The sequence below is a fragment of the Pinirhizobacter soli genome (assembly GCF_015905305.1).
In the GTDB taxonomy this organism is placed as follows: Bacteria; Pseudomonadota; Gammaproteobacteria; order Xanthomonadales; family Rhodanobacteraceae; genus Pinirhizobacter; species Pinirhizobacter soli.
In genome coordinates this window covers 287,284-344,740 of sequence record NZ_JADZLQ010000001.1, presented here as the reverse complement: position 1 = coordinate 344,740, position 57,457 = coordinate 287,284, and the positions used below count along the sequence as shown (strand labels likewise).

Sequence of the window (57,457 nt, the reverse complement as noted above, 5' to 3'; positions counted from 1 at the left end):
CTATCGATCGTGATGGCCTGTTGTCCGTTCTTGAGCGCCTGTACCGAGGGCGTTCTTGTGCCAAAAGGGCCCGTCGGGGCGCAAGAAAAGCAACTCCTGTTGGAGGCGCTGATTCCGATGCTGATGGTGATTACGCCCATCCTCTTCCTAACGCTCTGGTTCGCCTGGTGGTTCCGCTCATCCAACGCCCGGGCGACTTATCGACCCAGGTGGGAGTATTCCGGGGCTATCGAATTTTCCATCTGGATGATCCCGTTGCTTGTCATCCTATTCCTTGGAAGCTTGGCGTGGATCGGTGCGCACCAGTTAGATCCCTACCAGCCGCTGGCGTCGAAGCGAAAGCCGCTTGTCGTCCAGGTAGTGGCGATGGACTGGCGGTGGTTGTTCATCTATCCAGAGCAGGGCGTTGCCAGCGTCAATGAGCTGGCGATACCCGTGGATACCCCCGTCTCCTTCAGGCTGACCTCGGCGACCGTGATGAACTCGTTCTTCATCCCTTCATTGGGCGGCCAGATATACGCCATGCCGGGCATGCAGACGCAATTGCAATTGCAGGCGAGCGAGCCGGGCAACTACCGGGGGTTGTCGGCCCAGTACAGCGGCGCTGGGTTCTCCGACATGCATTTCCAGGTCCTGGCGACCGACGAGGCAGGATTCCAAGCGTGGGTTGAGCGGGCCAGGTCGGCGGCTACGCCACTGGATGCGACGGTCTATGACCGTTTGGCGGCTAAGCATGAATCCAGCGGGGTCGCTTACTACGCACCGGCTTCAGGCGCCTTGTTCGATCACGCCATCGACCACGCCACGAAGCGGCCGGAATCCACGTCAGGCGTCTCCGCAAGCAACCCAGGCACCACGCTTTCATCTGCTGGATCGGAGCACTGATATGTTCGGAAAGCTTACGCTAAGCGCGATTCCATTCGACCAGCCCATCATCATGGGCACGTGCATCGTGCTCATCCTTGGCATCCTGGCGATCCTTGCGCTGATCACCTACAAGAAGAAATGGGGATGGCTGTGGACCGAGTGGATCACGACAGTCGACCACAAGCGCATAGGCATCATGTACACGCTACTGGCCCTGGTGATGCTGCTTCGCGGCTTCAGCGACGCCATCATGATGCGATCACAGCAGGTGCTGGCGAGCAGCAACGGGCACGGCTTCCTGCCACCGGAACACTACGACCAGATCTTCTCCGCGCACGGCACGATCATGATCTTCTTCATGGCGATGCCGTTCGTGGTGGGGTTGATGAACTTCGTGGTGCCCTTGCAGATCGGCGCACGCGACGTCGCCTTCCCGGTACTGAACTCCGTCAGCTTCTGGCTGACCGCCGCCGGCGCGCTATTGATCAATCTGTCCCTTGGCATCGGTGAATTCTCCCGTACGGGCTGGCTGGCCTATCCGCCGCTCTCGGAGCTTCCTTTCAGTCCGGGGGTAGGGGTCGACTACTACCTGTGGTCACTGCAGATTTCGGGTGTGGGTACTCTGCTTTCGGGCGTGAACCTGCTGACGACCCTATTGAAGCTGCGCGCCCCGGGCATGCGCCTGTCGATGATGCCCGTCTTCAGCTGGACGGCGCTGGCATCCAACATGTTGATCGTTGCGGCGTTCCCGATCCTGACGGCGACGTTTGCCATGCTTCTGCTGGACCGCTACCTGGGAACGCACTTTTTCACCAATGATGGCGGTGGAAATCCCATGATGTACATCAACCTCATATGGACGTGGGGTCATCCAGAGGTCTACATCCTGATTCTTCCACCATTTGGCGTGTTCTCGGAGGTCATTTCCACGTTCTCCCGCAAGCCGCTGTTCGGTTATCGGTCCATGGTGGTGGCCACCATGGTAATTACCCTCCTGGCGTTTACCACCTGGCTGCACCACTTCTTCACGATGGGATCGGGTGCGGACGTCAATGGGTTCTTCGGTATCACCACCATGGTGATTGCCATACCCACGGGCGTGAAGATCTTCAATTGGCTGTTCACCATGTATGGCGGCCGCGTGCGTTTTACCTCACCCGTGCTGTGGACCATTGGCTTCATGGTGACGTTCACCATAGGCGGCATGACTGGTGTACTGATGGCGGTGCCGCCGGCCGACTTCGTGCTGCACAACAGCCTGTTCCTGGTGGCACACTTCCACAACGTGATCATCGGTGGCGTAGTCTTCGGGTGCCTTGCCGGCCTGACGTACTGGTTTCCGAAGGCTTTCGGCTTTCGTCTCCACGAGGGCCTTGGCAAAGCGGCGTTCTGGTGCTGGTTCGTGGGTTTCTACCTGGCCTTCATGCCGCTCTACATCCTTGGCTTCATGGGTATGACCCGCCGCATGAACCACTACGACGATCCCTCGTGGCTGCCTTATCTGCTGGTGGCCGAAGGCGGGGCTGTCCTGATCTTTGTCGGCATTCTTCTGCAGGCGACCCAGTTGGTGTGGAGCATCAAGAAGCGCCAGACACTGCGCGCAGGTGCGGACCCGTGGGACGGGCGCACGCTGGAATGGTCAACGGCATCGCCACCGCCGCCTTACAACTTTGCAAGGGTTCCGCAAGTGGCGTGCATCGATGCCTATTGGGAAGCGAAGCAGGAGGTCACGACCGCCCCGGAAGAGCCTTTTGAGGCGATAGAGATGCCCAAGAATTCGGGGCTTGGATTCTTCGTTGCTTTCTTCGCCGTCATTGGAGGTTTCGGCATGATCTGGCACATCTGGTGGATGGGGATATTGGCCCTGGTCGCGTTCTTCGCGCTGATCGTGTGGTCGTCCTGGGACGAAAACGACGAATTCGAACTGTCGGCCAGGGAAGTTGCCCTGTTCGAGCGCGCAAACCCTCACGCTGCCTGATCTGTAAAGGACGGACCTATGTCTAGCGATAGTGCTTCATTGGATATGCCGTCGGAGGATCCAGGAGTTCAACTGACCTCCAGGCAGCATGTCACCGGTTTTGGCTTCTATCTCTACCTTCTGAGCGACGGCATTCTGTTTGCCGCATTGTTCGCCGCGTTTGCCGTACTCAGGACGGCAACCGACGGCGGCCCTGACGGCCACATGCTTTTCAGTGCGCGCAATGCCTTTGTCGAGACGGCCTGCCTGCTCACCAGCAGTTTTACCTGCGGTATCGCCATGTTGGCGTGCGACCGGCGCAACAAGTTCGTTGCGCTGATCGGATTTCTCGTGACGGCAGTACTGGGTATCGCGTTTCTTACCCTGGAAATCCACGAATTTTCCGACCTCATGGCGAAGGGTTATGGTCCTGATCGCAGTGCCTTTCTCTCTTCGTTCTTCACGCTGGTAGGCACGCACGGATTGCACGTGACATGCGGCATCCTGTGGCTGGGCGTGCTGCTGGTTCAATTCCTGCTGCGCGGATTTACCCCGGCAATCCTGCGCCGCTTCCTGTGCTTGAGCCTCTTCTGGCATGTCCTGGACGTGGTCTGGATCGGCGTCTTTACGTTCGTCTACCTGGTCGGAGGCTATCTATGACAGCGCAGCAGCGGCACGACCCACGACGCGGGGATGCGAGCACCCCGGGCCTGGAAGGGCGGCAAGCCCATGGCAGCCTCCGTGGCTACATCACCGGCTACGTCTTGGCCGGTGCGCTGACCATTGCCGCGTTCGCCATCGCGCCAAGCACCGGCATGGCGCCATTCAGTGTCGTGGCGGCGCTGGCGGTCCTTGCGATTGCGCAGATGCTGGTTCACTTGATCTTCTTCCTGCATATCAATACCGCGCCCGCCCAGAAGACCAATGTCCTGGCATTCGCGGCAGCGATACTGATCATTGCGATCGTCGTCATCGGGTCCATATGGATCATGGGGCATCTCAACCGGAACATGCTTCCCATGGACCATCTCATGCAGATGCAGCGTTAGCTTTCCGCCAAAGGGCAGATTTTTCAACCCGTCGCAAGGGATTAGACTGGGTGCACGCGACCTGCCATGGATTTGGAAGCCAATCTAGACATGAAAATTCCACGAGTAACGGGAAAGCTTCGCGAGATGACGGCCGCTTACCAGCGCGACCCAACGGTAATCGTGGAGAGGACCTATAGGGCCATTAGTCAAAGCGACGCGGCCTATGCCAATCTCCCGTTGGGTACCAAGAGCGACTTCATGGTGTCGATCCGGTTCTCCGCAGTGCTTTGGTGCAACACCATTTTGACGGGCGAGTACCCCTCCGACGAAGACATGGAGCCCTTTCGAAAGGTGGGGCGAAGGCGTGTCCATCAGGGCGTTCCGCTGGCATCGCTGCTTAGGGCTTACCGACTGGGCTCGAAAGAACTGTGGACTATCTACCTGGAGTTTGGCGCGGAGCACCCGGATGTCCAGAACGAACTTCTTTTCGAGCTTTCGCCTTATCTCCTTGACCACTTCGACGAAATGGCCCGGGCCATAGCCGTGGCCTATATGGAAGAGCAGTACGAGCAGTCACGGTGGAAGGAAGCGCTGCGGTATGAGCTTTGCAATCTGGTCTTTGACGCCTCTTCGGACGTGAGCGAATTCAACCGGGTGTCGGAGACCATCGGTATTGACCCGACGATCGGCCGGGTGGCGCTTGCCTTCAACTCCAACGTGCTGGACACGTTTCCGTCACGCATTGAGAAGGAGCTGGACAGGATGCTGGTGGTCGTGGCGCGCACGGCGAAGGTCAATGCGGCCGATCTTGTCCGCGTGATGTATCGCGGGCGATTGATCGTGTGGATTCCATGCATCCGGGGCGATTCCATCCTCGCCAGCGACCGCAGGATGGGTGAGTTGGCCACCCAGGTGATCGCAAACGTGGCCGAGTTCAAACAGGTCGGCGTGGGAATGATGGGCCAGGGGCCTTCGGGCTGGTCCTGTTCCGTCGACGAAGCGATCAAGGCGATGGATGTGGGCGAGCGTATGGGCGCGGGCGACAACGTCTACAGGTATTCGGACATCGCGTTGAACGAAGGCGCTAGGCGATCGGACAACGTGCTTCGCTACCTGGAATCTTTGATTGAGCGTCTATCGCACGAACCGGATCTGCTAAGAACCCTGGAGTGCTATCTGGAGCAATTCCAGAAGCGCAAGCAAACCGCGCAAGTTCTTGGGATCCACCCCAATACGCTGAACTACCGGCTTGAGCGTATCGAGGAGATCGCAGGGGGAAATCTGGGAGATCCCGCGTGGCTGGCGAAGCTCTACGTGGCCATTGGGCTCCGAAAAGGCAGCTTGTGAGGCCCGCGTTGTTCTTTTTCACAAAAAAGATCAAGAATTTTCCAATTCTTATCAGGAAGACATGGGGGTAGAAGTTAGCTCAGAGCAAGCGTCTGGGCTAACGGGGTAGGTTCTGTGCGAAGCGGGCTGGCTATTTCCCACTCAAGCTGGATGAGGTCGCTGGGTGTCGGAACGGCGCTGGTCTTCGCGTTCTGGAACCTGAGCAGGCTGCGCCTTGACGACACCGAGCAAGGCGGCCGTTTGCCGGAAGACCACAGGCGCGCCGAGCGCAAGCGCATCGCCCGGGAATTGCACGACACGCTGTTGCAGGGCCTGCAGGGTATCTTGCTTGAGTTCGAGGTGCTTTCGTTGAGCCTGCCGGAGGCCGAGCGCGAGCGTGCTGCGAAGATTGAACGAAAGCTTCGTCATATCGTGGTGGATGGGCGCAACGCGATCAATGCGCTGCGTTTGCCCGATGGCGGCGTGAGGGACTGGTTGGGGGTCGTCCTGGAATTGGGTGAGCGTGAAGCCTCCGATTCGAACGCCGACTTCATGCTGAAGGTCAAGGGCGAGCCCTGGAAGCTCCCGGCGAAGATGCGCATCGAGGTGCTGGCCATCGTGCGCGAGGGCCTGCGCAATGCGTTTGATCACTCACAGGCGGATACCATCGGAGTCTTCGTCAGGTATGCAAGACGCGGACTGAAGATCACGATCCACGACAATGGCATCGGTGTCAGCGAACAGCACCTTCAATTGCGCCGAAAAGAAGGCCATTGGGGCATTGACGGCATGCGCGAGCGTGCGGAGAAACTAAGGGGAAGGCTGACCATTGCAAGCCAGCCCTCCAGCGGAACCACCGTCAGCCTGGTCGTACCAAGGTGTCTGATATTGATGAGATCCCACTCTCTATATATGTCTGGAAAAAGGTGGTGGGGTGGCAGGCAGGCCTGACGTGGCCTTATGGGCACGCCTTTGGACATTTGCGTGTTGCAGTGGACAAAATGAATTGTCGCCAGAGGCATATTTACTCTTTCGAGTAACGATATGCGCAGAAGGAATGAGTAGATTGCGCTCATACGCCTTCGGGGACGGTCATGAGTGCGAACAGCCCTGCTACAAGCCATTCATCCTTCGCGAAAGCCTATGCCATCGCATGGGGGCTGGCGTCGGTATTTTATTTCCTGGAGTACGCCTCGCGCTCCGCGCCGGCGGTGATGATGCCGGAACTCTCGCAAGCTTTTGGCGTGAGCGTTTTGGGTGTAAGCGGAATCTTGGGCCTGTACTACTACACCTATTCGACGACCAGCCTGGTGGCAGGTGTTTTACTGGATCGGTGGGGATCGAAGTATGTTGTCCCCATGGGGATGCTGTTGCTCGCTCTTGGCTGCATTCTGTTCGCCATTCCAACGGTCAGTATCGGTAGTGCAGGGCGACTGCTTCAGGGTGCGGGATCCGCCTTCGCCTTTACCGGTGCCGTCTATCTGGCCTCGCATGGTTTCTCTGCCAAGAAGCTGGCGACAGCCATCGGCTTTACGCAGTGCTTCGGCATGCTTGGCGGATCGATGGGACAGATCGCGGTCGGTCCGCTCATTCATGGAGTGGTGACAGTCACGGCATTCTGGATTGGGCTCGGCATCATCGTGCTTCTCGTGGCTGGCGTGCTCTTCGTGATGACGCCAAGGGAACAGGTTGCCGCGAATCCCGCGGCGCACGGAAACATCCTCGCGCCATACAAGATAGTGTTCAGCAATCCCCAGTCTTATCTGTGCGGCCTCGTGTCCGGGCTGCTATTCGCGCCGACGACGATCGGCGATATGGTGTGGGGTGTCCGGTTCTTCCAGGAAGACCGGCTGTTCAGCTATCACGACGCCGTGTTTGCCATATCCATGGTGCCGCTTGGCTGGGTTTTGGGTTGCCCACTATTCGGCTGGCTGGCCGATGCCCTGGGACGGCGCAAGCGCGCACTTATTATCGGCATCTGCCTGATGCTCGCATGCGCGTTACAGTTGACCTTTGCGCCGGGCGCCTTGCCCGCATCGGTAACGTTGCTCGCGTTCGGCGTGGCTTCGGGTGCGGCGATGATTCCTTACACCATCATCAAGGAAGCCAATCCCGACAACGTCAAGGGCAGTGCGACGGGAGCGATCAATTTCATTACTTTCAGCGTCACTGCCCTGGTCGGCCCGGTGTTCGCCAGTAAGCTCGGCAAAACGGTAGGAACCCCGACCATCGATCCGCAGCGTCACTTCTTTGAGTCGACGCTCTTTTGGGTATTGATCCTCGTGGGAGCGCTCTTGGTTTCCCTGTTCCTGAAGGAAACAGGAAGGAACGATGCCAGGGTCCTTCCCGCGCGGACGAGGTAGGGCGCCGACGCATAGGCGCGGCGCCGCGGAACCTCGATCTCGATCGCGGTGCCTTTGCCCGGAGAACTGGTCACCAGGAGTTTTCCACCCAGTTTGGCAGCACGCTCCCGCATGCCTGCCATACCCCAGTGACCTTCACTTTGACATTCATCAATGCGCAGTTCCGACACCCCGATACCGTTGTCGCATATGGACACGATCAGGGCTTGCGCCCCGTAGTCGACGGTTACCCAGACCGCTTCTGCCTGGGCATGCCTGAAGGCATTAAGCACCGCTTCGCGGGAGATCGCCAGGACCTCCTCGCATGCATCATCCAGCAAGGTGCGCGGCCCGCCAGCCAGGCGCAGCGAGAACCTCGTGTCTGATTGTGCGGCCGCTTCATTGCCGGCCACGAGCAATCCGGCAATGAGATCGGCATGGTGGTCGTGTGCCTGGCGAAGCGCACCGATGGTGTCGCGCCCTTCGATCAGCATGCTGCGCATCTTGCCTTCCATCGTCAGCGCGCCCGCTCGCTGCGCATCGGACAGGGTGGGGCCGCGGGTCCACAATTCCAGTTGCAAGAGTATTCCCTGCATGCCCTGCAGGAGAGTGTCGTGAAGATCCCTGGCAATTCGCTCTCGCTCCGCCGAGCGCTCATGAAGGAGCAGGCGGTATCTGCGCGCGATGAAGGACACGCGTAATGCATAAAGGAACCAGGCGCACAGTACGGCCAGGCCGACCAGAAGAGACTTGAACCAAACGGTTTGATAAAACGCGGGCTTCAGGTTGAAAGCGAAGCTGGCCGGCTCAAGGCTGGGAACGCCATCCTCGTTGATAGCCAATACCTGGAAATGATAAGCGCCGGGCTGGAGGCTGGTGTAAAAGGCTTCGCGTCGTCCACCCGCTTCCTGCCAATCATTGTCCACGCCTTGAAGACGATATCGAAAGTGCACGCGTTCAGGCATGGATAGCGCGGGCGCTGTGTAGTCAATGCGCAGATTGGCCGTCAATGGGGGAAGTGTCGGGGTCGAAGATAATGGCCATGGCTTGCCATTGGCGATGAAGCCGCTGATCGTGATCGCCGGCGCCACTTTGTTGTATCGGATATGGGATGGGTCAATCCAGGATAAATTCTGTTTTGTCGCCACCCAGATGCGCCCGTCGGTACTTTGGACCATGGAAGGCCCAGGCCGAATCGGCTTGGGTTGCCCATTGATGCCATCGTCCTGGGTAAATAGCTCATAAGAAGGTTGATACCCAGGATCGTGCAGAAGGGCTTCAACCTGGTTGGCCGCGATTCGGTAGACGCCATCGAGGCTGTTTAACCAGAGATCTCCTGCGCTGGTTTCAACGATTCCGGAGATACCGCGCAACGCATTGCCGCCCTGGGCATGGAAAGCGACAAACTTGTTGTTGGACGCGAGGTAGGCGATGCCGCCGTCTCCCGCTGCCCAGACATGCGCAGCTTGTATGTACAGGCTGATCACATTGCCGATCGCCAGTCCATCGTTAGGGCCATAGCGCGTCACCTGATCGTGATCGATCATCACGATACGATCACTCGGATAGCCGAGCCAGATGCGCCCCCGGTCGTCGGCAATGACACGAATCGCTGGCCCCGGGGGCAAATCCTTTAAGCCACCATTGAGCTGCCAGGTGCCGCCAGAGCGGCGAAAGACGCCCACCTTTGCTGCCGAAAACCAGATATCTCCGTCGGCGTCTTCCGCCAGATTTTGGCAAGCTTGAAGCGCCACTTGGCCGTGATCGTTCCTCAGGGTGCCGGGCGGAGGCGGTATGTGAGTAACCCGGACACCGTCATAGACTTGCAGATCGGCGTATCCGACCATCCAGACTTCGCCCTGGCGATCCACCATGGAGCAGTCGGAGCCCGGGCCCATGCCTTCAATACGCACGGCAGGTGTCTCGTCTTTGAGGTGGAGCGCGTTTTCCCTAAGACTCCCCACCCACAACCCCCCGGCGTGATCCGCCGCGATGGTCAGCTCGGACATTTTTCCCGGAAAGACGACGGGGGTGAACTTGCTCGCGCTGAAACGATCGATGCCTTGTTCGGTCGCCACCCAGATATTGCCTTCGCGGTCCATGAAATAAGACAGTCCAAACTCTCCGCTCAAGCCTTCTTTCTTGCCGAAATGCTCCTCGCCGGCAATGGCCTCTTCATTGTTTTTCCAGCGAACTCGCGTGATGCCTTCGCGGTCCTCCCTGGTAACCCACAGAGCCCCGGAAGGATCACGCAAACTTGCCCAGTACACGTTGTCACTTTCTCTCCACGGGACAGATGGAGGTAGACCCAGCTGATCGTGCCTGGCTTTGGCGAAATCAGTAGCGAGAAGCTGCCCCGTTTTTTCATCAACCACGAAGGCGGACCGCGGTTCAAAGAGATAGAGGCGGCCACTGATTCGACCCAGCCACTGAGGCTCATGCTCAGGGTCACCGTCGCCGGGGCGAGCGACCTTGTCCCAATGCCCATTGCGCTGCCGGGCGACGCCACGGGTGGTGGCAACCCAGAGCGAGCCATCCGTCGTACGCGCAAAGCCGAGCACGCTACCACCCGGAAGGAGTGCGTCAGGTACGCTTAAGATCCTGCCTTGATGCAATACGCTAATGCCGCCGAAGGTATAACCGATCCACAGGTCACCATTAGGCTCGGCAAATAGCTTGGAAACACCGGGCTTCGGCAGCAAATCCGTGGGGCTTCGATCAAAATGCACGCCATCAAATCGAATCAGGCCGTTCGGCGTGCCTAACCAGAGAAACCCGTCGGGCGTTTGGACCATGGCTTGCGCGTTAGCCGGTGCGCCATCCCGGGAGAGATAGGACCGATGCTGGAATTGCGTCAAGCCGAAGCGGTAGGGCGACGGCGTGGCCAAAGGCAGCACCACGTGAGGTGGCTCTACGGCCCACGCGAGCGACGGCACGCCGATCGCTGCCAATAGAGGGCAGGCGAGCAAGACGAGGAGACGTGTCATTGCGCGGCGGATGAAATGCATACCACACAACCCTCGAGACGGTACTCATCGTGTTTTACTCTCACACGGCAATCATGTGCTGTTACCACAACGGAGATAGACCAAGAGTACTAGCAGGGGAGGCAGGGCAAAGCACCAGACGCCCATGGTGGCGTACAGCAAGGCAGCCAGCGCGCAGCCCAACGCGAAGACGAGAACGGCTTGCCCCATGCGGGCGAGGCGCCCGGTGACGGCAGCGCTTTGTTCCCCGCGGATTCCGTGCACCAGGTCGGCCAGGTCCAGCATGATCTGGGTGGTGGTGCCAGTCATCATGGTGGTGGGAGGCGAATTGCTCATATGCACGCGCTGCAGGCCATTCTGTATCGCCATGCCAACCACAAGCAGGAGCCCAGTGGTCATCGTTGCCCAGTCGTCCTCGTGGGAAAAGGCGCCATGCCAGATCGCCAGCGCACCGGCCACACCCAGCATCACTACCTGCACGCCAAGAAACGTCTTCAGCACCGGCCAACCGCGGTCGACCAGGCGATAGTGCAACAGCCTGAAGATAAGCAACGCCGCGCAAAAGGTCGGCAATGCCAATAGCTTGGTGACGACGCCGGCGGTGCCGAACACGATGGCCGCGCCAATGGTGACAAAGTTGCCGGTTACGTGAGCGGTAAATAGCCCGTGCAACGCCATGAAACCAGCGGTGTCCACGTAGCCCGCCGTCAGACCAAGCAGGGCTGGAACGAGAAATGGCAGGGGTTTGGGTGTCTCAGTCACCATTGATATTTAAGCTCCGCCCCGAGGTAATTGGAATTGTGCGCGCCGGCGCGGCGCAAGGCATCACCGATTTCGAAATGCACCATTTCCAGGGCGGCCACGAGGTTGGTGTTGATGGCGTAGTCGCCACGAAGCTGTCCGTAGCTCCCCGTCCGGCGCCCTCCCTGACCCGCTGTCCCGGGGATGGGAATATTCGGTTGCGTATACACGGCATCGGCGGTGGTCTGGCGCCACTGCAAGGCGAGCGCCGCCGTTAGCGTGAGCCGGCTTACTGGCTTGACCGTTACCGACGGCTTTAGATGGATGAAGTTGACGTAGCCGGTATAGCCGGCGAGCGTGAGGTAGTACCCATTGGGGAACAGCGGGTTGAAGGTGCCCACGGTATGGTCCGCGCCATGGCGATCGCCAGATGCCGCGTCCAGCTGCAAGCCAAGGCGCGGTTGCCAGGGCGTCGTGGCAAAGGTATAGCCTGCGCGTGTGCCCAGGGCCCAGGCCCGAATGTCGCTGGCACCGACCGAACCGCGCTGGATCATGGTTTCCAGATCCCAGTCCAGGCCGTGGGCGGCGCCGGCATAGCGGACATCGAATACGTGGCGCGACTCCCTTCCGCCAGCGTCAATGTAGTGCGCGTTATCCCGGGAGTACAACGCGTAGTAGGCGGATAGTTCCTGTGTACCGAACAACAGGTGCTCTGCCCGGACCATGTTGAAGCGCAGATGCCGGTTGGAATAGTCGTCGAAATCCTGCGCGTCCCGATACTGCACCGGCTGGCTGACAAAACCGATGACGCGCCAGGCCCGGGTTTCCCAGTCCGCCCAAATCGCATCGTATGCCTGGCGTACGTTGGGACCGTCGCGCAGGGAAACAAAGCGCTGCAAGTCGAACGCGAACTCCTGGCGACCCGCACGGAATTTGAAAGTGTTGTCGCCCATGGTCCTGTTGTAGGCGACAAAGGCCAGGCGCACGTCGGCCGGATTGCGATCGGCTGGCGTGGTGACCTTCTTGCCATAGTCACGCGCGTCCTCCAGCTGGGTAAACAGCTGCCAATGCTTGTTGAAATGAAGATCGGCATGCACCTGGAGGCGCTGAATGAGATAGCTGTCCGATCGGCTACCGCCCGTGCCGAACCCCACGGCGTCGTTGTATTCCACGCGCTCACGAAGATTCAGCCCGAACGAGAGGTAGCTATCCGGATCGCCCTCAGCGAGCGGAATGTATTTCAGTCCGTCGCCTGGCCGGTTGCGCAAGCGTGGGTCGGCCAGTGCCGACCAATTCTCCTGCCAGCGGCTGAACATGGGGGTGGGACGGGGTGGGACACTGTCCTGCGCGAAAACCGATGTCACGCCGAGCAAGGCAAGCAGCCCATACGCGACACCACCGGAAAGGGTGCCGCGTATCGACGGGAATGCTTTACTGTCCGATGGCCGCATGGATTTCGGCGACATAGCCGCCCGGGAACGAAACGATGGCGATCTGTCGCCCGTCGGCGGTATAGGGTTCCACCAGCACCGTGGCGCCGCTGTCTTTGGCCTTGGTGAGGGTGTCGGCCAGTTGGGGCACTTCGTAGCCGGTCATTTCATGGCCATAAGGCCACGGAAGGTGTCCATCGGTGACCTGGATCGACATCTTGCCGAAGGTCGACTCGATACGAATACGGCGGAACGTTTCGCCGGATCGGCCGATCTCTACCCCTGGCGCACGTGGATTGTCGGAGACAATCTTGCCGTGCGAGAAGGCAAGAAAGCTGCGTACGAACGCGTCCGCCCGGTCAGGCGAGACATAGATGCGATTTTCAGGCACCGTCTGGAACGCCGCATAATTCGGCGGCGTGGTGTGCCAATACAACTGCATGTTCACGCCACCGGGCCACTGGATCACCGCATCGCGGCCGATCGGATCGGGAAAAGCCGAGACGATGACGTCCGCGCCCGCCGCCCGGGCCGCCCGGACCGCCACGTCCATGTCCTTCACCAGATAACCGGTGCGTTCATCGCCGAAGGGACGCGGGATGGGCGTCTTGAAACCGAACAACGATACGGTGCCAACCGGCGTTTGCAGCAGCTGCGTGGTGGTGCTGCTGGGTGTTGGCGTGACCTGGGCAACCCCTTGCTTCGTGCTCTGACCACCGAACGTGGCAACGAAGCTCTGGGCGAAGCGATCCACGTCCGCGGAGGCAACGTAAACATGGGTGGTGTCGTACTGCGAGCCCACGGCCACGACAGGCGTGGCGTCGCGTGCCTGCGAGGATGTCGCGGTCCCGGACAATGCCAGGCCGACACCCCATACGGCGGTCAGCAGGAGGGAGGAAATACGCATGGCTAACTCCGTATCAGGATGGAGTGAAAGGACCCTTGAAGCGGCGGCCTCGCAAGTCATGCCAGGCTACCAGCAGGAAACCGCCGACCAGCCCGAGATGCTCGAAGAATGCATTCTCTACCGGGAAGCGCTGTGCGAGCGGAAGTTCCCAAAAACGGTTGGCCAGGAAGGTCGCTGCCAGGGTGAAGACTGCCAGTGCCACAGCCCCCATCCATCGGTAGACGCCGGCAATGATAAGCACCGAAGCACCCAATTCGATCACGATGGTGAGCACCGTCACCAGTGTCGGCATCGGCAGTCCAAAATGCATCGTTTCGGCGACCGCGCCATGGAAGTCCCAGGCCTTGTCGATCCCGCCTTGCAGATAAGCCGCGCAGAGCAGCAATAGCGCCACTCGTTGCACCAGTAATGGTGGGGTCCAGGTACGCATGGCTACACTGCCCAACAGGCGCAGCCCAAAGCGCCCCAAAAGGATTTCAGGTCGTCGACCGGCAGGCGGCTGGTCCATGAACGGGCGTGATCGTGACCATGTACTCCGCAGGCGTGCTCGCATCCGCAAGCGGGAACAGCTACGCGCTTGGCATGAGCAGCTTCGTCGGCCCAGCCCGCATAGCCTCCGAAACGACGTACCGGAGACCAGTCGGGCATGGCGGCAGGCACCGTGACCTCCTGCAGTCCGCTGAAATGACCAGCGCTGTAGACGATCTTGCCGCCGACCATGGTCAGTTCCGACACGGTATCGGCAATCTCGTGTTCCGCACAGGCGAAGAAATCACGGTCAGGCACGATCAGGTCGGCGAACTGGCCCACCTTGATCTGTCCTTTCTTGCCCACTTCATTGGAGAACCAGGTAACGTTTTCGGTCCACATGCGCAGCGCTGCTTCGCGATCCAGGCAGTTGCGCTGGGGATACAGGCGCAGCCCTCCCACCGTGAGGCCGGTAACCAGCCACGCCAGGGATACCCACGGGTTGTAGGAGGCCACGCGGGTGGCATCGGTGCCAGCTGAAACAGGCACGCCCGAGTCGAGAATCTTCGCTACCGGAGGTGTGGCCTCCGCTGCCATCGATCCATACCGTTCGACGAAATATTCGCCCTGGTAGGCCATGCGGTGCTGCACGGCAACGCCACCGCCGAGCGTGGCGATGCGGTCGATCGAACGATCCGAAATCGTTTCGGCATGGTCGATGAACCAGTGCAGGCCATGCAACGGTATGTCTTTGTTTACTTGCTCGAAGACATCCAGCGCGCGGCTGATCGTTTCGTCGTACGTGGCGTGCATGCGCCAAGGCCAACGATTCTCGGCCAGGATGCGCACGACGCCTTCCAGGTCATCCTCCATGTTGGCCGGCATATCCGGGCGCGGCTGGCGGAAGTCCTCGAAGTCGGCCGCGGAGAACACCAACATCTCTCCGGCGCCGTTGTGGCGGAAATAATCGTCGCCTTGCTTGTACTTGGAATGACGCGTCCAGTTGAGGAAGTCGTCCTTCTCCGCCTGGGGTTTTTGCGTGAACAAGTTATAGGCAAGGCGAATGGTGAGCTGCCCATCGTCGGCCAATTGCTGGATGACTGCATAGTCGTCGGGGTAGTTCTGCGAGCCGCCGCCGGCATCAATGGCACCGGTGACGCCGAGCCGGTTGAGCTCGCGCATGAAATGACGCGTGGAATTGAGCTGATACTCGAAGGGGAGCTTGGGGCCTCGAGCCAGCGTGGCGTAGAGAATGGCCGCATTCGGCTTGGCCAGGAGCAAGCCGGTAGGGTTGCCCTCACCATCGTGCACGATCTGTCCACCCGGTGGCGCCGGCGTGTCACGGGTATAGCCCACGGCGCGCAAGGCGGCCCCATTGAGCAACGCGCGGTCGTACAGGTGCAGCAGGAACACCGGCGTGTCAGGCGCTACCGCGTTGAGCTCGGCGATGGTGGGCAAGCGCTTCTCGGCGAACTGGTGCTCGGTGAAGCCGCCCACCACGCGCACCCATTGCGGTGCGGGCGTAATGGCAACCTGCCGCTTGAGCATGTCCATGGCGTCGGCGAGCGAACGAACGCCGTCCCAGCGCAGCTCCAGGTTGTAGTTCAGGCCACCACGGATGATGTGCAGGTGGTTGTCGATCAGGCCCGGCAGCACGCAGCGGCCACGGAGATCCACCAGGCGCGTATCGGCGGTCGCCAACGACAGGATGACCGCATCATCGCCGATCGCCGTGAATACACCATGGGCGATGGCGACGGCCGTGGCGACAGGCTGGGCGCGGTCAAGCGTGGTGAAGCGGCCGTTGTACAGGATGAGCTCGGGTGACACCTGGCGATCGCTCATGATTTGCCCTCCAGATCGATGCTCGCCTTCGATGGCTGGCTTAGTGCTTGCGGTTCGACCAGGTCGCTGGCCTGGCTGGTCTTCGCACTTTCCTTGAAGAACAATTGTTTGACCAGTGGCGGCCCTTGTTCACCCAGGACAATGCCAAGCAGGCCGATAAGGGCAATCAACGGCGGGGCAGGCGAGCGCACCTTGATGAAGCTATAGATACAGCCCACCAACAGCCCGGCAGCAAAAGAAACCAGATAAGACTTCATGACCGACTCCACGCCTGGGGGCGACAACGTGATGCTGCCGCCCGTACCCGGCATCAACCTTCGTGTGCCCCGAACATGCTCTTGGCATAGGTAACACCCAGCCCATAGGAGCCACCGAACTGCCTGGCGATGCCGGTAGTGCTTTCGTAAGTCTCGGCACGCGCCCAGTCGCGCTGCAATTCGAGCAGGTATTGCAGGGCAGTCATTGGGCGGGCACCCGCTTGCACCATGCGCTCGATCGCGCGGTTATGCGCTTCGGCGGAAACGTCACCGCAGGCGTCGGTGAGCACATAGATCTCAAAACCCTGCTCCAGCGCGGACAGCGCGGGGCCGACGATACATACCGACGTCCACAAGCCGGCCAGGACAAGGCGGCTCTTGCCGATCTCATTGACCTTCTTGATTACCGCGGCATCTTCCCAGGTGTTCATCGAGGTGCGGTCCAGGAGCGCCTGGCCCGGAAACGGGTCGGTGACTTCGCTGAACATCGGGCCGGAAAACGTCTTCGCCGCCACGGTTGTCAGGATGGTCGGGACCTTGAAGCTGGCCGCTGCGCGTGCTGCAAGGGCGGCGTTGTTGCGCAGGGTGATGGCGTCGATCGAATGGGTGGCGAAGGACATCTGCGACTGGAAGTCGATCATGATCAGGACATGATCGCGTGGCGTCAGAAGGGTTTTGCCGGGAGTGGGGGTGGCAGTGATGGGCATGACGCGTCTCCTTGTTACGTTGGAAAGTGGGAGACGCCGCCGCGGAATCGTTGAGCGCGGGCCGACCCCAAGGAATTGCGGTGATACGGATACTTTCTGCGAATGGCGTTCGCCAGCCAAGCTCACTTCCGGTAAATCTTTTCTACTCTTTCGTGTCGAAGCGCACTCCAAAAAAAAAGCCCGCTCAAGTAGCGGGCTTTCTCGTTTCCTGGATTTGACTGCGCTTGGCTAACGACTTAGCCACTCAGGTTTGCACGACCCGCGCGGTACCAGCACGGTACGAAATGCCTCCGGCGTCTTGGAAAGAATTACTTGATCGGTAATGCCCTGATATGTGCCAAGCGGCGTCTCGGCCACGAACGTATCGGGCGAAACGTAGCGATGTTCATCCGTCGATCCAGCGGTCGCTATCGCGTAATCCTTGTCAAAAATACCCAGGGACAGCTGCCACAGAACGGTTCGGGTCAACGAGATCACGACGCGATAACTCCCGCCCTCGATGGCACGGCGACGCAATGCGGAGAGCACGCCTACCGTACCCAGCCACGCAACGACGTTGTCGCAAATTGGCACGATAGGAGGCTGCTTGGGGCTGGAGGCGGTACCCTCCACGGCGAAGAGGCCCGATACGGCGGCGCCAATTTCATCGAAGCCAAGCCGATTCGCCCACGGGCCGTGTTCGCCGTGTAGCACGACGCTAACGTGGACCAGGCCAGGACGCTTCGCGCAAAGCTCTTCCGCATCCATGCCGTGAGATGCAAGAAAGCCTGGGCGCTTGTTCGCGAAGAACACGTCCGCCGTCTGAAGAAGTTTGTCAAAGGTCTTGCGATCCTCCGGATCGTCGCCGAGGATCGTCGAACGCATGCCCACCTGCACATCGAGGAAGAAGGCGTCTTTCTCGGTGTCGTTGGGACGCCAGATGTTCAGCACGTCGGCACCGTACTGGGCCAGGTCCCTGCCAATCGCCGCTCCGGCGATAACGTGGCCCAAACCGAATGCCCGAATCCCATCCAGGGGGCTTTGTCCGTTGGGCTTGAACGGAACCGGTTCGGAATCGCCGATCTTTTCCACCTTGATGAGCGGCATCTTCGAAAGGACTTCGGTGTACTGTGCCTCGCGGAGGAATTCTTCGTTCGTACGGACCATGCCCATGACGAGGCCGGCCGTGGCGGCGGCATCCTCAAGCTCTTCGGCATTCCACTTCAGGATGGCATTGCGAACCGACTCTGGGCTATCGCTGCATCGCAGGAGGTTGAGTGCTCGCGATCTTAGCCTGGGGTAAACATTCAGGGGCAGGACATGGCGCCCATCCCTCGTCTCGTGAAAGAACGGCAGCTTCATGAACGGGTTGTCTTCGTCCGCACCGTAGGCGGGCGCACGACCATTGAGCAGCTCCCATTTTCCCTCGAAGAAGCAACAAAAGCGGCGAAGTGCCTTTCGCACGTCAACACTGATGTCCTGGCCTTCGCCAGTGCGGTGCTGCCAGATGGCCGCAGCCGCGACTGCCTTGGCGGCCAGGCCGATGGCAGACATTGTGCCGAAGCGGATCGCGCTGGGAAGGATGGGGTCGCGGCCGTAGAAGCTCAGGTTGCCGCCGCAATCCTTCCAGCTCATGCCGACGTCGGCGAGCACATCATTGACGCCCTGGTGCAGGTCGACTGTGGCATCCGTCGCCGGGTTGGCCAGCTTGGCCTTAAGCGTGTCCGTCAATTTGTGCGGTGTAGTGCTCATGTACAAATTCCCGTCGTGGAGGCTGTTATGCCAGGCCAACTTTCTGCCGCAGGGCGAGGGCGCCGAGGATCACCCGGTTTTCAGCGTCGGCCAGTTCGTCCACGGAACGGCCCTTGAGCTGGGCCTGTACCCCGGCAATGACATCCTTCTTCAGTTTGTCGTCGACTTTGGGTTCGCCCAGGGTCTTCATGATTCCCTGCAGCGGAGTCATCAGGTGTTCCATGAAGTGGTCAATGCCACCGGCGCCGCCGCCCAGGTGCCATTGCAGGCTTTGCCCCATGACGCCCCAGCGCAGGCCCGGCCCGTAGCTCACCGCCACGTCGGCATCCTCGACGCTCAGGACACCCTCCTCGATGAGATAAAGCATTTCCTTGTAGAGCGCGGCCTGGAAGCGATTGGCGACGTGTCCCGCCAGCGCCTTGAAGAGGCGAATGGGCTTTTTCCCCAGGGAGGCATAGAACGCCATCGCCCGCGCGATCGTTTCCTCGGAGGTCTTGGCGCCGCCGACCACTTCGACCAACGGGATGATGTGGGGCGGATTGAACGGATGACCGATGACGCAACGCTCGGGATGCTTCTCGCATTTGGCCTGGATGTCGGTCATCGTCAGGCCGGAGGAGCTGGAGGCGATGATGACATCGGGCGGGAGGATCTCATCCATATGGCGATAGAGATCCTGCTTGAAATCAATGCGCTCCGGACCGCATTCCTGCACCAGGTCCGCACCTTTGAGCGCGGTATCCAGGACGCTGTCGAAGCCCAGTCGGTTCAATGACGCGCCCGGCGACAATCCCAGTTCTTCGAGCATCGGCCATGCGGCATTGATGTATGCGTCCAGGGATGCCTTCGCGGTCGGCGCGATGTCCGTCGCGACCACATCCAGCCCCTTGGCGAGGTAGAAGGCGCACCAACTGGCGCCAATGACACCCGTGCCAATCACTACGACTTTCTTGATGTCTCTGCTCATGAGTTACGGCCTTGTGTTGATTCCGATGGCGAGGGACTTGCATTAAGCTGCCGATGGACGCCACAGCACGGTCCCCGTCAGTGCCCCCAGTCCGGAGCGGATGACGCGGGGGTGGCCCGCACCGCGCAAGCTGACGACCCTGAGATTGCCTCCCAGGTCGCTGACGAAGGCCTGCTCACCCGCGGTGTCGAGCGCAAGGCCGATCCCTTCCTGCAAGTCCGAAAGAAGGATCTCCGGTGCTCCAGGTTTGCCTCCTGCGAAACGGCAGCGATTGAGGGTGTTTCCCTGCGGAGGATCACCCCGGTCCGTCCAGTACAGCGTGCTGCTCTGCGCTTCCCATTCAAGATCGATGGGCTCGGGCAGGGCGTCGAATACGATACTGATGTCCGTGCGACTGGACGGCGACATGCCCTTGGGCAACTCCAGCGGGGCGCTCAGGATTCGTCCCTGGCCACCATTGGGTGGCCCTTTTTGCGTCCAGAAGATCCGCCCGCCAACGCGATCGATCGCGATGCCGACGCAATGCAGGCGTTCATCGGCGCGCTCAGTTTCCGTGGAACCAGTCTGGACCAGGACCGTGATGTCGCTGCCATCGATGCGCGAGCGCATCACGCGCATACCTTCGCGATCGCACCAATAAAGCAGGCCCGCTTCTGCGTCGACCTGCATCTGCTTGGGTGTAAACGTGGCTCCTTTGGGTATGACGACCACCCGGTTGGAGCCATCGAAATCAAGACGCTCGATAAAACCATCGTTCTTGGACCAGTCCTCGCCCATGTTGGTCCAATAGATATGGCGGTTGACGTAGTCCAGGGCGATGCCATCGGGAGTGCCACCCAGGTTGTCGAGCAGCACGTCCAGGCTGCTGCCGTCCAGGGACACGGAGAGCAGTCGTGGAGGGATGGCCTCAAGTAAAAGGAGGCGGTCGCTCGTCGCATGACTCATGGTTGGATCCTTGCTGAGATACGGGGAGGGGAGCGAAGCCGACAAACTATTTTGCCGAAGTACTATCAACGAACCGCAGCGAAAGCCCAAGCCCACTTTCGGTAGATCACATTTACTCTTTTGAGTCGTCTTTCCGTGGACACCTTTACGGCGCGTCGTCCCCGAGTGCGCCGCTCTGATGCAGCTGCGCTATCGCCTCTGCGCTGAAGTCGAGACTCTTGAGAACCTCCTCGTTGTGCTCACCCAGATGCGGGGCAATTCGAGGCTTTGCCTTGGGATACCCAACGATTTCAATCGGGCTGCTCACCGTGCGCGCCTGCGGATTGGAAGCCCCTTCCAGGGGAACGACGATGTCATTCGCTTCCAGTTGGGGGTCGTTGATGATCTCGATGGCGTTCTGAACAACGCCGAAGATCACCCGGCCCTCGTTCAGGACTTTTTTCCAGTGAGCCAGCGGCTGGCTGGCAAACAGCGGATCGAGGATCTTCACCAGCTCCGCGGAGTTCTCAAGGCGTTTGCGTGCATCGGTAAAGCGCGGGTCCACGGCCAGTTGCGGCAAGCCGATGGCCTGGATGAACCCGCCCCAGTCCTTCTGTTGAGCTGCAACAATCAGGATCCACCGGTTGTCGGACGTCTGGTAAGGGTTGAGCAAAGCGTTGGGCGGCGTCTCTCGGTCATGCTGCGAGAAGAATTGACCGCCGTTGAGCGCGCCCTCGACCCATGCGCCGGCTGCCCAAATGCCGTTGGCGATCAGGGAAGTAGAGACGTGAGTACCTTTGCCGGTTTTCTCCCGCGCGAAGAGCGCCGTGACGATAGACGCGTAAAGTGTCGTTGCCGTAGCGTGGTCACCGATACCAGGGACCGGCAGGGTGGGTGGGCTGCCCGCGTCGTGGGTCACCTCCATTAACCCCGACCGCGCCCAGTAAGCCGTGATGTCGAAGCCAGGGCTGTCGGCCTCGGGCCCGCGGCTCCCGTAGCCGGTAATGTCGGCGTAGATCAGGCGTGGGTTTAGCGGCGCGAGTGACTCATAGTTCAAACCCAGCCCGGCTTTGACGCGGGGCGGAAAGTTTACCACGATCACATCGGCCCAGCGAACCAATCGCTCGACTACTTCCCTCGATTCCGCCGCCTTCAGGTTGAGTGCCAGGCTACGCTTGTTTCGATTGGTGAGCTGCCATGCATAGTTGACGTCGCTGACGGGGTTCGGTGGCACGGACGTAAAGTAGCGATAAGGATCGCCCATGCCTGGTGGTTCCACCTTGATGACGTCGGCGCCAAAATCCGAAAGGATCGTCGCTGCGGCGGGCCCGGCAATGAAGCTCGCGAAATCGACGACCTTGAGACCGGAGAAGATGTTCGATGCATCAGACATGAAGTTCGGATCCTTTCAAGAAACGGGCGGCCGGGTGATGCGTCGATGTAGACATTGTGGGTGGCGGAGTAGGAGCATTAACGTCCGGTGAAAACGGGGTGCCGTTTTTCCAGGAAGGCCGTCGTGCCTTCACGCATGTCTTCGGTGCTCGCGCAAAGCGCAAACAAAGCGCCTTCCAGGTCCATGCCCGCACGAACGGTTACGTTGAGCCCTTCGTTGATCGCCTGTAGCGCGTAGCGCACCGCGATCGGTGCGTTCTTGCCGATCTGTCGCAGAATCTCCTCGGCCCGGGCCAGCAATTGATCGCTTGGGACGACCTCGTTGACGAGACCAAGCCGATAGGCATCGGTTGCAGTCATGGTCTCTCCGGTGAGGATGAGTTGCGTCGCCTGAGCCTTGCCGATCAGTCGTGCCAGGCGCTGGGTACCGCCGAATCCGGGGATCAGGCCAAGCTTGATTTCCGGCTGGCCGAATCGAGCCTCTTCGGTGGCCAGGCGCAAGCTGCAGGCCATGGCCAGCTCGCATCCGCCTCCCAACGCCAAGCCGTTCACTGCGGCGATCACCGGTTTGCCCAGCGTTTCGACCAGAAGAGTGAGTTGCTGGCCGCTCCGGGCCTGCTCCTCGGCATCGATCGGCGTGGCTTTCGCCAGTTCCGATATATCCGCACCTGCGGCAAATGCCTTTCCGCCGGCGCCAGTCAGGATGACTCCACGAACGTCGTCGTCTTCGCGCGCGTCAGCGAAGGCCATGGTCAGCTCGATGATGGTGGCCTGGTTGAGCGCATTCATCACTTGTGGACGATTGAGCGTGATGTAGGCGATCCAATCGCGCTTCACATAAGTAATGGCCTGGAAATCAGATTGAGGAATCTTGGATGGCATAGGTAAATGCACTCAAACGAAAGCGCTGAAACCGGTGATCGCCTTACCCACGATCAGTGCGTTCATTTCGCGCGTACCCTCATAGGAATAGAGCGCCTCGGCATCGGCGACGAAGCGACCGACGTGCTGGTCCAGTAGAATGCCGTTGGCGCCCAGGAGTTCGCGCGCCCAGCCGACGGTCTCGCGCATGCGGATCGTGCAAACGCCTTTGGCCAGGGATGCGTGCTCGTCACGCATAAGCCCCTGATCCTGGAGTTGCGAGAGCCTCAGGCAAAGCGCTTGAGTGGAGGTGACGTTGCCAAGCATCTTGAACAGCAGGTCCTGCACGAGCTGGAACTTCGCGATCGGCCGGCCAAACTGCTCTCGCGTCTGGGCATAGCGCAGGGCATGTTCGTAAGCGCCAGTGGCGCATCCAACCGATTCCCAAGCGACGCCTGCCCGTGTCATGCGCAGTACACGGGCGGTATCGGCGAACGAATTCGCATTCGCCAGGCGATTGGCTTCGCTGACCTTGCAGTCAGTGAGCGTGATATGGCCGTTCTGCACGACGCGAAGCGCCATCTTATGGAGAATTTTCTCGACCGAGAAACCCGGCGTCCCTTTCTCGACGATGAAACCCTTGACCTGTCCGTCGTCAACGTCGCGGGCCCAGATGATCGTCAGGTCACTCCAGGTGGAGTTGCCGATCCATTTCTTCTCGCCATTGAGCGTCCAGGTATCGCCGGAGCGCTTGGCGGTGGTCATCAGGCCGCCGGACGCTCCTGAACCGACCAGCGGTTCCGTCAGCCCGAATGAGCCTACCTTTTCCAGGGCCGCCATTTGCGGCAGCCATTTCTGCTTCTGCTCTTCCGATCCGCACAGATAGATCGAGCCCATGGCCAGGCCCGTATGGACGCCGAAGAACGTCGATAGCGAGCAGTCGACCCGGGCTATCTCCATCATGATGAAGCCCATCATGGTCGTCGAACGGCCAGGGCAGCCGTATCCTTCGTATGGCAGCCCCATGATGTTCAGGGCACGGATCTTTGGCAGCAGATCGAACGGGAATTCGTCGCGCTCCCAGAAATCCGAGATGATCGGCTGGACCTCCGATTCCATGAAGGCGCGCACTTTCAGGCGGATCGCTTCATCTCCCGGCGACAGCGTGCGACTGGTCAGGTAAAAGTCGCCATCAGCCGCAGGAAGCGGGTGGGGGGCTTTTGCTGCGAGTTCGGGGCTGGTCATAAGGTGCGGTATCCGGTGCGAAAGTTGTTAGCGAGGATCAAATCAACCCGTGAGTGCATCGTTTCAGTCGCGCGCACTTAACCGCGCCGCACTGAAACGACGTCAGAAAACATCGGGTTGATTTGCCATTCGCCGGAGCCACACTAGCCCAAGGCGGGCCATGGCTATTGAACGTTTATGCCGCGCCTTGATGGTTCGAGATGTCGCTAAGGGCCTCGACGCTTGTGTATGACAGAGGTATTTCAAGGAGTCACACGCTACGCACGCTTTCCAAACGCGCAGCCATGGCATCAAGGAACAGCCGCACCCGATGCCTCGTTCCAGCCGGTGCCTTACATGGCGGTCTACGCGGCGACGAAAGCTTTTGTCTTGTCGCTCAGTGAGGCGCTGCGCTATGAACTTGCGAGCGAGGGCGTGCAAGTGATGGCCTCTTGCCCAGGTCCGGCCGCCACCAGCTTCTTCGAAGGAACCAAGACTGGCATGAAAGGCAAGGATTTCGATACCGCCGAATCGGTGGTCGAGCGGACCTTGATTGCCTTTGCCAAGGGCAAGGCGGTCACCTACCCAGGGCGCTTGAGCGTTCGCGTGGCGACCGTGCTTCCTCGATTCTTCCCGCGGAAGACCATGGTTCGACTGTCCGGCGCCGCAACGCGCGGCATGGGACTCGTTGACGCCTAGGGCAGGGGCGGGCACAGTGGCTTGCATGCGCGAATTTCATATTTATGAGCCACGTGATGGCCACGGCCTGCCCCATGACCCATTCAACGCCATCGTTGGTCCCAGGCCGATTGGCTGGATTTCATCGATAAGCCGGGAAGGTGTGGTCAATCTAGCACCCTACAGTTTCTTCAATGCCTTTAACTACAAGCCGCCCATCGTCGGCTTCGCGAGCACGGGGTGGAAGGACACCGTGCGGAATATCAGCGAAACGGGGGAGTTTGCCTGGAACCTGGCAACCCTCGCTCTTGCCGAGGCGATGAATACGACGTCGGCGCCGGCGCCACCACACATCGACGAGTTCGAGCTGGCGTCATTGAATCGTGCGCCATCACGTCTGATCAGCGTGCCGCGAGTACAGGAAAGTCCCGTGTCGTTCGAATGCAAGCTAACGCAACTCACCCAGCTGACCGATAGTGCAGGGCAGAGCGTTGGCACCTGGCTGGTACTGGGCGAGGTGGTCGCTGTTTATATCGCGCAGCATTTGCTCAAGGATGGCCTGTACGACACAGGGGAGGCCGGCCATATTCTTCGCGCCGGTGGGCCAGAGGATTACTTCACCATTGGCACCGCCCAACGCTTTCAAATGAAGCGTCCGCAGCGGTGACTCGCCAGGGGCGAGGCATCATTTTGAGTTCGTCTTGTGCGCACTGAGGCTTGCCATCGCTTCACTCACCCTGTCGAACAGAAAATCGCCGAAGATCGCAACTGCGGGTGGCACCGGCGGCCGGCTGGTATAAACCAGCTGCAGGCCGATTTCCGCGCTCGCGCGCCGGTAGGTTGGCAACACCTGTATGAGTTTCCCCTCCGCCATGAGCGGTTCGGCCATCAGCTGGGGTAGCAGTGCAATGCCCAGCCCCGCCTCGCAAGCTTGTCCAAGCACGCGCATGTCGCTGACTGCAAACCGGCTCTTGATCGGCACGTCCTGACTACCGCGTGGACCTTGCAGGCGCCACGTGGTGCGACCCTGACGATTGGCAATCGTCAGGCAGTCATGGTTGGCCAACTCGCGCAGCGTGCGTGGGGCGGGGTGTCGTTCCAGGTAGGCCGGACTTGCGGCCAGGATCAGTGCATTGGGTGCCACTCGACGCACCTTGAAGCTGCTGCTCGTTTCCACGCCCATGCGCAAAGCCAGGTCGATGCGCTCGGCGATCATGTCGGTTGGCGTATCGTCGAGCAGGAATTCGATGCTGATGTTGGGATAGCGCGCATAGAACTCGGCCAGCCATTCCATGCGGAAAAACCCGAACAGGCCGGCCATGGCGGTGACTCGAACGGAACCCGACGGTTCTTGTGTATCGGTATGGAGCCGCTCGATCTCCAGGATCTGGTCAAGAGCCGGCGCGTAGCGCTCGAACAACGCCTGGCCTTCCGTGCTCGGCGCCAGTTTGCGTGTCGAGCGATGCAGCAGGCGCGTGCCCAATTGCCCTTCGAATTGATCGATACGGCGGCTGAGCGTGTTCGCCGGCATCTGCAGGCGCCGCGCCGCCTCGGAGAAGCTGCCGGCGCGCACTACCTGGACGAACATCGCCAGATCATTCAGGTCGATCATCCGATTTCTCCAAAAATGGATTAAACCAATCCTATTTTTCCACCTAGTGCGAAACCTTTTCAAGCCCCAGATTTACGGTGCAGGGCAGTAGCGCCCCATCAAGCACCTATTGGAGAACAATCATGTCGAACGCCAAGAAACTTATCGCCGTCGTCGGCGCCACCGGTCAGCAGGGCGGCGCCGTTGTGCGCGCACTGCAGGCAAGCGGTCAATTCAAGGTTCGCGCGCTGACGCGCAATCCGGACAAGCATCCGACGCTGGGCGACGAAGTGGCCCTCGCGGATTTCAATAGGCCGGAAACGCTCGAAGCCGCATTCGCCGGTGCGCACGGCGTTTTCCTGGTGACCAACGCCTGGGAAGCGGATGCGAATGAACTCAAGCAGGCGACGGCTGCCATCAACGCGGCGAAGGGTGCCGGCGTGGAACATGTCATCTGGTCGACGCTTCCGAACGTGGAGGCGATCAGCCACGGCAAGATCAACGTTCCTCATTTCACGGACAAGGCGAAAGTCGAGCGTCTGGTGAGCGATGCGGGATTTGCCTACCGCACGTTTGTCGTCGCACCGTTCTACTACCAGAACCTGCTCGGCGCGATGGCTCCGCAGAAACAAGCCGATGGCACCGCCGGCTGGGCACTGCCGCTTGATCCTGAGCGCCGGGTCATCCACATGGGCGACATCAATGAACTTGGTCGCATCGTGGCTGGGGCGTTCGCCCAGCCGGAACTGGCGGGGAACGGTGAGCATCTGCCGCTTGTCGGCGATTTCCTGAGCTTCAACGAAGTCGTTGCCACCCTGAATAGCCAAGGAAACAACCTCTCGTTCCAGCAAGTCCCGCGCGAGGTTTTCGCTGGCTGGTTCCCCGGCGCTGACGACGTCGCGGCGATGCTCGCTTACTTCGAGGCGCACACCTATCTCGGCTCGGACTCGCGCGAAGCGATCGCACTCGCCAACAAGGTCGCAGGCCATCAGCCGACGAAGTTCTCCGCATGGGCCAAAGCCAACTTTGCGATCCCGGCGACCGCTTGAAATTATCGCGCCACGAGCGAGCACATACCCATGAGCCGAATTCCCACCCACACAGTCGAAGATGCGCCCGATGCATCTCGTCCACTTCTACAGGAGATTGCCCAGGCCTCGCCGACGGGACGCCCCCTGAACCTGCATGCCCAGATGGCGCATTCGCCGGCGGTGCTCGCTGCATACACATCGCTGCGCGCCGTGACCGCCAAGCACGGCACCCTGGATCCGAAGGTGAACTGGGCGCTGAATCTCGCCACCGCGGCCACGGTCGGCAACCAGTACATGATGGGTATCGCCACTCGATTCGCCCGCATGAGCGGCTGGACCGAAGCGCAGATCACCGCCCTGCAGACGGACACAACGACCGGCGACGTCAAGATCGATGCGCTCACCCGCCTGGTCAGGGAAGCCGCCGGCCATTCGGGAAAGGTCACCGACGCAACATGGAAGGCAGCTCAACAAGCCGGCTGGAGCGATGAGCAGCTGACCGAAGCGTTTGCGTACCTGGGACTAACCGTGTTCACGGGTTATTTCCTCAACTATGCGCAAACGGCTCCGGACGGCTGAGGACATACGGCAGGCGCAAGTTCCTGCGGAATCGCCGGCGTTCCGCAATCACCTTTTGCGCATGCCCGCGGCGGTAACTTGAGGATGCGGACGCACTTGCTTTGCTTAAATCCGCAGCTGTATACCCTTGGTGAGCCGCCTTGCAAGGAGGATGCGTTGATGATCCGCAAATCGTTCATTCCGTTTTGCCGAAATTGCTCCTTTGCGATGGTTGCCGTCGCGATGCTCGCCTTGTCCATGCCGGCCGATGCCCAGCGCTATCGGCACGGTGGCGGCTATCACCGTCCTCCGCCCGCCCACTACTACAGCCGTGACCGCCATCGCGGTGGCGGCTCCGGCAACGTGATCGCTGGTGCGCTGCTCGGCGTGGTGGCTGGCGCAGTCATCGCCAACTCCGTTTCGAACACTTCCCGGCCACCACCGGCGGTGGTTTACCGTAATCCGCCGCCGCCACCACCGCCGGGCGTGTACTACGACGACGGTTATTAAGCAGCGCGGCGCTGCCGCCACGGAACTCTTGTTTTCTCGAACGCCTCGAATCGGAGCATCCATCCATGAAGAACGCCATTCGCAAGGTTGCCGTCCCCGCTCTGCTTTCGCTTGCCCTGCTTGCACCCGCGGCCTGGGCACAGCAGTCAGCGACACCCTCGGGTGCTGCCACCTCGAGCACGCCCACCAAATCCCATGCGGAGCGCCGCGCCGATTCGGTGGAGCGCCGCATCAACGAATTGCACACACAGTTGGCGATCACCGATCCGCAGTCCAGTCAATGGAATGCCTTCGCCCAGATCATGCGCGACAATGCGCTAAATACGGGCCAGGCTTTCCATGAGCGCTCACAGAAGCTGTCGTCGATGAGCGCGCCCGATGCCATGAAGTCGTATGCCGACCTTACCCAGTTGCATGCCGACAACATGAAGAAACTTTCGTCCTCTTTCAGCGACCTCTACGCCGTGCTGTCGGACGAGCAGAAGAAGACTGCCGATACCTTGTACCGCAACCAGAAGTTGGCGCACGGCAAGGGTCACCATGGTCCGCATAAGGGTGGCAAACCTGCCAGCTCGTCCTCTGCGGGCTGATTGCGCGCGTGCGCGAGAATGCCTGGGTCGGGAGCGGTCGATACTGGCATCAAGCGGGCGCCCGCAATTCCTCAAGCCTTGAGAGAAATAGCTTGAGAATCGGCGAAGCGTCTGCCTTGCTGTAACCCACGGTCAGGTCGATTGAAGTGCAGGGTGCGAGTCACTCGGTGTATGAATCGCATCCGAAGGAAGTTGCGGCCTTGATCGAGCAAGCGGCGACTCATGCCATTCCGTAAAAATGTCACGTTTGTCGGGCGCAATCGATAAGGCTATCTTTCGTACGTGCCCGGACGTCGGGCGTTCTATGGACACGTCAATGATCGGAAGATTTGCAATGACATGCGCGGCAGCAGTTGCAGTGCTCGTCACTGGTGTAAACCTGTCGCACGCGGAAGATGCGGTGCCAGCGGCGCTGAAGCCACCTGCTGGCTACATCGTTGCGCTCACGGCAAAGGCTACCGGAGTTCAGATCTACACCAGCACTGCCGAAGCTGGAACGGCACCGAAATGGACTTTCGAGGCGCCGCTGGCCGAGTTGAACGGTCACGGAGTGGTGATTCATCACTATGCCGGCCCTTCGTGGGAAGCTGCCGATGGCAGCAAGATTTCCCGTGACATGGACACACCGGTAGCGACAGTGCCAGCAAAGCAAGCGGCCTCCGATATTCCCTGGCTGCTCATCAAGGTCAATGCCGACCCTGCGCCGGGCGTCTTGAGCAAGGTGGTCTATGTCCAACGGATCTTAACGGTAGGTGGCGTCGCACCCGCAAAGTCACCTGCTCGTGCCGGTACGAAAGTGGGCGTTCCCTATACGGCAACCTATGTGTTCTACGTCAAGTCAAACTGACGTCTCGCGTGAGGTTGAGCCAATCGCTGCACGCACGCGCTGCAAGTCATCTGGGGTATCCACGTCGATACCTCCGTGGCTGGAAAACCGCTCCACGCGAGCGGATTCATGCTCGAGCAAGGCGTGTGCGCCGCGGGCGCCAGACCAGTCCACTAGCGCCTCGAAGCAATCGCGTGGGAACAGCACGGGCGGCCCCATTACATCATCATGTTCGCTGGCTAGAACGCGATCGCCGGCAACGCGGTGTCGGGTGAGCATGGCCTCGAACAAGGCTTGTTCGATCATCGGCTGGTCGGCGAGACAGAGCAGGGCGCCGGTGGCATGTGGAAAATGCCGGCGCAGCTCGCGAATACCAGCGGCGATCGAACTGCCCATGCCCTCCGCCCACGCCGCATGTCGCACGACGTGCACGGCTAACCCGGTCAACGCGTCCTCGACCCGTTCGGCATCAGCACCGGTCACCACGATCACCGGCGCGCCGCTGTCGATCGCGCGGCGCGCGCTTCGCCTGACCATCGGTTCGCCGTCGACATCGGCCAATTGTTTGACGCTGCCGAAGCGGCGGCCTTCACCCGCGGCAAGCAGGACGATGACCACGGAGCCGGCCATCAGTGGATCGCGCCCTGATTGTCGCGCAGCGGCCCCCCGTCGCGCCCGTTGATCACCGCCATGATCTCTGCCGTCACCGCCAGCGCGATTTCCTCCGGCGTTTCCGAACCGATGTCCAGCCCGGCGGGTGCGTGCAGCCTTAAACCCTCCAGGGCGGGCTCGTGGCGCATACGGCCGACGCGCTCGCGCGAACCTAGCGCACCCAGATAGGCGACAGGCGCACCGCGCAACGCGGCGAGATAGGCAATGTCCTGCTCAAGGTTATGGGTCATCACCACGACGGAGCTGTGGGCGTCCAGCGGCAACAGCTGCCGAATCGTTACTGGGCTGGCACAGACCTTGAGCGCCGCCGTTGGAAGGTCGGCCGCCTGCAGTCGCTGCGAATCCTGATCCACCAGCACCGTACGCCAGCCCAATGCATCCGCCAGCGGCAGCAGGGCCCGCGCCGCCGCGCTGCTGCCGATCACCACCAATGCATGGGTTGGCGCGATCAGCTCGATCAATACATCGGCGGTACCGGCGGGGGAGGGAATACGCAGCGTGGTCGCCCGGCCGGAATCATTGAGGTTGGCAGCTGCCATGACAGCCTCGCTCAAGGCAGCATCGCCCAGATCATCGTGCCGGATGACAGCATCGCACCAGAGCAGGCGCCTTGGCATGACGACCTTGTCGTTGACGGCGAACAACGTGGCCAGATGCGCTCTATGGCGATGCTCCAGGCACCGTGCCAGCGCGTCGACGAAGTCGCTGGCATGGGGCAGGCCGATCGGCTCGATCAGTACCTCCAGCTCGCCGCCGCAACCCATCTCCATCAACACATCCAGCCCAGATTCGGCGTTGTAATTCACCAGTCGAGGCTCGCCGCTGGCGATTACTTCCTGCGCGCGCAGAACGATGTCGCGTTGCGGGCAGCCACCGGAAAGCTCGCACACCACGTGGTCATCACCGAACACCAGCATGCGCGTACCAGGCCGGCGAAAGGTCGAGCCACGCGTGCGCGTTAGCGTGGCGAGCGCGGCATGGGAGTGACCTGCGCTGTGCAGTGTGCGCAGCGCATCGATCAGGGTGACGAGTTCATGCGCCGAGTTCACGCAACTTTCGACGCCAGCAGGTCCTCGATATGAACGGGAAGGTCGCGCACGCGGACGCCGGTGGCGTGATGCACCGCGTTGGTGATCGCCGCGGCAATGCCGGCAAGACCGATTTCGCCGATGCCGCGGGCGCCCATCTCGTTGAGTTTAAGGTCGGGGTAGTCAAGGAATACCACGTCCATGTCGGGCGAATCGGCGTGCGTGGTCATGATGTAGTCGGCCAGGTTGCTGTTCACCGCCATGCCGTTCCGCTTGTCGTAGTGCGTCTCTTCGAACAGGGCCATGCCCACGCCCATCACCACCGCGCCCTCGATCTGGTTGCGCCCGGTGAGCGGGTTGATGATCCGGCCGGCATCGATCACTGTCAGCACGCGGCTGACGCGCAGGCGTGCGATTTCGGGCTGCCAGGTCACCTCGACGAAGTGCGTACCGAAGGAATGCGATGAGTACTCCTTCTTTCCCGGCTGGCCGAAGGTGCCTTCGGACTTGCCCTGGCCTTCGACGTGACCCCTCCGCGCCGCGGTCAGCACCTGCTCAAAACGACGTCCACTATCGGGGGATTCGTTCTTACGGTAGACGCGTCCATGCGCAAAAGCGAGCTGATCGGTCGCGGCATGGGCGAAATGCGAGTCGCCTTCACTGGCGGCGGCGAGCAGTTTATCGATCGCGTCACGGGTGGCCTGCGCCACCGCCGGCACCAGCGAGGCGGTAGCCATCGAACCGCCGGAGATGGGCCCGGGTGGCAGGTTGGTGTCGCCGATCACCACGTTCACCTTCGACAGTTCGACGCCGGCGAGCTCCGCCACCATCTGACCAAGCACGGTATAGGTACCTGTGCCGATGTCCTGGGTGCCGCTGGCCACGCGCACGCTGCCATCGGCGTTGAACGTCACGCTGGCCGCCGCGGGAAATCGCTCCGCGATCCACGAACACGCGGCCATGCCCCAGCCCAGCACCAGGCCATCCTTGCGCATCGAGCCGATGCGCGGGTCGCGCTTGGCCCAGCCGAATTTTTCCGCACCTGTGGTCAGGCATTCCTTGAGATGGCGGGACGAGAAGGGCACGTTTTCGCTTTCGTCGATGGCCGGTTCGTTACGCAGGCGAAGTTCGACCGGATCCATCTTCAAGGCGATCGCCAGTTCGTCCATCGCCGATTCCAACGCGTATAGACCGGGAACCGCACCAGGACCCCGCATCGACGTGGCCGGTCCGACATGGCGCTCGGCAAAGCCGCCTGTGACGCGCAGGTTGGGCGTGCTGTAGAGGAAGCCGGTGGCTTCGCCGCAGTCCTCGGAGTAATCGCACTCCAGGGCGCGATGGTAGACGTAGTCGTGCTGCAGCGAGACCAGCTTGCCCTCGTGCGTTGCCCCAAGCCGCAAGCGCTGCTGCGTCTGCGGGCGATGCCCGACGTTATGGAACATCATCTGCCGCGATACCACCAGCTTGACCGGCTTGTGCAGGTCGCGCGCAGCCGCCGCGGCCAGCATCGCCTGCGTCCATGGCCACAATTTTCCGCCAAATCCAGACCCAAGGAATTCGGTCACCACGCGGACGTTTTCGCTGGGCACGCCAAGCATTTGGGCCATCACGCCACGGAAGTTGACGATCGCCTGGGTCGTTTCGTAGAGCGTGAATCGCGTGCCGTCCCATGTCGCCACGCTGGCGTGCAACTCGATCGGATTATGCGTTTCCGGCGGGGTGGAGTAGGTCTGGTCAACCTTGACGGCCGCCGAAGCAAAGGCCGCTTCGGGATTGCCGCGCTCGGTATCGGCCTTGGGCCTCTCATCGGCCGACAGTTTTACCGCGACATTGGGCGTCTGCTGGCCCTTATAGGACACCTTGACCTTGTCGGCCGCGGCGGTGGCCTGTTCGAAGGTATCGGCAACCACCAGCGCGACGTACTGTCCGTAGTAGCGGATCACGTCGTCTTCGAGCGGCGGCCGGCGTTCGTCGATGATCGCATCCCTGGCCGATTTGGGTACGCGATAGAGCTTGCCGATGTTTTCGCGCGTATAGACCTTACGCACGCCAGGCATCGCCGCAGCAGCGCGGGTATCGATCGCATCGATATGGCCGTTGCCTATCGTCGCGCATACCGGAACCGCATGGAGCATCCCGGGAAAGCTGTGATCGGAGCTGTAGCGGGCGGCGCCACTGACCTTAAGCGGGCCATCCACGCGGGCGTACTGATGGCCGACGACGGGCAGGGGAGTGACGCTGGAAGTATCTTCAGACATGAAAGATTCCTCGAACTGGCATTTACGCGACCACGGTGGAGAGTGCGTGGGTGAGGCAGCGCTGGGCCAAATCAACCTTGAAGCCGTTCTGGCTTTGCGGCTTCGCCGGATGCAAGGCGGCCACAGCGGCCGTGGCGAATGTGTGCTCGTTCGGCAACTGGCCTTGAAGCGCTTGTTCGGCTTCGGGCGAACGCCAGGGTTTCGTGCCCACCCCGCCCATGGCGACGCGGGCATGCGTGATCTTGCCGCCCTCCACGGCAATCACCACAGCCGCCGAAGCCAGCGCGAACTCATAGGAGGCTCGATCCCGCAGCTTCAGGTAATGCGACCGCGCGCCCGGGTGCGGCGGCGGCAGGATCACGTGGGTGATCAGGTCGCCAGGCATCATCACCGTTTCACGCTGCGGCGTATCGCCGGGCAGCAGGAAGAATTCGCCGATCGGCACGCGGCGTTCGCCCGCGGTGCCGCGGATCACCACGATCGCTTCCAGCGCGGTCAGCGCGACATTCATGTCCGAAGGATTGGTGGCGATGCAATGCTCGCTGGTACCAAGGATGGCCAGCGTGCGGTTGAACCCCTCGATGGCCGAGCACCCTGAGCCAGGCTCCCGCTTGTTGCACGGCATGTTGGTATCGCGGAAATACACGCAGCGCGTGCGCTGGAGCAGGTTGCCGCCGGTGGTGGCCATGTTGCGCAACTGGCCGGAAGCGCCGGACAGCAGCGCCTGCGACAGTACGGCGTAGTCGCGTTGCACCTGCGGATGATGGGCAAGGTCGGAATTGCGCACCAAAGCGCCGATTTTCAGGCCGCCATCGGACGTGCGTTCGACGTCGGCCAGCGGCAGGTGGTTGATGTCGATCACCTGCGTCGGCCGTTCGACGTTGAGTTTCATCAGGTCGAGCAGGGTAGTGCCGCCGGCGACAAAACGTACTTCGGCGCCCTGCTGGGCCGTCGACGACTTCGCGGCGGCGCTGATCGCCTTGCCTGGGTCGGTGGCGCGAGAAAAAACAAACGGTTCCATCTTTCGCTCCTCAGGCTTTGCGGACCTGCTGGATGGCCGCAACGATGTTGGAATAGGCGCCACAGCGGCAGATGTTTCCGCTCATCGCTTCCTTGACATCGGCATTGGCGGGGCCACAGGGCTCCTTCATCAGCGCCACCGCCGACATGATCTGGCCCGACGTGCAGTAACCGCATTGGTAACCGTCGTGTTCGAGGAAGGCTTGTTGCATCGGATGCAGGTTGCCGGGCTGGCCAAGGCCCTCCAGCGTGGTGACTTCGTCGCCTTCATGCATCGCCGCAAGGCTCAGGCAGGAATTCACCCGTCGACCGTTGACGTGCACCGTGCAGGCGCCGCACTGGCCGTGATCGCAGCCCTTCTTGGTGCCGGTCAGTTGAAGATGATCACGTAGCGCATCGAGAAGCGTGGTGCGGGGATCGACCTTCAGGCTCTGCGCCTTGCCGTTGACTTTAAACCGCACCAAGGCAAGGCCATCGACTTCGGCGGGGGCGGCGGAATGCGCCACGGCGGCGATGGCAGCCGCATGAGCCGCGACCGGCAGTCCCAGCCCGGAAGCCGCGCCGGTCATGCCGACGATCTGGAGAAAATTCCGTCTACCAAGCTGGATTTCGACAAAGTCTCCAGGCTTCTTTTCGGACATGGCTGGCTCCAGGGCTGGCTGATTCCGTTACGCAGTTAACCGCGGATAGTCCGGATCGAGCGAGCGCGGACTATCCGCCAAGCGTACGCCCTGGATGATCAAGTTTCGGTGACCAGTTCCTGGCGTTGTCGATGCCACACCCCGGAGAAGGACGTAGAAGGTGGGTGTTGGAGTTAAGAGCGGGCGAGCGGACCCGGGCACGCTCTTTTCAATGATAATCATTTCAATGTCTTGAAACACATATGTGATGTCAATGCGACGATGGATTCGCTCGGAAACCATCGTCTTCGGATCGTCCGGGAGGCTCGGCCCGGCGCTGGGGCCGCCCGGCGTTCGAAGCCAAGGCTCCGGCAACGGCAATGGAACTCAGTTCAGTTCACGCAGGATTTTTTGCTTGCGTTGCTCCATCTTGGCGCCAAGTTCGTTGAGCTGCTGCTTGGACATCAGCGTCTTCGCATCCTTGAACATCTCTTTTTCTTCTTCGTCGGCATGGTGCTCGATCAATTCCTTCAGAACCTTGGCCCGGCCCGAAAACACCTCGCTGCCCTCGTCGGCGCTCAAAAGGTCCGGTAGAACCAGATCTTCGGCAGCGCGATGCTCTTCAAGCGCCTCGAAGTACATCTTGGCTTCTTCCTTCTTGCCCGCCTCCTTGAACGCCGGGTAGAAAATCTCTTCCTCGATGGTGGTGTGGGCTTTCACGATTTGCCCATCGTGACGAACATCACGATGGCGGCTGCCCCCATGATCAGGGTCGCCAACCAACTCAACCACCGGATCCAACCTTTGACGCAGAACTCGCCCATGGCGTCCTTGTTGTTGGAGAGCAGGATCATCAGGATCATGACGGGCACGGCGGCCACGCCATTGACCACTGCACTCCAATACAAGGCCTTGATGGGGTCAATCGGCGTGAGGTTGAGCATCGCACCCAAGATCATCGCCACGATCAGCACGCCGTAGAAGGTCTTCGCCTTGCTGGGCGAGCGTTCCAGCCCATACGGTTGATGAAAGGCACCGGCAACGGCATAGGCGGTGGCGCCCGCCAGGACGGGCAGGGCCAGCAACCCGGTGCCGATGATGCCGGCCGCAAACAGCCAGAACGCAAAACGCCCCGCGATCGGGCGCAAGGCTTCGGCCGCGTCCGCGGACGATTGGATGTCCAGCTTGCCGTGGGCGTGCAGGGTAACGGCAGCGGTAAGGATGATGAAGAACGCCACGATGTTGGAGAACACCATGCCGATCACCGTGTCCACCTGGATGCGTTTGATCGCGTCGGCGCCTTGTTCGGGTGTGTGCTTCAAAGGCTCCCGCTCGTCACTGGCGCGGATTTCCTCCACCTCCTGCGCGGCCTGCCAACAAAACAGGTAAGGGCTGATCGTGGTGCCCAAAACGGCGACCACGGCCATGGCGTAGTCGGCAGTCCATTGGATCTTCGGGATCACCGTGCCCTTGAGGGCCTCCGCCCACGGAACCTTGGCCACGAACACCGTCGCCACATAAGCAAACAAGCTGACCGTCAGCACCTTGAGGAAAGGCGAATACTTCGAAAAAGGGATGAACACCTGCAGCAACATGGAAACCAGGGCAAACGCCAGGGCATACGCAATGGCTGAGCCGCCAATCAACAGCTTCAATCCCGCGCCCATGGCGCCGATGTCGGCGCCCAGGTTGATCACGTTGGCGATGATCAGCAGGAAGGTGAGTCCATACACCAGCCAGCTCGGATAATGCTTTTGCAGGTTGTCGAAAAGGCCGAACCCCGATACCCGTCCGATGCGCCCGGCCACCACCTGCACTGCAATCATCAACGGCATGGTCAGGAAGATTGTCCACAGGGTGGCGTAGCCGAACTTGGCCCCTACCTGGGAATAGGTGGCGATGCCGCTGGGATCGTCGTCCGCCGCGCCCGTGATGAGACCTGCGCTCAATCGTTTGAGAAGCGCAAGCGGCGAGGATGCGTTCTTTGGCGGAGGAGTCGTCGTCATGCCAGGACGCTAGAGATATCAACCGGAGAGAATCGTGAAGAATTCCTGCTGCCGATCGCGACGGCCGAAAACGGCTACCTCGTGGCCTGCTCGAGGGCGCGCTTCAATTCTGCCCGCCCATAGGGTTTGGGTAACCGGAAGATGTCGATCGCAAAATCTTCCGGGACCTCGGCAAAGCCGGACGCCAGGATGACAGGCAGCGTGGGCCACCGTTCTTTCACCCGTTCTGCGAACTGGATGCCTGTCATGCCGGGCATGGCATAGTCAGTGATGACCACATCGACGTGGCCACAGGATTCGAGCAGCTCCAGGGCACGCCGTCCCGAATGCGCTTCAAGGCTTTGATGACCCATGTGGGAAAGCACCGCATTCATGGTCATGGCAATCAAAGGGTCATCGTCCACTACCAGGACCGTCAATGCTTCGGAGGGAACGACCGATGCGGCAGGCTCGCTGGGCAATTGCGCAGCCTCCATCGTGGACTCAACCTGGAGGGGAGCCATGGGTAGCCATATTTCCGCGGTCGTGCCGCGCCCCACGGCACTGTGCATCACCAGACGTCCGCCCGATTGTTCGGCCAGGCCGTGCACCATCGATAACCCCAGGCCCGTACCTTTGCCGACGCCTTTGGTGGTGAAGAAAGGCTCCATGGCGCGTTGCAGGGTCTGCGTATCCATGCCGTGCCCCTCATCGCTCACTGCCAGGCAGATGTAATGACCCGCCGGTAGCCCCGTGCGGTGCGGCTCGTGCTGGATGGTCTCCGGTTGTGTGGCAATGATGATGCGTCCACCCTCCGACATCGAATCGCGCGCGTTCATGACCAAGTTCAGAAGCGCCAGTTCCAGCTGGTTGCCGTCAACCAGAACATCATTGATGTGCAGGGGAAAGAGCGTATCGATAGTCACCGTGGGGCCAGCGGAACGTTGCAGCAAATTACTGATGCCCCGGACCAGTTCCCTCACGTCCACGCGAGTGGGCTTGAGTTCCTGTTTGCGTGCGAACGCGAGCATCCGTTGGGTCAGGGCGGCGCCGCGTTGTGCACCGGCCGTGGCGTTCGCCAACAGGCTCAGTGCTCGCGGATCATCGCGGCAATGGCTGTCGAGCAGTTCCAGACTCGACAGGATGGCCATGAGAAGGTTGTTGAAGTCATGCGCCACACCCCCGGTCAACTGGCCCACGGCTTCCAGTTTTTGAGACTGGAAAAGAGCTTCCCGGGCTTCGGCAAGCGCCATGTCGGCATCGCGCTTGTCGGTGATGTCCCGGGTAATTTTGGCGAAGCCGATGTGCTTGCCCTCGCCATCGAGAATTCGATCGAGAATCACATGGGCCCAAAAAGTGCTGCCGTCCTTGCGTACACGCCAGCCTTCTTTTTCATAGCGGCCCGTTTCCACTGAAATGCGCATGGCCCGTTCGGGTTCATGATTCGCCCGGTCCTCCGGGGTATAGAACGTTGAAAAATGCCGCCCGATGATTTCATCGGCGGTGTACCCCTTGATGCGTTGAGCACCACTGTTCCAGCTTGACACCAGGCCTTGGGTATCGAGCATGTAGAGGGCATAGTCGGCAACGCCCTGGACCAGGATGCGGAATTGCTCTTCGCTCTTTCTCAGCAGGTCTTTGCCCTGCTGCTGCGCCGTCATGTCACGGGTCACCTTGGCATATCCCACCAGGGTTCCGTCGTCGTCCCATACAGGGTCGATCACCACGCTGGCCCAATACCGGGTGCCGTCCTTGCGAACGCGCCAGCCCTCCGTGTCGAAGCGGCCCTCCGTGCGGGCGCGCAGCAAACCTTCTTCCGGTTTTCCGGCCAGCCGGTCTTCTTCTAGATAGAAGGAAGAGAAATGTTTGCCGATGATTTCCTCGGCGGTGTACCCCTTGGAACGCTGCGCACCGCTGTTCCAACTGCTGACCATGCCATCCGGATCCAGCATATAGATGGCGTAATCCACGATGGCGTCAACCAGCAACCGATACCTTTTCTCTTCGCTCAGCTGCATTCCGGGCCTCCCCCGGGTCATGAAACGGCCTCATGCCCCTGGAGCAGGATTTTCGTTCGCTCGGTGTGAGCACGCCGTTAGTGGCTTAAGCCGAGACCCGCCGTGGCGGCTGCGGCTGGACCAGATAGCTCACCCAGTGGTCCGTATTGAAGGACGCAAAAGTGCGAACGAATTTCCATGGAAGGTATCGGAGTGAGGCATTAGCAGCCTCGCCATGCGTTAGATCTTGGTGATCCGCCATATGGCGTTGCCGACATCGTCCGCGATGAGTAGCGCCCCATCGTTATCTTGTGCCAACCCAACCGGGGCGCCGTATAACTGCGACTCGTCCTTCGAATAAAAACCGGTGACAATGGGCTCGGGTACGTCAACCGGCTTGCCGCCCTTGAAGGCGACAAACACGACCTGGTAGCCAGAAAGCGGCGAGCGGTCCCAGCTGCCGTGTTCGCTGATGAACGCGCCACCCTGATAGTTCGCTGGCAACGCGTTGCTGTCGGATATCAGCAAGCCAAGCGGGGCAACATGCGAGCCGATGGAGTAATCCGGCCTGATCGCTTTTGCGACCAGGTCGGGCCGCTGCGGCATCACGCGCGTGTCCACATGTTGTCCATAATAACTATAGGGCCAGCCGTAGAACCCGCCTTCTTGCACGGAGGTGAGATAGTCCGGCACAAGGTCGGCGCCGACCTCGTCACGCTCGTTGGCGATGGCCCAGAGCTTGCCGGTCTGCGGATCCCAACCCAACCCGGTCGGGTTGCGGATGCCTGAGGCATAGATGCGACTGGCACCGCTATCCACCTCGACTTCCAGAATGTCCGCACGCCGGTATTCCACGTCCAAGCCGTTCTCGGTGACGTTGCTGTTGGAGCCGACGCCCACATAAAGTTTGCTGCCGTCCGGGCTGGCAAGAAGGGACTTGGTCCAGTGATGGTTGATGGTGCCAGGCAGATCGGCGAAGGGCATACCGGGCACGGTGATCTGCGTTTCGCCGGCCGTATAGGGAAACTTCACGATGCCGTCGGTGTTGGCGACATAGAGCCAACTACCGATCAACTGCACGCCAAAAGGCGAGTTCAAATGCTCGATGAAGAGATGCTTTTCCCACTCGCCGGTGGTGTCGTTTTTGCGTAGCAAGGTGATCTGGTTGCCACCCTTGGCCCCTTTGCCAGAGCGGTTCTTGACCATCCCGGCGATGAGCTGCTTGGGTGTCGTCACCGGCTCGGTACCGGGGCCGTTGGATTCCACCGCCAGGACGTCGCCGTTCGGCAAGACGTAAAGCTGGCGCGGATGTACAAGGCCGCTGGCGATCTGTTCGATCTTCAGTCCGGCCGCCACCGTGGGCATTTGGCCCTGTTTCCAGCCAACGCCGTCGGGAACTTGCATCGGCGGCACCAGGAAATTCTGGGCCTTGGGCAAGGAAGGGTCACTGCCCGACTGTTGTGAGGGCTCAAACGATGCCTTCTCGCTACATCCACCTAGGATAGCCGCGAATGCCAGCGCCAATGCGCTCGGATAGACGACCTTACTCATGGACGAAATTCCCGGATGTGGCGTGCTGGACAGCAACGACGAGGTGTCCAATGGACAGAAGGGTGACGGTGCAAGCCGAGAGCCAAACGCTGGCCGGCACCATCGCGTAAGCATCGCGACTGTGGACGAACGCATTGACGATCGCGGCGGCGATGGCGAGCAGGTTGAGCCAGAAGTCAAACTTGTCTAAACGCGTGGCGACGAACCGGGAGGTCACCCAGACCTGCGCCAGATTGATCAGGCGCGGTACCACCGCCAACAGCAGGCCGAAAACGATCAACCATGCTGCGCCTTTTCCCCACAGCAGGTCGGCGCTGCCGGCATAGATAACGTCGAAGACCAGCGCAGCGACGAAGAAACCGAATGGCATCGGGTTCAGAAGGCCGTAGATGGCATTGGCCACCACCGAGCGGCGCGATATGACAAGCGAGTTCATGGGTCTCTTCTCGTTGGGATGAACGAATTCAAAAAAGTTCCACAGTGGAGGCGAACCAGACGTGTAGACCTACGGCTTCTGGTAGCTCACGCGCCAGATGCTGTTGGAGCCATCATCGCTTACCAGCAAGGAGCCATCGCCGGCTGTGGTGATGCCGACGGGGCGTCCCCACGCCTGGCCGCTGGGCAGCACGAAGCCGGTGAGGAAGTCCTCATACTCGCCCGTAGCCCGCGCGCCGCCATGGCGTGGCACGCGTATCACTTCATAGCCCCCGCGGGCCGAACGGTTCCACGAACCATGCTCGGACGCGAAGATGTCACCGCGATATTCCGCAGGAAATTGCACGCCCGTGTAGAACATCAACTGCAGCGACGCGTTGTGGGGATTTATCAGGACGTCTGGCACGATTGCCTTGCTGGCCAACTCTGGATGCTTGCCGGCATGACGCGGGTCCTGGTGGGCACCCATGTACCACCAGGGCCAGCCATAGAAGCCGCCCTCCTGCACATGCGTGATGTAATCGGGCACGAGGTTGTCGCCCAGACCGTCGCGCTCGTTCACCGAGCACCAGAGCTCACCGGTTTTCGGGTCAACGGCAAGGCCGACGGCGTTACGTATCCCATAGGCATACACCTGCCTGTCCGAGCCATCCGGGCGAAACACCAGGATATCGGCGCGAAGCTTTTCTCCAGGTGTCGTGTCCGGATCATCGACGTTGGAAGCAGAGCCCACCGACACGAACATGCGCTTGCCATCCGGAGAGAAGCGCACGTCGCGCGTGGAGTGTCCGCCGTCGCTGTGCGGAAGATCGGCGATGTGCTCGGGCTTCGCTGTCGCCTGCAGGTCGCCATCTTTGTACGGAAGGCGCACCACCTCATCGGTATTGCCGATGTATATCCATTGGGGGTGCGGCCCGGCCGGATAGAAAGCGATGCCGAACGGCTTGTTGAGGCCGCTGGCGAAGACATGGGTTTCTTTTGGTTGGCCATCCGCCGTGATGCCGCGGAACAGGGTGATTCGCCCTGCGCGCGTTTCCGCTACGAAGACATCGCCATTGGGTGCCGTGCGCAGCAAGCGCGGGTTATCCAGACCGCTTGCAAACAGTTCCACCTTGAAGCCGGGTGGTGCCTTGGGCCACACATGGGGTGGGCGTGCCACAAGCTGTGGGCCGTTGCCTGCAGATGGCGTGGCATAGGGTGCAGGCAGATCGGCCACCGTGATCTTGCGGCTGGCGCCAGGAGATTCGTAGCGGAAGTCGGTGAAGGGCGCCTTCGGGGTGGGCCAGTTGCCTGGCGTCATCGAGGCAACCGCGGCCGGTGTGGCCGCCGCGTTGGCGCTGGCCTTCAGTGATTGCAGGAAGCTCACGAGGTTCCAGCGCTGCTGTTCCGGCAGGCTATTCCAGGCCGGCATGCCGCCGTTGGTGCTTCCCTTGCTGATGAACCAGAAAAGGGCGCCTGGAGATGCCTGCTTTACTTTGGCGCTCGCGAGGGAAGGCACGTTACCGTTGCCCTGCGCGGTTGCGCCGTGACACGCGGCACAATGGTCCGCATACAGCGCTTTTCCCGCATCGACGGCGTTGGCTTGAGCGGCAAAAGGATTGCGCACTTCATCGGCCGACAACGGTGCTTGATGAAAGCGCGCATCGTTTTCCTGGGCGTGCAAGGAGACGCTCACGCCGATGAGGGCCGCAAGGGCCGCGGAGAAACGTCCGATCATGATCAGTGGCCTGGCAGGGTGGGCCCGCTGCCAGCGCCGGTGGCGGCCATAGCTACGGCGACAAAGGCCAGTTCGTCATGGGTAAGTTCCAGCGTGGCGGCTGCGATCCAGCCATCGACCTGCGCGGGACTGCGCGCACCGACGATGGCGCCCGTTACACCCGGCCACGCCAGTGTCCACGCTACCGCCACGGCGGCCACCGTGGTGCCGCGTTGCTCTGCGATCATGCCAAACGCATTGGCGAGCTTGAGATTGGCGGCAAGTTTGTCGCCGGTGAACTCCGCGTTGCGAGACCGCCAGTCGTCTTTCGGCAACGCCGCGGCGCGTTCCGCCGTAAAGCGGCCGGTGAGCAAGCCCGATTGCATCGGGCTGTAGACGATCACGCCGGTCTGGTTCGCATGGCACCAGCGCAGTTCCGCGGCGGCCACATCGCGGCGAATGGCCGAGAAGGGCGGCTGAAGGGTGTCGACGTGGCCCATGATTTCGGCGTCGGCCAGTTGTTCCACATTGTGGTTGGAGAGGCCGATGGCGCGAACCTTTCCCTCTTTCTTCAGATCGAGCAGCGTTTGCCAATACGCCTCAATCGGCGTGCCGTCCTTGGCCGGCCAGTGCATCTGGTAGAGATCGATATGCTCGATATCGAGTCGGCGCAGCGACGCTTCCACTTCGCGCCGGATGCTGACGGGAGCGCCGACCTGGCGCGGCGTCGCCTGTCGATTTCCCTCGTCCCATACCAGGCCGCACTTGGTGAACACATAAGGCCGCTGAACGCGGGGCAGCCCAGCCAGTGCGCGACGCACCACTTCCTCGGAGTGACCCAGCCCATAGATCGCCGCCGTGTCTATCCAGTTGATGCCGCGTTCGACTGCATGGCGAATCGCGGTGATGGAGTCGTTGTCATCCTGTGCGCCCCAGCCAACCGCCCAGTCCGGGCCACCGATGGCCCAGGCACCAAAGCCCACGGGCGTGATGTGCATATCGGTGCGGCCAAGCTGGCGCGTGGGAAGCGGGGCAACGGGGGTGATGATGTTGGCTGGGGTGGCCATGGGAAATTCTCCGGGTGGGGACTTCCCCAAAATAGTCACTGGCCTTCCATCGTTCAAATTGAATATTTTGATATGATTAATCTGTTTTAGAGATATGAAGGGCGCGGAGTGTCATGGAACTGCGGCAGCTGCAACATATGGTGGCCCTAGCTGAGGAACAGCATTTCACTCGCGCCGCGCAGCGCGTGAATATCGTGCAGTCGGCGCTGTCTACCTCCATTCGCCAGCTGGAAGCCGAGCTCGAGGCGCAACTGTTCGTGCGCAGTACGCGACAGGTTCGACTCACCGCGGCCGGGAAACTGTTTCTGGATAAAGCGAAGGTCGCGCTTGCGGCCATAGCCGACGCCCGTGATGCCGTGGCGGCCCTGCAAGGGCTGCGGCGAGGCACGCTAAGCATCGGCACGATGCAAAGCCTGCCTGCGTTCCTCGATCTGCCGGCGCTCATCGAGGAATTTCACACGCGGCATCCGGAGATCGAAGTACGTCTTTCGCAAGGTGCTTCATCGGGGCTGCTGACGCAGGTGCGAAACGGGCGCCTGGATATCGCCTTTGTTCCGGTGACCGAGCCCGCGGAAGACGTGGCCACCACCATGATTGCCTGCGAAGCATTGGTGGTGGTGTGCGCGCCAGAACACCTCCTGGCAGGTCGCGTGAACGTGCCGTTGACCGAGCTTCGGACACAGCCCTTCGTCGACTTCGAGCCCGACTGGGGTACACGCAAGCTGGTCGATCGTGGCTTCATGGAAGCGGGCATCGAACGCCGCATTGCCTTTGAGGTCAACGATCTGGAAACCCTGCTTGAACTCGTTCGGCGCGGAATGGGCATAGCCTTGCTTCCCGAGATCGTCGCCCAGTCGCGTCGGCCCGCGTTAGGCATCGCCGAACTGGCCGAGCCGGAGATTTGCTGGGAGCTTGTCGTGGCCTACGCAGCTGCAGGAACTCCGCCACTCGCTATCGACGAGGCGCCCCGGGCATTCCTGGCATTGCTTGATGAGATCAGGTCCGTATAGCTTTCGGAGTGCGGTTCGTCAAAGTCGCAGCTCGTTAAAACTGGAGTTGCGAGATAAAGGCACGGCCAGTCGGGCCGGGCAGGGCGTCCTTGCGATACACCACATGCATGGGCAGGAATGTCTCGCGCGCAAGCCCCTCGATCCGTATCTTCACCAACGTTCCTGCGTCCAGATCCTTCTTGACCATGTGCAAGGGCATATGCCCCCAGCCCAGTCCCGCGGTCAGGAAGGCGTGCTTCGCGCCAAGGTCGGCCAGGCGCCAGGTGAGCGGTGAGAGCACCCCGAAGTTCTTGCCGTCGGACAACGGCGTGCGATCGGTCAACACCAGCTGCACCTGCTTCTCGAAGTACTTCTTGCCGATCGCACCTTTGTGACTTGCCAACGGGTGCGACGGCGCCACCACGGTGATGAAGGGAAGATCGACCAAGGGCTCGGATGCAAGCTCATCGGGTATCACCGGCAGCGAACCGACGATGCCGATGCGGCACACGCCATCCATCACCGGCCGGATCACGCCGCCCAGCGCTTCCACGTAAACGCGCAGGGGCGTGTTGGGGAAGAACTCGCGGCAGTAGCCAGCGGCGCGCGTGAGTCCGTCCATCGGATACATCACATCCACCGCCACCGAAAGCTCAGGCTCCAGGCCTTCCTTCATGGTGCGGGCGCGGGCCTTGAAGCTGTCCATCTGGTCGGCCACGCCTCGTGCTTCGGTCAGCAGCGCCACGCCGGCTTCCGTGAGTTTGGGATAGCGCTCACTTCGATCGAACAGCGTGACGCCCAGTTGCCCTTCGAGATTCAGCAGGGTTTGGCTCACCACCGATTGCGCGCGCCGCAGCTTGCGGCCTGCCGCGGAAAAACTGCCTTCCTCGGCGGCGGCAATAAAGGTTCGGAGCTGGTCCAGCGTGACGGCGTCGAGCATATATCGTCCAAACAGATGGTTTTCATCGAAATATATAGGCTATTCGGATGCATGGGCAAGGCCTAATCTTTACCCATCGCAGACGAGGAAGCCCCATGAACGCTGTTACTTCCCTCCAATCGCAAGCCGAACCACGCAAGATCCGCCTGGTCACCGCCGGCCATCAACACGGCCCCATCACCCGCCTGGTCAGCCCCTCGGACCTGGGCCAGTGGATCAAGCCCTTCGTGTTCCTGGACGCCGGCGCGCTGCCGGCGTCGGGCCCCTTGTTCCGCATCCACCCGCACTCGGGCATCGCCACCCTGACCACGGTGCTTTCCGGCCGCGTGGCCTACGAAGACACCACCGGCAAGCAGGGCGAAGTCCCGACCGGCGGGCTGGAGTGGATGAGGGCCGGTGGTGGTGTGTGGCACGACGGTCATGTCCTGGGCGATTCGCCGGTGGAGTTCTTCCAGCTCTGGGTGGCTCTGCCGCCGGATCAGGAAAACGGCGTGCCGGAAAGCCAGAACATCGCACCGGAAGAGGTGCCTGCGGTGGGCCCAGCGCGGATCCTGATGGGCCACTACCAGGGCGCGAACAGCCCGATCCGCGCGCCCGAGGGCATCACCTATCTGCATGTGCGCCTGAAGGCGGGCGAACACTGGCGCTATCAGCCGAACCCGAATGAGACCGTGGCCTGGATAGCCATGCACAAGGGTACGACGAGCCTTCCCGAAAACATCACCGCCGGTGACCTGGTCATCTTTGAAGAAGCCGATCACGCCATCGACGTGGTGGCCCAGGACGAAGTGTCCTTCGTCCTCGGTGCCGCCGTGAAGCATCCGTATCCCCTGGTGCTGGGCAATTACTCCGTCCACACCAACCCTCGCGCACTCGCCGAAGGCGAGGCAGAGATCGCACGTATTGGCCGCCAGCTGCATGCAGCCGGCCGGCTTGGTTAAGTCCTAGTTGTTCATTCCTTTCATTCATCCTTAAAGAGAGAAACCATCATGAGCGCCAACATCGAAAACGTTACCGAAGCCTCGTCGGGCTTCACCCTCAAGAACACCACCGAAGTGCTCGGCCGTGTACTGATCGCTGCCCTGTTCCTGCTTTCGGGCATGAGCAAGATCACCGCCTACACGGCAACCGCGGGCTACATGGCATCCGTCGGCGTACCCGGCGCCATCCTTCCGCTGGTGATCGCCACTGAAGTACTCGGTTCCCTTGCCATCATCCTGGGCTGGAAGACCCGCATCGTTGCGGTCCTGATGGCCGGCTTCACGTTGCTCACCGGCATCCTGTTCCACAACAACTTCGCCGACCAGATCCAGATGATCATGTTCCTGAAGAACGTGTCGATCACCGGCGCCTTCCTGCTGCTGGCCGTGCATGGCGCAGGTCCGCTCAGCCTCGATCGCAAGTTGCGCTGATCCCTCGCATCGATTGGTCTGAAGGAGACATGTCATGAGCTACGCCATCATCGGTTCGGGCGCCATTGGCGGCGCCCTTGCCAAGCAGTTCGCACGCAGCAAGATCAACGCTGTGATCACCAATCGCCGCGGACCGGCCTCGCTGAAACAGCAGGCCTTCGCCCCGACCGTAAGCCCCGCTGAAACCGTCGACGCATTGGATGCGGAAGTGATCATCCTGGCCGTTCCCTTCGAGGCTACGGAAGAGATCGCCAAGGCGCGCACCGACTGGTCCGGCAAGATCGTGGTGGACGCCACCAATGCAATCGAGTTTCCCGCCTTCAAACCACTGGACCTTGGCGGCCGCCCCTCAAGTGAAGTGGTGGCAACGCGCTTCAAGGGCGCCAAGGTCGTCAAGGCGTTCAATACGCTTCCGGCCGCGGTGCTTGCCGATCAGCCGCGCCGGAGCGAAGGTCACCGCACGATCTTTGTTTCAGGTGACCACGCTGAAGCTAACGAGCAAGTTGCATCGCTGGTTACCTCGCTTGGCTTCAGTCCCATCACCCTGGGCCGCTTGGGCGAAGGTGGGTTGTTGCAGCAGTTTGGTGGGGCGCTGGCGGTGCATAGTTTGATCAAGCAGCGTTAAAGCAACTTCTTGGAAAACGACGAGCGGGTCGCCTCGCTCGTCTCGTCCATGCCGGCCGATGCCCAACGCTATCGGCACGGTGGTGGCTATCACCGTCCACCGCCGGCGCACTACTACGGCTGTAACCGCCATCGCGGTGGCGGCTCCGGCGTGGCCTTCACTCGCCATGTTGGGCTGTCGCCGACGCGATATGCGCGTGAGCGAATTTCGGATGGACATGCCAAAGACCAACCAGGGCCGCCACCCCTGCAGGGCACAGCAACGCCAGCCCACCCCAGCGATGGAAGCCCCACGCGCCGGCCAACGCGCCGATGACGAAGCCGCCAAACACGATGCCGCACACAGAAGCACGTCGCCGATCCCAAGGTCGTCCCTGGAGCGCCTGGCCGAGCGAGACGGCCAGGTCGGTCAGTATCCCGGTAACGTGGGATGTGCGGATCAGCGCGCCAGTAGTGATCGTGCTGGTGCCGTTCTGAATTCCGACGGCAAATGCGCATAGCGTCAGGCCCGTCGTGGGATAACTGTCCAGCAGTAGCCCTCCGACGACCAGACTGGCCGCTTCAAGGAAAAAGGGTACGCACACATGGCGCATTGATTGCCAACGTGGCGCGCGCAGCAGGACGCCGCTCATGGCGGCCCCGATCACGAAGGCAAGGGCAACCAGGCCCAGAATGGCCGCAACCGGCCAATTGCCCAGGGCCACCGCAGCCGTCGCGGCCGTGGCGACCCCCGTGAGGTGAGTGGCCGCTTCGTGCGTGGCGAGGATGGCTACCGCGTTGACGAACCCGGCCATCAGAGCGAGCACGCCCGCCCAGGGCCAGATCCAGCGGGGAAACACAGGGACCACGATGACCTCCACACATGGCATTGCCAAAGGTCATGCTACTTCGACCTCATGCTTCTTGGTCACGACAAACACCAGCGCGGGGTTCTGCGGCGGTGCCAACGCGGAGTTATTGCCATAGCTGAACAAATCGTCGAAGGACGATGCTAGCCACGTTGTCATCCAGGCAGGCGAGCGACCGGGTCGAATGTTGTCATGCCGAATTGGCGCATTGGGGCCAGCTCTGCCCGGTTTCACGCGGCAGCGACATCTCCGTCTTTGACAGGACTAGGATTGCTTACTCGCACCCCGGGGAAGTACGCACCACTGACCGTAACGGACGACAGGAAAAATCATGCTCAGAACGATTGCAGCCGCTTTGGTGATGAGTATGGTGTTCCTGGTTCCGGCCTGGGCCGCCGATCAGGGGCTGACCGAGTCACGGATTCGCCTGGGAATGGTCAATGCCCAGACAGGCGCGGCGTCCGGTCTCGGTCAGGGAATGCGTTCCGGTGCCATGGCGGTCTTCGCCGATATCAACGCCAACGGCGGCATCCACGGGCGGCAGATCGACCTCCTGGTCGACGACGACACCTACGAGCCTGACAAGGCAATCGACGCGACGCTGAAAATGATCGAAGGCGAAAAGGTCTTCGCCTTGTTCGGTTTTGTTGGCACGCCTACCGCGAACGCGGTACTGCCGATCGTCAAGGAGACGAAGACGCCGCTGATCGGCGTGTTCTCCGGTGCGATGGTGCTTCGCCAGCCGGTTATTCCGGAGGTCTTCAATATCCGCGCCAGTTACGATGACGAGTTGGACGTGCTGGTGACACGCTTTCTCGAAGACAGGGGCGCCAAGCGATTCGCCGTTTTTTACCAGGACGACAGCTTCGGCCTGGCGGGCCTGCATGGAGCGGAAAGGGCGTTAAAGCGGCATGGCTTGGAGGTTGTCGCCAAAGCCGCTTTCCAGCGCGGAACGAACGCGGTCAATGGTGGACTGGCGACCCTGATCGGCACCGACCCGGATGTCGTGATCATGGTCGGCCCCTACGCGCCGCTTTCCGCTTTCATTGCAAGTGCCAGGGAACAGAAGCTGAAGGCGAGTCTCGCGACGGTGTCTTTCGTTGGCACCGACAATCTCGTGAAACTGGTCGGCGCGACAGGCAACGGCGTGGTCATATCCCAGGTCGTGCCTTTCCCCGGCGACCACAGCCTTCCGCTCGTCCAGCAATGCGAGGCGCTGCTGGCGAAACAGGTCCCTCGACAGGACCTGGGCTTCGTCAATTTCGAAGGTTGCATCACGGCCAAGGTACTGGCGATGGCATTGGACAAGGCGGGCCCGGCGCTAACGCGTGCCGGTATGGTCGAGGCACTTGAATCGATGCGCGACCGGGATCTGGGCGGCATCCGGGTGAGTTTCACCCCACAAAGTCATCAGGCATCGACGGCGGTGTTCCTGACCATGATAGCCAACGGGAAAATTACCGCGATCAAGACGATACCCAGGCTGACCGATCTCACTGCGCGATAGGAATCGAGGTGTTGTGCGCATCAAGACAAAACTGATTGCCGGCACGGCAGTGCTTCTGCTCGGTATGATGGCGATCGCTGCGGCCAGCCTGATCGCGCTGAAGGACGTCGCCTCGAGCGTGGACAGGCTCACCGGCGAGTCAGTGCCGTTCCAGTTGGCGACCAACGAACTGGTTCGTGCGACGGAAAAGCTGTCGAGTGACTTCCTGAGACTGGGCACGTCTCAGGACACGAGCCAGCAGAAGCAGTTTTCGGCTGTCATCGACGCGCATATCGCGACCATCGACACCATCACCACCGACATTCGTCGGATGGGTCAGCAGGATGACGACTTCAAGCCACTGAAGTTCAAGGATATGCAGCGCCTCATGGACAAGGCGGTAAGCGCACGACTGAGCGACACGGACATCTTTCGATCCGAATCCGTCGACGTCAACGATTCGTTACACAAGATGGACTACGCGCTTCGTGTCATCGGGGCGCATATCGATGCGCTCAATACGCGCGCCGAAGCCGTGGTTTCCGAAGCGCAGCGGGAGAGCTCGGCCTCCGGCGATGCCACGAAGCGACTGACCGACATACGGTCGCACGTCAAGGACATGATCATTATCGTCGGAGAAATCCAGTCGGTGACGAACCGGTACCGACTATCCCCACTGAAGGAACGCATGGCGGCCGCCGCTGGTGCCGTGGAGAACCTGGACCATGGGCCCGCCGAGGTCAGCGTCACCAGGCAATTGCAGGGAGTCGTGTCGACGATAGCGATCAACGCGCTTGGCGACGATGGCCTGATCGCCATGCGCGCGCAGATGTTCCTTCCCGGTGGCTCGGATACGAAATACCTGGCGGTGAAGGAAAAAGTTCTTGCCGACCTCAATTCGGTGATTGGTCGCATCTCCGAAGAAATCGACGCAATCGACCTGCGTGTCATGAACGATCGCCGTGCGCTCGCAACGGCCAACCTGTTCCTGCAGGGCGCCGATCAGGTCAAGCGCGCCGGATCGAAGCTGACCGTCGACATTCTGGAGCTGCACAACAATGTCGCGGCACTGACGAGCAGCGAATCGATCGACGAACTACACATGCGGGAAGCCGGCGTAAGAATGGAAAACGCCGAATTGCGGGCGAATGGCGCCCTGTTGACGTCGGCGCTGCTCAAGACAGCGCAAACCAAGTCCGTCACGGACGCGAAGGAAATCAACGACTTCATCGCCACCGTCGAAAGCGCGACGGAACGCATCGTTACGGCGAAATACCGTGCGCTAGTCAGCGACAGCGCGTTGCGAGGCATCGTCGAGCGCGTCACGGCCATGTCCGACCAGCAGGTTCACTACGGGGACGTGCGCATCAGGCGAATCAGTGAGCAGCAGCGCGCCGTCGTATCGAAGGTGCAGCGGTCCGTGGGGCAGTCGTTCGCGCTCATTCTGGGGACTTCGTCGCTGCTGGTCCTTGTCGGGCTCGTCGCCAACACCAAGCTGGGTACCACCATCATTCGTCCGATCACCGGCCTGTCCGGTACGATCGAACGGATCCGCAGTGGCAGGAATCTGTCGCTGCGCGTACCCGAGCGCGGTGCCGGCGAAATCGGAGCCCTGATCGACGGCTTCAACGCCATGCTTGAGACCATCGAGCAGAGCGACACGCAACTGAAGCTTGCCACCAAGGAGGCGGAGGCCGCGACCATCGCCAAGTCGGAGTTCCTGGCCAAGATGAGCCACGAAATCCGCACGCCGATGAATGGCGTGCTGGGCACGACCGAGCTTTTGCTGCTGACCGAGCTGACCCCGAAACAGCGACGTTTCGTCGATACGGCACACCGTTCGGGTGAAGCACTACTGACGATTATCGACGACATTCTCGACTTCTCGAAGATCGAGGCGGGAAAAATGAATCTGGAACACATTCCGTTCGATTTGCGTCGGCTCATCGACGACACCATGACATTGATGAGCCACAGCGCCACTCGCAAGGGTCTGAGCCTCGTCTTCAACATGGCGGAAGACGTACCGGACCGATACTGCGGTGCCCCAGGCCGGCTGAGGCAGATTCTCACCAATCTGGTCAGCAACGCGATCAAGTTCACCGAACGCGGCGAGGTTGTCGTCGAGGTGCGCCACGAGGGGGAGGATACCGTGTGTATGTCGGTGTCCGACACAGGCATCGGTATCGCACCGGAGGTGGCCGCTGCATTGTTCCAGCCTTTCCGGCAGGCCGATAGCTCGACCTCGCGCAAGTACGGTGGCACGGGACTGGGTCTTGCCATTTCCCGGCAGCTGGCCGAACTCATGGGAGGGACGCTTACCTTGCAGACGGATCCGGGGAAGGGCTCGACTTTTTTGGCATCGTTCCACCTGGAACAGCCGACCGACGATGTAGAGCCCCAGCTTCCCGTGGTACCTACTTCACTCGCGGGCATGAGCATGCTGGTGGTCGACGACGACGAAACGGATCGGAGCATCCTGGTGGAATACGGTGCCGAGTGGAACATGGTTGTCACCAGTGCACGCAACGGCGTCGATGCCCTGGAAAAACTCCGTGCCGCGGCGGCGGAGGGCAAATACTTCGACGTTGCGCTGGTCGACATGAGGATGCCGGTGATGGATGGCATTTCGCTGGCCGCGGCGATCAGGGCCGACCCCGTGCTTTCGCCGTTGAAGATCGTGATGCTCTCCTCATTCGATACGGCCGACAGCAGCAGCCTTGCCAGTGAGCTGGGTGTCGAGCAGTGTCTGAGCAGGCCCCTGCGCGGTGTCGATCTGTATGCGAGCCTTGCCGCCGCGATCGGTTTCGGAACCCCCGGCGCCACGGCGTCCGCACTCCCGACTGCCACCGCCTCCACTGCCCCCACCGCCTCCACCGCCGACGCCAGGCCTTCACAGAGCGTTCGGGTCCTGCTGGCCGAGGACAACTTAGTCAACCAGGAGATCGCCCTGGCGATGCTCGACGACACCGAGTACGGCATCACCCTGGCCGAAAACGGGCTCGAGGCATTGAAGGCCACGGAGACGGGCGATTTCGACGTCGTCCTGATGGATTGCCAGATGCCCGAAATGGACGGCTTCGAGGCGAGCACCGAGCTGCGGCGGCGGGAAGCGGAAACGGGCTCGCGCCGTCTACCCATCATCGGGCTGACCGCAAACGCCGGTGCCGGCTCCAGGGAGAATTGCCTGGATGCGGGCATGGACGATTACGTGTCCAAGCCGTTCCGTCGCAATGTCCTGCTGGCAGCCCTCGCGAAGTGGACGCAGTCCGTACCGGCGGATCGCGCGAGCCCGCAAAAAGCGGAGGTCGCCGCGCCGGCGCCGGACATGCCAGAGGCAGATCCGTTGGACGCCGAGGCCCTGCAGGCGCTCAGGGACCTGCAACGGCCCGGTCGGCCGGACGTGCTGACCCGTGTCATCGACCTGTTCTCGCTCGACGCTCCTCGACTGGTCGCGGCCATGCTCGAAGCCGTCAAATCCAACGATGCCGATGCCTTGCGGCGAGCGGCACACACACTGAAGTCGACCAGTGCGAATGTCGGCGCCGTCTCGCTCTCAACCAACTGCCGTGAGATAGAGCAGCTCGCGCGCTCCACGGAAGTCGTCGCGGCAGGGACGCGGGTCGACGATGCCACGAAGGAACTCGGTCGCGTTCTGGCGATGCTTGCACTTGAAAGGACCGTAACATGACCATCAAAATCCATGAATTTCCGTCCGTCCTCATCGTGGACGACGACCCGATGACGCGCATGCTGGTCGTTGAGGCGCTGGAGCCGGAAGGTTTTGTCGTGCTTGAGGCCGACAGCGGCCTGGAGGGCATAGAGGCCTTCAACCGTCACAAGCCCGACATCATCCTGCTGGACGTTAGCATGCCAGGCATGGACGGATTCGAGTGCTGCCGGCGCATTCGCCGGTTATCCGGTGGCGAGCGTGTACCGGTGGTGGTTCTCACTGGCAACGATGACGACGAGTCGATTACCAGCGCCTTCGAGGCCGGCGCGACCGATTTCGTTTCCAAGCCGATGCGCTGGAAGCTACTGAGCTATCGCGTGCGATACCTGCTACGCTCCCGCGCCGCGCTCGAGGCACTCGCCAGCAGCGAAGCCAGCCTGGCTTTTGCCCAGCAGTTGGCCCATGTTGGCAACTGGGAGTACGGCGTTGCCACCGCCGACGGCTCATGGTCCCCTGAGTTGTACCGGATATTGGGACTGGATGAGAGCACCGATGTCCCGACCCATGAGTCGCTGATGCTATGCGTGCCCGACGAGGAACGTTCGCCCTTGCTGCGTTCGCTCATGAGCTTGCGTACCGACGGTACCCGGTTCGGACTGGAACATCGTATCGTGCACCGGGACGGTAGCGAGCGATTCGTCTTTCACCAGGCCGAGGCAACCCGCGACCAGGGCAAGATCGTATCGCTGCGCGGGACGGTGCAGGACATCACCGAGCGCAAGATGCACGAGGCACAGATCGAGTTCCTGGCCAACCACGATGCACTCACCGGCTTGCCGAATCGCAACCTGCTGAGCGATCGCATCGCGCAGGCCATCGCCCGCGCGCAGCGCGACAACCGGCGTGTCGGGGTGATGATCCTCGACCTGGACCGGTTCAAGTTCATCAACGACAACTTCGGCCATCAAGTCGGCGACGGGTTGCTCAAGGCGGTGGCGGCGCGATTGCGCGCTACCGTGCGCGAAGTCGATACCGTGGCGCGCCTGGGAGGCGACGAGTTCGTCATCGTGCTGTCGTCGATGGCACATCCGGGCGACAGCGAAATAGCCGCGCAGAAAATCCTCGATGCGTTCGTCCCGCCCATCCTGATGGAAGGGCACGAGTTGCATGTGACGACCAGTATTGGCATCAGCGTTTTTCCGGAGGACGGCTTCAACGCCGAGGTGCTTCTCAAGACCTCCGATGCCGCGCTATTCATCGCCAAGGACAAGGGAAGAAACTGCTTTCAGTTGTACACCTCCCAGATGGGTGTCCAGGTCGAGGAGCAGGCCGAGCTGGTCAATGCGCTTACCCAAGCCGTGGTGCGGAACGAACTGGAAATCCACTACCAGCCGAAAGTGGATCTCAAGAGCGGAGCGGTCAGCGGCGTGGAGGCCTTGCTGCGCTGGCGGCGGCCGGGTATCGGCCTGATCGCGCCGGACATCTTCATTCCCCTGGCAGAGTTGACGGGTCTCATCATTCCGATCGGTGAGTGGGTGTTGCGAACGGCGTGCATCCAGGCCAAGGCCTGGCACGATGCAGGCCATATCGGCCTGACCATGGCGGTTAACATCTCGGCACGACAGTTTCGGTTGAACAATGTGCAGGACCTGGTTCGTTCAGCGCTTGCCGACAGCGGGCTGCATGCGGCGTTCCTGGAGCTGGAATTGACCGAGAGCGTGCTCATGCACGATAAGGAAGCTGCGGTGAAAGCGCTGCAGCAACTGAAGGAAATCGGTGTTGTGCTGACATTGGACGACTTCGGGACGGGCTACTCAAGCCTTTCCTATCTGAAGGAGTTCCCGATCGACGTGATCAAGATCGACAAGTCGTTCATCAGCGACGTGGCCAGCAGCGTTGACGGTGCGTCGCTTACCCGGTCCATCATTTCCATGGCCGAATCCCTGCACATGATCACAGTCGCCGAGGGCGTGGAGACGGAGGAGCAGTTGAGCTTTTTGAATATCAATCGTTGCGACAGGATGCAGGGCCACTACTTCAGCCGACCGTTGCCAGCCGGCGAAATGAATGCATTGCTTGGGGCCAGGACGCGCCTTCCATGGGACAGTTGCCGCCGCGTTTCGCCTCACCGGATCCCCGATCCAGCCGAAGTTTCGCCTGTCACGGCGCAGTGATACCGAACACCGAAGTATGGACTTGACTAATTCCTTCGTCCGCTAGATACTGAAGCCACGACTTCACTTAATGCGGAGGAAGCGCCATGCTCGAACCCACCGTCATCCACGACACCTTCGTGCTTGAACGTACCTATCCCGCTTCCGTCGAGCGGGTATTCGCCTTTCTTTCCGACCCGGCCAAAAAGCGCCAGTGGTATGCGCGCAGCGAGGCTTCTGCTGAGGCGAGCTTCGAAATGGACTTTCGCGAAGGCGGGATCGAACGCAGCAGCTACCGGATGGACGAACGCACGCCGTTTCCTGGCGAGGTCCTCGCCAATGAAGGGACTTATCAGGACATCGTGCCGGGCGAGCGCGTCGTGCTGGCCACCAGCATGACCCTGGCCGGCCGGCGCATCTCGTGTAGCCTGATCACGGTTGAGCTCGCGGGGTCGGACGGCGGAACGAAGATGACGCTTACCCATCAGGCGGCCTTTTTTGAAGGCTCGGGGGGACCTGATATGCGCAAGGGCGGCTGGGAGCAGCTACTGAACCGGTTTGACGAGGCGCTGGCGGGATTGGGATGAACCTGGACATCGATCGCGTCTTTCAGGCGCTGGGTGACCCGACGCGTCGGGCGATCCTCGATTGCCTGTCGCTGGGGCCTCAGTCGGTCTCCAGGCTGGCCGAGCCCCTGGGCGTCACCATCACCGCCATCGGCCAGCACCTGCAAGTGCTGGAGGAGACGGGCTTCGTCCGCACGGACAAAGTGGGCCGAGTACGAAGCTGCCGCCTGGAGAGCGCGGGGTTCAAAGCCGTTGAGCAATGGGCCACCGAACATCGCACAGCGTGGGAGCGGAGGTTGGACACGCTGGGCAGGTTGCTGGTGGAAGACACCGACTGACGCCGTCAATGAGTTTTGTTTAATTTGGTTGACGCACGCACGGTCATGTCCCTGCCGAAAGACACTCCACCTGACGTGACTTTTCGCATGCGGAAGCAGTGAACTGACCCGACTAGCATGCGCGAGCTTGCCCCGGTCTTAGGGGTGTCGTTGAGGCTCAACCATGACTTACCGCTTCAAGCGGCGTGTGCCTTGTCTCTCCCTCTCTGTTTTCATCGCCTTGGTGTTGGCGACGCCATCCATGGCGACGGATACGCCTTCCGATGGCGATGCTGTGAGTGGCCTGGGGCACCCAGGTTGCGATGGCCTTTCCGCAAAATCCTGCGTGCAGCTGGCGATCGATGCGATGGG

At 61.0% G+C, this 57,457-nt stretch carries 52 protein-coding genes and 1 pseudogene (2 of these 53 running past the window's edge); 24 read left to right on the top strand and 29 right to left on the bottom strand.

The window, feature by feature from the left end; all coding sequences use genetic code 11:
* The 7 genes from cyoA to NDK18_RS01140 all read left to right on the top strand — a co-directional run.
* Window positions 1-885 carry the 3' portion of a ubiquinol oxidase subunit II gene (cyoA, locus tag NDK18_RS01170; protein ID WP_250626853.1) on the top strand. It extends 39 nt beyond the left edge of the window, so 885 of the gene's 924 nt are visible here — the last part of the coding sequence; its start codon lies off the left edge, out of view; the stop codon is at window positions 883-885.
* A 1-nt stretch (window position 886) separates the two neighbouring features.
* Window positions 887-2,845 carry a cytochrome o ubiquinol oxidase subunit I gene (cyoB, locus tag NDK18_RS01165; RefSeq protein WP_250626852.1) on the top strand — a complete coding sequence of 653 codons (1,959 nt, stop codon included), beginning with the start codon at window positions 887-889 and terminating at the stop codon, window positions 2,843-2,845.
* Window positions 2,846-2,863: 18 nt separating this feature from the next.
* On the top strand, window positions 2,864-3,484 hold the full coding sequence (gene cyoC / locus NDK18_RS01160) for a cytochrome o ubiquinol oxidase subunit III (RefSeq protein ID WP_250626851.1): 621 nt from the start codon (window positions 2,864-2,866) through the stop codon (window positions 3,482-3,484).
* Window positions 3,481-3,873, top strand: a complete 393-nt coding sequence (gene cyoD, locus NDK18_RS01155; RefSeq protein WP_250622899.1) for a cytochrome o ubiquinol oxidase subunit IV — start codon at window positions 3,481-3,483, stop codon at window positions 3,871-3,873. Before cyoC ends, cyoD begins: the two co-directional genes overlap by 4 nt.
* Window positions 3,874-3,939: 66 nt before the next feature.
* A complete protein-coding gene (locus NDK18_RS01150; protein WP_250626850.1) occupies window positions 3,940-5,202 on the top strand; it encodes a PucR family transcriptional regulator in 1,263 nt (420 codons plus the stop codon).
* Between the two features lie 114 nt (window positions 5,203-5,316).
* Complete coding sequence (locus NDK18_RS01145) at window positions 5,317-6,132, top strand: sensor histidine kinase (RefSeq protein ID WP_250626849.1); 816 nt, start codon at window positions 5,317-5,319, stop codon at window positions 6,130-6,132.
* A 143-nt stretch (window positions 6,133-6,275) separates the two neighbouring features.
* Complete coding sequence (locus NDK18_RS01140; protein WP_250626848.1) at window positions 6,276-7,544, top strand: MFS transporter; 1,269 nt, start codon at window positions 6,276-6,278, stop codon at window positions 7,542-7,544.
* Between the two features lie 32 nt (window positions 7,545-7,576).
* Here NDK18_RS01140 and NDK18_RS01135 read toward each other — a convergent pair.
* The 14 genes and pseudogenes from NDK18_RS01135 to NDK18_RS01070 all read right to left on the bottom strand — a co-directional run.
* Window positions 7,577-8,488, bottom strand: a pseudogene (locus NDK18_RS01135) (ATP-binding protein); the annotation flags it as partial.
* Window positions 8,489-10,582: 2,094 nt separating this feature from the next.
* Window positions 10,583-11,275, bottom strand: coding sequence for a DUF1275 family protein (locus NDK18_RS01130; protein ID WP_250622903.1), 693 nt, complete (start codon window positions 11,273-11,275; stop codon window positions 10,583-10,585).
* On the bottom strand, window positions 11,269-12,567 hold the full coding sequence (locus NDK18_RS01125; RefSeq protein WP_250622904.1) for an alginate export family protein: 1,299 nt from the start codon (window positions 12,565-12,567) through the stop codon (window positions 11,269-11,271). Before NDK18_RS01125 ends, NDK18_RS01130 begins: the two co-directional genes overlap by 7 nt.
* Window positions 12,568-12,682: 115 nt before the next feature.
* Entirely contained in the window at window positions 12,683-13,588 is a 906-nt protein-coding gene (locus NDK18_RS01120) for a glyoxalase (RefSeq protein ID WP_250626847.1), read from the bottom strand.
* Between the two features lie 13 nt (window positions 13,589-13,601).
* Window positions 13,602-14,018: a DoxX family protein gene (locus NDK18_RS01115; protein ID WP_250622906.1), complete on the bottom strand. Its 417-nt coding sequence runs from the start codon at window positions 14,016-14,018 to the stop codon at window positions 13,602-13,604.
* 2 nt (window positions 14,019-14,020) lie between these two features.
* Window positions 14,021-15,901 (bottom strand): amidohydrolase, encoded by a 1,881-nt coding sequence (locus NDK18_RS01110; protein WP_250626846.1) that lies wholly within the window; start codon window positions 15,899-15,901, stop codon window positions 14,021-14,023.
* Complete coding sequence (locus tag NDK18_RS01105; protein ID WP_250626845.1) at window positions 15,898-16,158, bottom strand: DUF1427 family protein; 261 nt, start codon at window positions 16,156-16,158, stop codon at window positions 15,898-15,900. Before NDK18_RS01105 ends, NDK18_RS01110 begins: the two co-directional genes overlap by 4 nt.
* A 53-nt stretch (window positions 16,159-16,211) precedes the next feature.
* Complete coding sequence (locus tag NDK18_RS01100) at window positions 16,212-16,865, bottom strand: hydrolase (protein WP_250626844.1); 654 nt, start codon at window positions 16,863-16,865, stop codon at window positions 16,212-16,214.
* Window positions 16,866-17,093: 228 nt separating this feature from the next.
* Entirely contained in the window at window positions 17,094-18,596 is a 1,503-nt protein-coding gene (locus NDK18_RS01095; RefSeq protein WP_250626843.1) for a CoA transferase, read from the bottom strand.
* Window positions 18,597-18,621: 25 nt separating this feature from the next.
* Window positions 18,622-19,563 carry a 3-hydroxyacyl-CoA dehydrogenase NAD-binding domain-containing protein gene (locus NDK18_RS01090; RefSeq protein WP_250626842.1) on the bottom strand — a complete coding sequence of 314 codons (942 nt, stop codon included), beginning with the start codon at window positions 19,561-19,563 and terminating at the stop codon, window positions 18,622-18,624.
* A 42-nt stretch (window positions 19,564-19,605) separates the two neighbouring features.
* Window positions 19,606-20,508: a hypothetical protein gene (locus NDK18_RS01085; protein WP_250622913.1), complete on the bottom strand. Its 903-nt coding sequence runs from the start codon at window positions 20,506-20,508 to the stop codon at window positions 19,606-19,608.
* 145 nt (window positions 20,509-20,653) lie between these two features.
* Window positions 20,654-21,880 carry a CaiB/BaiF CoA transferase family protein gene (locus tag NDK18_RS01080; RefSeq protein WP_250626841.1) on the bottom strand — a complete coding sequence of 409 codons (1,227 nt, stop codon included), beginning with the start codon at window positions 21,878-21,880 and terminating at the stop codon, window positions 20,654-20,656.
* A gap of 77 nt (window positions 21,881-21,957) precedes the next feature.
* Window positions 21,958-22,761 (bottom strand): enoyl-CoA hydratase/isomerase family protein, encoded by an 804-nt coding sequence (locus tag NDK18_RS01075; protein ID WP_284692062.1) that lies wholly within the window; start codon window positions 22,759-22,761, stop codon window positions 21,958-21,960.
* A 12-nt stretch (window positions 22,762-22,773) separates the two neighbouring features.
* Window positions 22,774-23,985: an acyl-CoA dehydrogenase family protein gene (locus NDK18_RS01070; protein ID WP_250626840.1), complete on the bottom strand. Its 1,212-nt coding sequence runs from the start codon at window positions 23,983-23,985 to the stop codon at window positions 22,774-22,776.
* Between the two features lie 228 nt (window positions 23,986-24,213).
* Between NDK18_RS01070 and NDK18_RS01065 the strand changes: the two genes are divergently transcribed.
* A complete protein-coding gene (locus NDK18_RS01065) occupies window positions 24,214-24,663 on the top strand; it encodes an SDR family NAD(P)-dependent oxidoreductase (protein WP_284692061.1) in 450 nt (149 codons plus the stop codon).
* Between the two features lie 25 nt (window positions 24,664-24,688).
* Window positions 24,689-25,309, top strand: a complete 621-nt coding sequence (locus tag NDK18_RS01060; RefSeq protein ID WP_250622917.1) for a flavin reductase family protein — start codon at window positions 24,689-24,691, stop codon at window positions 25,307-25,309.
* A gap of 18 nt (window positions 25,310-25,327) precedes the next feature.
* Here NDK18_RS01060 and NDK18_RS01055 read toward each other — a convergent pair whose 3' ends face one another.
* A complete protein-coding gene (locus tag NDK18_RS01055) occupies window positions 25,328-26,254 on the bottom strand; it encodes a LysR family transcriptional regulator (protein ID WP_250622918.1) in 927 nt (308 codons plus the stop codon).
* A 122-nt stretch (window positions 26,255-26,376) separates the two neighbouring features.
* Here NDK18_RS01055 and NDK18_RS01050 point away from each other — a divergent pair, with 122 nt between their 5' ends.
* The 5 genes from NDK18_RS01050 (at window position 26,377) to NDK18_RS01030 (ending at window position 29,769) form a co-directional block, all read left to right on the top strand.
* Window positions 26,377-27,282 carry an NmrA/HSCARG family protein gene (locus NDK18_RS01050; protein ID WP_250626838.1) on the top strand — a complete coding sequence of 302 codons (906 nt, stop codon included), beginning with the start codon at window positions 26,377-26,379 and terminating at the stop codon, window positions 27,280-27,282.
* A gap of 30 nt (window positions 27,283-27,312) precedes the next feature.
* Complete coding sequence (locus tag NDK18_RS01045; RefSeq protein ID WP_250626837.1) at window positions 27,313-27,843, top strand: carboxymuconolactone decarboxylase family protein; 531 nt, start codon at window positions 27,313-27,315, stop codon at window positions 27,841-27,843.
* A 222-nt stretch (window positions 27,844-28,065) separates the two neighbouring features.
* Window positions 28,066-28,332: a catalase gene (locus NDK18_RS01040; protein ID WP_250626836.1), complete on the top strand. Its 267-nt coding sequence runs from the start codon at window positions 28,066-28,068 to the stop codon at window positions 28,330-28,332.
* 65 nt (window positions 28,333-28,397) lie between these two features.
* Entirely contained in the window at window positions 28,398-28,922 is a 525-nt protein-coding gene (locus NDK18_RS01035) for a Spy/CpxP family protein refolding chaperone (protein ID WP_250622922.1), read from the top strand.
* A gap of 316 nt (window positions 28,923-29,238) precedes the next feature.
* Window positions 29,239-29,769, top strand: a complete 531-nt coding sequence (locus NDK18_RS01030) for a DUF3455 domain-containing protein (RefSeq protein ID WP_250626835.1) — start codon at window positions 29,239-29,241, stop codon at window positions 29,767-29,769.
* Here the strand turns inward: NDK18_RS01030 and NDK18_RS01025 are convergent.
* The 12 genes from NDK18_RS01025 to NDK18_RS00970 all read right to left on the bottom strand — a co-directional run bounded on the left by NDK18_RS01025 (window position 29,761) and on the right by NDK18_RS00970 (window position 44,077).
* Window positions 29,761-30,378, bottom strand: coding sequence for a nucleotidyltransferase family protein (locus NDK18_RS01025; protein ID WP_250626834.1), 618 nt, complete (start codon window positions 30,376-30,378; stop codon window positions 29,761-29,763). The genes NDK18_RS01030 and NDK18_RS01025 overlap by 9 nt on opposite strands.
* Entirely contained in the window at window positions 30,378-31,469 is a 1,092-nt protein-coding gene (locus NDK18_RS01020; protein WP_250626833.1) for an XdhC family protein, read from the bottom strand. Before NDK18_RS01020 ends, NDK18_RS01025 begins: the two co-directional genes overlap by 1 nt.
* On the bottom strand, window positions 31,466-33,706 hold the full coding sequence (locus tag NDK18_RS01015) for a xanthine dehydrogenase family protein molybdopterin-binding subunit (RefSeq protein ID WP_250626832.1): 2,241 nt from the start codon (window positions 33,704-33,706) through the stop codon (window positions 31,466-31,468). Before NDK18_RS01015 ends, NDK18_RS01020 begins: the two co-directional genes overlap by 4 nt.
* 22 nt (window positions 33,707-33,728) lie before the next feature.
* Window positions 33,729-34,727 (bottom strand): FAD binding domain-containing protein, encoded by a 999-nt coding sequence (locus tag NDK18_RS01010; protein WP_250626831.1) that lies wholly within the window; start codon window positions 34,725-34,727, stop codon window positions 33,729-33,731.
* A gap of 10 nt (window positions 34,728-34,737) precedes the next feature.
* Entirely contained in the window at window positions 34,738-35,367 is a 630-nt protein-coding gene (locus NDK18_RS01005) for a (2Fe-2S)-binding protein (protein WP_345777064.1), read from the bottom strand.
* A 366-nt stretch (window positions 35,368-35,733) separates the two neighbouring features.
* On the bottom strand, window positions 35,734-36,066 hold the full coding sequence (locus NDK18_RS01000; RefSeq protein ID WP_250622928.1) for a hemerythrin domain-containing protein: 333 nt from the start codon (window positions 36,064-36,066) through the stop codon (window positions 35,734-35,736).
* Complete coding sequence (locus NDK18_RS00995; RefSeq protein WP_250626830.1) at window positions 36,063-37,352, bottom strand: NRAMP family divalent metal transporter; 1,290 nt, start codon at window positions 37,350-37,352, stop codon at window positions 36,063-36,065. Before NDK18_RS00995 ends, NDK18_RS01000 begins: the two co-directional genes overlap by 4 nt.
* Window positions 37,353-37,426: 74 nt before the next feature.
* Window positions 37,427-39,349 carry a hybrid sensor histidine kinase/response regulator gene (locus NDK18_RS00990; RefSeq protein ID WP_250626829.1) on the bottom strand — a complete coding sequence of 641 codons (1,923 nt, stop codon included), beginning with the start codon at window positions 39,347-39,349 and terminating at the stop codon, window positions 37,427-37,429.
* A 219-nt stretch (window positions 39,350-39,568) separates the two neighbouring features.
* Window positions 39,569-40,879: a PQQ-dependent sugar dehydrogenase gene (locus tag NDK18_RS00985; RefSeq protein WP_250626828.1), complete on the bottom strand. Its 1,311-nt coding sequence runs from the start codon at window positions 40,877-40,879 to the stop codon at window positions 39,569-39,571.
* Window positions 40,872-41,315, bottom strand: a complete 444-nt coding sequence (locus NDK18_RS00980) for a DUF2231 domain-containing protein (protein ID WP_250622932.1) — start codon at window positions 41,313-41,315, stop codon at window positions 40,872-40,874. The genes NDK18_RS00985 and NDK18_RS00980 overlap by 8 nt, the downstream gene beginning before the upstream one ends.
* A 69-nt stretch (window positions 41,316-41,384) precedes the next feature.
* The gene (locus NDK18_RS00975) at window positions 41,385-43,031 is read right to left on the bottom strand and encodes a PQQ-dependent sugar dehydrogenase (protein ID WP_250622933.1); all 1,647 of its coding nucleotides are present in this window, start codon (window positions 43,029-43,031) and stop codon (window positions 41,385-41,387) included.
* Window positions 43,032-43,033: 2 nt separating this feature from the next.
* Window positions 43,034-44,077, bottom strand: a complete 1,044-nt coding sequence (locus tag NDK18_RS00970; protein WP_250626827.1) for an aldo/keto reductase — start codon at window positions 44,075-44,077, stop codon at window positions 43,034-43,036.
* Between the two features lie 113 nt (window positions 44,078-44,190).
* Here NDK18_RS00970 and NDK18_RS00965 point away from each other — a divergent pair, with 113 nt between their 5' ends.
* Window positions 44,191-45,087: a LysR substrate-binding domain-containing protein gene (locus NDK18_RS00965; protein ID WP_250622935.1), complete on the top strand. Its 897-nt coding sequence runs from the start codon at window positions 44,191-44,193 to the stop codon at window positions 45,085-45,087.
* 34 nt (window positions 45,088-45,121) lie between these two features.
* Here the strand turns inward: NDK18_RS00965 and NDK18_RS00960 are convergent, their stop codons facing one another.
* Window positions 45,122-46,006: a LysR family transcriptional regulator gene (locus tag NDK18_RS00960; protein ID WP_250626826.1), complete on the bottom strand. Its 885-nt coding sequence runs from the start codon at window positions 46,004-46,006 to the stop codon at window positions 45,122-45,124.
* Between the two features lie 95 nt (window positions 46,007-46,101).
* On the opposite strand from NDK18_RS00960, the gene NDK18_RS00955 reads away from it, so the two are divergent.
* The 3 genes from NDK18_RS00955 to NDK18_RS00945 are packed head-to-tail and all read left to right on the top strand — an operon-like array spanning window position 46,102 to window position 48,043.
* Window positions 46,102-46,947, top strand: coding sequence for a pirin family protein (locus NDK18_RS00955; protein WP_250626825.1), 846 nt, complete (start codon window positions 46,102-46,104; stop codon window positions 46,945-46,947).
* A 48-nt stretch (window positions 46,948-46,995) separates the two neighbouring features.
* On the top strand, window positions 46,996-47,418 hold the full coding sequence (locus NDK18_RS00950; protein ID WP_250622938.1) for a DoxX family protein: 423 nt from the start codon (window positions 46,996-46,998) through the stop codon (window positions 47,416-47,418).
* A gap of 34 nt (window positions 47,419-47,452) precedes the next feature.
* Window positions 47,453-48,043, top strand: coding sequence for an NADPH-dependent F420 reductase (locus NDK18_RS00945; RefSeq protein WP_250626824.1), 591 nt, complete (start codon window positions 47,453-47,455; stop codon window positions 48,041-48,043).
* Window positions 48,044-48,200: 157 nt separating this feature from the next.
* On the opposite strand, the gene NDK18_RS00940 is transcribed toward NDK18_RS00945, so the two are convergent.
* Window positions 48,201-48,902, bottom strand: a complete 702-nt coding sequence (locus NDK18_RS00940) for a YoaK family protein (RefSeq protein ID WP_250622940.1) — start codon at window positions 48,900-48,902, stop codon at window positions 48,201-48,203.
* A gap of 319 nt (window positions 48,903-49,221) precedes the next feature.
* On the opposite strand from NDK18_RS00940, the gene NDK18_RS00935 reads away from it, so the two are divergent.
* The 6 genes from NDK18_RS00935 to NDK18_RS00910 all read left to right on the top strand — a co-directional run.
* A complete protein-coding gene (locus tag NDK18_RS00935; protein WP_250626823.1) occupies window positions 49,222-50,397 on the top strand; it encodes an ABC transporter substrate-binding protein in 1,176 nt (391 codons plus the stop codon).
* A 13-nt stretch (window positions 50,398-50,410) separates the two neighbouring features.
* The gene (locus NDK18_RS19380; protein WP_250626822.1) at window positions 50,411-54,067 is read left to right on the top strand and encodes a response regulator; all 3,657 of its coding nucleotides are present in this window, start codon (window positions 50,411-50,413) and stop codon (window positions 54,065-54,067) included.
* On the top strand, window positions 54,064-56,223 hold the full coding sequence (locus tag NDK18_RS00925; protein ID WP_250626821.1) for a two-component system response regulator: 2,160 nt from the start codon (window positions 54,064-54,066) through the stop codon (window positions 56,221-56,223). The genes NDK18_RS19380 and NDK18_RS00925 overlap by 4 nt, the downstream gene beginning before the upstream one ends.
* Before the next feature lie 86 nt (window positions 56,224-56,309).
* Complete coding sequence (locus tag NDK18_RS00920; RefSeq protein ID WP_250626820.1) at window positions 56,310-56,789, top strand: SRPBCC domain-containing protein; 480 nt, start codon at window positions 56,310-56,312, stop codon at window positions 56,787-56,789.
* The gene (locus NDK18_RS00915; RefSeq protein WP_250622945.1) at window positions 56,786-57,106 is read left to right on the top strand and encodes an ArsR/SmtB family transcription factor; all 321 of its coding nucleotides are present in this window, start codon (window positions 56,786-56,788) and stop codon (window positions 57,104-57,106) included. Before NDK18_RS00920 ends, NDK18_RS00915 begins: the two co-directional genes overlap by 4 nt.
* Before the next feature lie 163 nt (window positions 57,107-57,269).
* A protein-coding gene (locus tag NDK18_RS00910) for an MBL fold metallo-hydrolase (RefSeq protein ID WP_250626819.1) crosses the window boundary here: on the top strand, window positions 57,270-57,457 show its start. It continues 1,417 nt past the right edge of the window; 188 of the gene's 1,605 nt are visible here — the first part of the coding sequence; its start codon is at window positions 57,270-57,272; its stop codon lies off the right edge, out of view.

Excerpts from the sequence above, each read along its gene's own strand:
- cyoB (WP_250626852.1), top strand. The coding sequence starts at position 887 with ATGTTCGGAAAGCTTACGCTAAGCGCGATTCCATTCGACCAGCCCATC.
- cyoC (WP_250626851.1), top strand. The coding sequence starts at position 2,864 with ATGTCTAGCGATAGTGCTTCATTGGATATGCCGTCGGAGGATCCAGGA.
- cyoD (WP_250622899.1), top strand. The coding sequence starts at position 3,481 with ATGACAGCGCAGCAGCGGCACGACCCACGACGCGGGGATGCGAGCACC.
- NDK18_RS01150 (WP_250626850.1), top strand. The coding sequence starts at position 3,940 with ATGGATTTGGAAGCCAATCTAGACATGAAAATTCCACGAGTAACGGGA.
- NDK18_RS01140 (WP_250626848.1), top strand. The coding sequence starts at position 6,276 with ATGAGTGCGAACAGCCCTGCTACAAGCCATTCATCCTTCGCGAAAGCC.
- NDK18_RS01130 (WP_250622903.1), bottom strand. The coding sequence starts at position 11,275 with ATGGTGACTGAGACACCCAAACCCCTGCCATTTCTCGTTCCAGCCCTG.
- NDK18_RS01125 (WP_250622904.1), bottom strand. The coding sequence starts at position 12,567 with ATGTTCAGCCGCTGGCAGGAGAATTGGTCGGCACTGGCCGACCCACGC.
- NDK18_RS01120 (WP_250626847.1), bottom strand. The coding sequence starts at position 13,588 with ATGCGTATTTCCTCCCTCCTGCTGACCGCCGTATGGGGTGTCGGCCTG.
- NDK18_RS01115 (WP_250622906.1), bottom strand. The coding sequence starts at position 14,018 with ATGCGTACCTGGACCCCACCATTACTGGTGCAACGAGTGGCGCTATTG.
- NDK18_RS01110 (WP_250626846.1), bottom strand. The coding sequence starts at position 15,901 with ATGAGCGATCGCCAGGTGTCACCCGAGCTCATCCTGTACAACGGCCGC.
- NDK18_RS01105 (WP_250626845.1), bottom strand. The coding sequence starts at position 16,158 with ATGAAGTCTTATCTGGTTTCTTTTGCTGCCGGGCTGTTGGTGGGCTGT.
- NDK18_RS01100 (WP_250626844.1), bottom strand. The coding sequence starts at position 16,865 with ATGCCCATCACTGCCACCCCCACTCCCGGCAAAACCCTTCTGACGCCA.
- NDK18_RS01095 (WP_250626843.1), bottom strand. The coding sequence starts at position 18,596 with ATGAGCACTACACCGCACAAATTGACGGACACGCTTAAGGCCAAGCTG.
- NDK18_RS01090 (WP_250626842.1), bottom strand. The coding sequence starts at position 19,563 with ATGAGCAGAGACATCAAGAAAGTCGTAGTGATTGGCACGGGTGTCATT.
- NDK18_RS01085 (WP_250622913.1), bottom strand. The coding sequence starts at position 20,508 with ATGAGTCATGCGACGAGCGACCGCCTCCTTTTACTTGAGGCCATCCCT.
- NDK18_RS01080 (WP_250626841.1), bottom strand. The coding sequence starts at position 21,880 with ATGTCTGATGCATCGAACATCTTCTCCGGTCTCAAGGTCGTCGATTTC.
- NDK18_RS01075 (WP_284692062.1), bottom strand. The coding sequence starts at position 22,761 with ATGCCATCCAAGATTCCTCAATCTGATTTCCAGGCCATTACTTATGTG.
- NDK18_RS01070 (WP_250626840.1), bottom strand. The coding sequence starts at position 23,985 with ATGACCAGCCCCGAACTCGCAGCAAAAGCCCCCCACCCGCTTCCTGCG.
- NDK18_RS01065 (WP_284692061.1), top strand. The coding sequence starts at position 24,214 with ATGACAGAGGTATTTCAAGGAGTCACACGCTACGCACGCTTTCCAAAC.
- NDK18_RS01060 (WP_250622917.1), top strand. The coding sequence starts at position 24,689 with ATGCGCGAATTTCATATTTATGAGCCACGTGATGGCCACGGCCTGCCC.
- NDK18_RS01055 (WP_250622918.1), bottom strand. The coding sequence starts at position 26,254 with ATGATCGACCTGAATGATCTGGCGATGTTCGTCCAGGTAGTGCGCGCC.
- NDK18_RS01050 (WP_250626838.1), top strand. The coding sequence starts at position 26,377 with ATGTCGAACGCCAAGAAACTTATCGCCGTCGTCGGCGCCACCGGTCAG.
- NDK18_RS01045 (WP_250626837.1), top strand. The coding sequence starts at position 27,313 with ATGAGCCGAATTCCCACCCACACAGTCGAAGATGCGCCCGATGCATCT.
- NDK18_RS01040 (WP_250626836.1), top strand. The coding sequence starts at position 28,066 with ATGCTCGCCTTGTCCATGCCGGCCGATGCCCAGCGCTATCGGCACGGT.
- NDK18_RS01035 (WP_250622922.1), top strand. The coding sequence starts at position 28,398 with ATGAAGAACGCCATTCGCAAGGTTGCCGTCCCCGCTCTGCTTTCGCTT.
- NDK18_RS01030 (WP_250626835.1), top strand. The coding sequence starts at position 29,239 with ATGATCGGAAGATTTGCAATGACATGCGCGGCAGCAGTTGCAGTGCTC.
- NDK18_RS01025 (WP_250626834.1), bottom strand. The coding sequence starts at position 30,378 with ATGGCCGGCTCCGTGGTCATCGTCCTGCTTGCCGCGGGTGAAGGCCGC.
- NDK18_RS01015 (WP_250626832.1), bottom strand. The coding sequence starts at position 33,706 with ATGTCTGAAGATACTTCCAGCGTCACTCCCCTGCCCGTCGTCGGCCAT.
- NDK18_RS01010 (WP_250626831.1), bottom strand. The coding sequence starts at position 34,727 with ATGGAACCGTTTGTTTTTTCTCGCGCCACCGACCCAGGCAAGGCGATC.
- NDK18_RS01005 (WP_345777064.1), bottom strand. The coding sequence starts at position 35,367 with ATGTCCGAAAAGAAGCCTGGAGACTTTGTCGAAATCCAGCTTGGTAGA.
- NDK18_RS00995 (WP_250626830.1), bottom strand. The coding sequence starts at position 37,352 with ATGACGACGACTCCTCCGCCAAAGAACGCATCCTCGCCGCTTGCGCTT.
- NDK18_RS00990 (WP_250626829.1), bottom strand. The coding sequence starts at position 39,349 with ATGCAGCTGAGCGAAGAGAAAAGGTATCGGTTGCTGGTTGACGCCATC.
- NDK18_RS00985 (WP_250626828.1), bottom strand. The coding sequence starts at position 40,879 with ATGAGTAAGGTCGTCTATCCGAGCGCATTGGCGCTGGCATTCGCGGCT.
- NDK18_RS00980 (WP_250622932.1), bottom strand. The coding sequence starts at position 41,315 with ATGAACTCGCTTGTCATATCGCGCCGCTCGGTGGTGGCCAATGCCATC.
- NDK18_RS00975 (WP_250622933.1), bottom strand. The coding sequence starts at position 43,031 with ATGATCGGACGTTTCTCCGCGGCCCTTGCGGCCCTCATCGGCGTGAGC.
- NDK18_RS00970 (WP_250626827.1), bottom strand. The coding sequence starts at position 44,077 with ATGGCCACCCCAGCCAACATCATCACCCCCGTTGCCCCGCTTCCCACG.
- NDK18_RS00965 (WP_250622935.1), top strand. The coding sequence starts at position 44,191 with ATGGAACTGCGGCAGCTGCAACATATGGTGGCCCTAGCTGAGGAACAG.
- NDK18_RS00960 (WP_250626826.1), bottom strand. The coding sequence starts at position 46,006 with ATGCTCGACGCCGTCACGCTGGACCAGCTCCGAACCTTTATTGCCGCC.
- NDK18_RS00955 (WP_250626825.1), top strand. The coding sequence starts at position 46,102 with ATGAACGCTGTTACTTCCCTCCAATCGCAAGCCGAACCACGCAAGATC.
- NDK18_RS00950 (WP_250622938.1), top strand. The coding sequence starts at position 46,996 with ATGAGCGCCAACATCGAAAACGTTACCGAAGCCTCGTCGGGCTTCACC.
- NDK18_RS00945 (WP_250626824.1), top strand. The coding sequence starts at position 47,453 with ATGAGCTACGCCATCATCGGTTCGGGCGCCATTGGCGGCGCCCTTGCC.
- NDK18_RS00935 (WP_250626823.1), top strand. The coding sequence starts at position 49,222 with ATGCTCAGAACGATTGCAGCCGCTTTGGTGATGAGTATGGTGTTCCTG.
- NDK18_RS00925 (WP_250626821.1), top strand. The coding sequence starts at position 54,064 with ATGACCATCAAAATCCATGAATTTCCGTCCGTCCTCATCGTGGACGAC.
- NDK18_RS00920 (WP_250626820.1), top strand. The coding sequence starts at position 56,310 with ATGCTCGAACCCACCGTCATCCACGACACCTTCGTGCTTGAACGTACC.
- NDK18_RS00915 (WP_250622945.1), top strand. The coding sequence starts at position 56,786 with ATGAACCTGGACATCGATCGCGTCTTTCAGGCGCTGGGTGACCCGACG.